Genomic DNA, 57671 nt, shown 5'->3' with positions numbered 1-57671 from the left:
TTCGCCGCCCGTTCCCCCGACATCGCCGGCGCCGCCAACAAGGCGGCGCGCACTGCGCTGATCAAGGCGCTGGCCAATGCCCCGGAGGACTCGCCCCAGGCCGCCCTGCTGGCCGAATTCGAATTCGCCAAGCGTGCCGCCGAGGCTTCCAGCGAGTTCGCCCGTGGCACACCGCGCTATCCGCTGACCGGCGTGGGCGACGTGAACACCTACGCCCTGTTCGCCGAACACTTCACCCGCCTGACCCGCGACCGCGGTCGGGCCGGCGTGATCGTGCCGACCGGGATCGCCACGGACAGTTCGACGAGTGCGTTCTTTGGGAGGTTGGTCGACGACGCGCGGCTGCAGGCCCTTTTTAGCTTCTATGAAATCCGACGCTGGTTCAAGGCGACCGACGACCGCAAGCCCTTCTGCATCCTTTGCATCGGTGCAGCGCGGGGAGCGGCCGAGTTCTGTTTTGAGATCGGTTCCATCACCGATCTGGAGCAGCCGGATCGCCGCTTCACCCTCACCGCCGAACAGATCGCCCGCATCAATCCAAATACCAAGACGGCGCCGATCTTCCGCACCAAGTCCGATGCCGAACTGACGGCGAAGTTCTATAACCGCGCGCCGGTGCTGATCAAGGAACGGACGCGGGAGGACGGCGGCGACGTGAACCCCTGGGGGATCACGTTTCAACGCATGTTCGATATGGCCACCGACTCCAATCTGTTCCGCACCGCCACCCAACTCACGGCGGAGGGCTGGCAGCGGGACGGTACCGACTGGATGCGCGAAGCCGACGGTCTGACCGAGCGGCGGGTGCCGCTGTATGAAGCCAAGATGATCCACCATTTCGACCATCGCTGGGCGACCTACGCCAACGGGTCCGTGGAGGACGAGGACGGCGCCCGCGACACGACGCTGACGGAAAAGCAGGATCTGGCGTTCGAGCCCACCCCCCGCTATTGGGTGCCGGAGGACGAGGTGACGCTGCGCGCCGCCCGCGTCCCTTCCGGCCTCAAGCGTGCGTGGCGCGAGGGCAGCGGAGAGCGTTGCGCGAAGGCGCTGGCCGAATGGCTGGTCGGCTGGTTCGACGTGACCGAGAAGCACCGGATGCGTGAGGACGATTTGGGGAGCATCCTCGGCCGCGACCAGCTATGGCGCTCCATTCTCGGCAAGAATCCGGCCATCTGGCTGATGGAGCCGATGACGCTGGAGAACGGGCAGGACGCCCAGCGCGCGACACCGTTGACGGCCGATGACGTGACCTTCCTTGCAGAGGGGCCGCGCGATCCCCTGGATCTCGCCGCCGCCATCATTGCTCGCAAGCAGCCGCGCTGGCTGATGAGTTTTCGAGATATCTGCAGATCTACCGACGAAAGAACCGTTATTACAAGCCCTATCCCAAAATTTGCTACGGGAAACACTATTCCGCTTTTCTACGCCGACACCGACGGCAGTCTTGCTGCCGTTTCTATTGGTCTTTGGTCATCTCTGGCGTTTGATTATTGCGCTCGAACAAAAGTAGGCGGCACACATCTTACGTATGGATTTATCAAGCAGTTCCCTGGCCTCCCCCCCTCCGCCTTCACCCCCACCGATATCGCCTTCATCGTGCCTCGGGTGCTGGAGTTGACCTACACCAGCCATTCATTGCGGCTGTGGGCAGAGGATCTCGGGCATTTCGGCGCTCCCTTCGCCTGGGACGAGGAGCGGCGGGCGCTGCTGCGCGCCGATCTCGACGCCTTCTTCGCCCGCAAATACGGCCTGTCCCGCGACGAGCTTCGCTACATCCTCGACCCCACAGAAGTGAAAGGGGCGGACTACCCGTCCGAAACCTTCCGGGTGCTCCAGGCCAACGAGCGGCGCCGCTACGGCGAATACCGCACGCAGCGGCTGGTGCTGGCCGCCTTCGACCGGCTGGCATCGAGCAATCTTGGGATCGGGTCCACCAGTGTTTCACTTCAGACGTCGCCAAGAAAAGCGACCGCCCAGGGGGATCTTCGTAGCCTGCCCGCTGGGGCATTGGCACGGCCTCTGCCGGGTGGGCCAAATGATACTCTCGCGCAACTTGCAGCCCTGCTCAAGGCGATGCCTTCCCCTCTTCCAAGCCGGCGAGTAGCGCTAGCCGCCTTGTTCGCCATGGAGCCGCGCCTTCTGACACCGCGCCTTGATGCACAACATGCAGTTGAGTGGAAGCGAGCTATAGGTAGTGAGGCGGAAGTTTTGCCGTTGGGTACCGCGGTGATTGTTCCAGCCAATCACCAGTGGGGCGCGGCCGTTCGTCAACTCCGCGCCACTGGACGATTGGTGGAAGATCTGAAGGCAGGGACATGGAGCGCGGGGGAAAGGCTGGAGGACTACGAAACTGCGGGCTGGCCCGATGGAAGAGCGGCTATCGTCCTCGACCTGATGCATGAGATTGATATTGATGCGTTGCTGAATAATCTGGCAGGCGATGAAAGGAGCTGGGTCTATGACGTTGCAGCTTGAGTTGCTCGCTTCACCTGGTTTCGCCGTCAAGCCAGATCCAGAACGGAAACAGCCTAGAATTTGGGTCCGGCGACTGGTTATATGGAAGACTTCAGGCGAAAAGGTGCGTGATATTCAGCTTCGTCCTGGACTGAATATCATTTGGTCCATTGATTCAGACGTAATTGGTCACGGTAGCGGAAAGACCCTCTTTTGCCGATTACTGCGATATTGTCTGGGCGAGCCCCGTGTCGTACCCGACGGGCAGCGCGAACGCTTATCGATGGCTTTTCGGGACGGCCATGTCGGGGCCGAAGTAATCCTTGATGGAATGTGTTGGGCGATTCTCCGCCCGCTGGGCCAGAGACGGCGGCATATGGCCATTCGTGACGGCAATCTTGATCTAATGATCAATGGTGAAGGCAATGCCACCACCATGATGCCGTTTCTCGAGGCTGTCGAAGATGCGCTGATCGGCAGAGAGGTGGCAGAGCTTATCGCACCCGACCGCACGACAGGTACGGCATGGCAGGTGGCATTGGCATGGTTGACCCGCGATCAGGAGTGCCGCTTCGATCATGTTCTGGAGTGGCGATCGACGGGGTCAGACTCCGACTCTCCAGCGCGGGGGCTTGCGCAGACCCAGCGACTGGAAGCGCTCCGGTTGCTGCTCAAGGCCATGACAGCTGAAGAGAACGTGGTTCGCAGTGAGATCGCTTCCCTTGAAGAGCGACGACGGCATGCTGAGCGTGAGGCAGACTACCTTAAATGGCAGGTGGAGGAGCAGCGACGACGATTGCGAGGGTCGCTGAACGTATCCCCGTCGGGTGAAGTGGGCGGCGATCTCGAAGACGAGGCATTAAGACAAGCAGCCATCGAACAGTTGGACTTACTTCGTGGAACAAGTGGTTTTGACGATGTCGGTGTGTTACGTCATGAATGGGAGGATGCATATAAATGCATGAAGGATATAAAGGCAGAAATTGACGTTATTGAGCAGAATATTCCTGTTCATGAAAAGCTTAGGGCACAGTTAGAGTCCGAAGCACCCGGACTATCGGCTGAATTAAATTCGGCGAAAGAGGCAATTTGCCCCGTTTGCGATGTTCCGATTGATAAGATATTGGCAGATCGGTGTAATATTTCTCAAAAACTCCCAGATATTGAACAGATTGTTAGGAGACGAGAGGCACTGAAAGTTAAAATACTTGAAGTCACCAGAACCATTGACTCACTGCGCGCAGAATTATTGAGAAAAAAGCATGAAATAGCCGTGGCGGCGCAAAGAGAAGAGCGAATTCGATTAAATCGTGACAGAGCAGAAGCTGTAAGCGATTCCATACGCGAAAAAATCTATGCGGCACGCCGTCGGGTGGACTGGGCTGATGAACTACGGCGCTCCGCTGATCTGCTTGCGAATACGTCCGATAATTTGAAGAAGCTAGACATCCTTCTTATCTCGCGACGTCAAGAAGCAACATCATATAGGGAGGGTCAGTCACAAAAGGTTCTCCGTCTTTCTGCGCATTTTGACAGCATCATTCGACATGTAATTGGAAATACGGCGCAAGGTAAATTAAAGCTATTAAGTAATGGCATTGACTTAGCAGTTCAGATGGGGGGAGAGCGCTCAACAGCCGCCATCGAATCTCTCAAGGTAATTGCTTTTGACATAGCAACGCTGTGTTTGAGCATAGAGGGGAAGGCAGAACTCCCTACATTCTTGCTACATGACAGCCCTAGGGAGGCTGATTTGGGCCTACAGTCGTATCACAAATTTTTCCGGCTTGTTCATCAAATGGAAGAGCTTAGCCCGACTCCGCTTTTCCAATACATAATTACGACCACAACTCCACCTCCCGATGAGCTCTGTAAAAAGCCGTGGCTCTGTCTTGCACTTCAAGGAGCTCCCGCCGAGGAGCGCTTGCTGAAGTGTGATTTGTGACCTTGGAGGGAGCACATGGTGGTCGGCGTACTCTCCCCTTTCGACCGCATTCGCCTGGACAAGGCCGCCGTGGATGAGGGGTTTGGGCTGCGCCACGCTGCTGAGGCTGCGGGCGATTGGCTGGCCTACGGCAGTTTGGGCGCACCGGGCGCCCTGCGGCTTACCCGCGCCGCCGAGGGCTACGTCGTCGCCGTCGACCACCCCGGCGTCGCCGCCGATCTGGCGGAACGCTGGCCGCTCTGGCCCGGCGCCGCGCCGGCCGGTTACGCCGCCTTCGTGGTAACCGACACCGCGCCGCTGCACAATCTGGTCCGCGAGATCTGGCGGCTGGCCCGCACCCTGCCCACCGCCCCGCTGCGCGCCTTCGAGGACCGCACCGCGGCGCTGCCCCGCCGGACGGAGGCCGAACGGCTGACCGTCCAGCGCATCGGTCAGGACCTGTTCCGTGCCGCGCTGATGGATTACTGGTCCGGCGCCTGCGCCGTCACCGGCCTGTCCGACGCCCGCCTGCTGCGCGCCAGCCATATCCGCCCCTGGGCCAGCTGCGACAGCGACGCGGAGCGGCTGGACGTGCACAACGGCCTACTGCTGGCCGTGCATCTGGACGCCGCCTTCGACGCCGGCCTGATCGCCTTCGCCGACGACGGCGCCCTGCTCGCCTCCCCCGCCTTCACCCCCGCCGACCGCGCTATCCTGGACATCCACGACGGCCTGCGCCTGCGCCGCCTCTCCCCCGCCCACCGCCTGCAACTTGAATGGCATCGCGCCAATGTGTTTGTTGCATTTTGCTCCAGGTCTGGTTTATGAAAGTGCCCGCTGGTTGAATGATCAATTATCTTGCATCTGGGGGCGTGCGCGGTGTCGACTATCAGAAAGCGGCTTCTGATGAACGTCGTCTCAAGCGGCATTGCGATGGCCTTCTGGAGCGGCCCTATTGCAGCATCTCAAAATTTCTTCCTGTTATTTGGCACCATTGTTCCAGGGATAATATTTTCTTTCCTTAACATGAATCGTCCATTCTTTATTTACGGGCTCATTTATCGAATTGTTTATGTTGGCGTTGGTATTCTTAGCGGGTATTTAATCGGGGCTGTCTTAGAAACCCACCATAGCGGAATGTATTTCTGGGCGTTCTTTTTGTTTTTCCTCATTATGACTTCATGGGTGGTGGCCGTCATTATTGTCCACCACAATGGTCTGTGCATCAGACCAAATCAGACAAGAGATTTCGCTCAACGTTACTTGAGGCTGTTCGATACCCGCTACCGGACGCGGATCGGTCGAATCATCGTGTTTGGCTTGTTCGGAAGCGCCTTTATTGCAAACTATTTCCACTATGATTATTCGAATAGTTATGTGATTGAATGGGGATTGGTCGCTTTCATTGCTTATTTCTTGACTTATTCTTTCGGTGATCGAATTATTAGAATGATCAATTGGTTGAACACGGAGGTATTCAGGAGGATTGCTGATACAATCGACGAGATTGGCCGAATGGAGGAAGCGCTTGCCTTCCAAGCGCGGCGCATCAAACTCTGCTTGATGCTGCTCATGTTAGTGGTGTGCGGATATGCGAGCGTGTATTACGCAGCCGATAACATCGCAGGCGGCGGCGGATTCTCGAAATGCGAAAATAATGAAAGCGGCGAAGTGATATGCCAAAAGACCTCCGCCGCTGATTCCCTTTATTTCTCAGTTGTTACTTCGGCGACCGTAGGCTTTGGCGATATTTCGCCGAGAAACGACTTCATGAAGCTGTTGGTATCCACACAGATCTTGACGAGCTTCTGGTTGGTCACGTTTGTATTGCAGGTGATCATTTCTGGCCATGGTCGTGATGGCCGCGGTTCGGCAAGAGCATCCGACAGCCATTTGCCCCGCACCGGCCCGATGCGCTTCCATGTCGGTCAAGCACTCAGGAATCGTTTCTGGGCGCGGATCAATCGGATTTCCTGATGCCGCACCGGCATGTCTGAAAATGGCGGCTCGTGTCTGATGCAAAGCGTTCGCAGCGAAGGGGCCAATGCAGTGGATGAACTCAGGCAACTCTATGAAGCCGAGTTCGCGGCCACCTTCAGCGAGGGGTGGAGCGCGAGCTACCTTCGCGCCGTCGACGATGTGCGCAATCTGCCGGAAGCGGAATGGAAGCATCCTCGTTTCCAGATGCGCCTGTGGGACATGGACGAGGTGGCCAACATCGGCCTGGGCCGCTCCGTGAACGTGTCGGGCGCCGCCTCCGATCCCGCGGTGATCGACGCGCTGTGGGAGGTAAAGACCCTGAATCTGCCGATGGGTGCGGAGCAGCGGGCGAAACAGCTCGACCTTGTCTTCGAGCGGATCATGCGGTTGGTCCACCCCAAGCACAATGTCCGGCGCCCATCGGCACGGCTGGTGCGCATTTTCGCGGTCCTGTTCCCCCATGATGTCTTGTGCCTGCTGGACGACCGCCGGATCCAGGCGCTACGCCGTTATCTGAAGATGCCGGTCCAGCGGGGCCTGGGCCTGATCGGCAACCACGTCATGATCCGGGATAACCTCCGCCGCGCCATCGGAGCGGGCCACGATCTGGAAACCGACATCCGCCAGAGCATGTTCACCTGGTACCTGTGGGAACGGGTGATCGAACCCATGGGCGAGGCGGAACTGCCCGAGGTGCCGCTCGCCGCGACGCCCCAGCCGCCGGAGCGCACGGCCACCGACCGGCCGCACGTCGTCCTGCTGCCGCCCGCCCAGCAGCGCAAGGGCATGTTCTTCGTCGCCGACAACCTGTCTCTGCTGCTGTCGATCCTACGCGCCGCCGAGGGCGGTGTCGGCCGTGACGAGATGATCGCGGCCATCATAGCGGAAGCGCCGCAGCTCAAAGCCAACTCCGCCGGGCAGGTGCTGTCTCAGGCCGTGACCCTGGGCCTGCTGACGGTGGACAGCGGCACCTACCGCCCGACGGAGGCCGGCACGGCTCTGCTGGAGGGTGAGAACCCGGCCAACATCCTGGCCAAGGTCTTCCTGCGCAACATTTACGGCTTTGCCGTCCTGCTGGACGAGCTGCGCCGCGCCGAAGGACCAGTGACCAAGTCAGCCATGATCGATGTGGTGCGCGCCTGCCGGCCGAGCTGGACCAGCGAGCGCGCCCCCAACATGCTGATCAAGTGGGCCAGCACTCTCGGCCTCATCCGCGAGCCCGAAGGCGGCGGGATCGAGTTGACCGAAGATGGCGACTATTGGGCGAGCGGCCTGCCCGACGATCCGGCGGCGCTGGAGGCGATGCGCGGTACTGCCGCGCTCGACAGCGATGCCGAGGCCGGATCTTCGGGTAACCTGGATGCGGAAAGCGATGTGCCGGCACCTGCCCTGCCCGCCATCGACGCCATTCTGGCCCGATTCGCCGAGGATCCGGAGCTGCGCTCGCTGGTCTTCACCGACGACCAGATCCGCCTGTTCCACGCCGCGCTGACCGCGCTGGAGGGCAAGCGCTTCGTCCTGCTGGCCGGCCTTTCCGGCACCGGCAAGACCTCCCTGGCGCGGGCCTATGCGCGGGCCTGCTGCGACATCCTGGGGCTGCCGGTGAAGCGGCACTATCAGGAGACCGCCGTGCTGCCGGACTGGACCGACCCGACGGGGCTGCTGGGCTTCGTCAACCCGCTCGCCAATCCGCCGGCTTACCAGGAAACCGAGACGCTGCGCTTCCTGATGGCCGCCGACAGCCAGCGCGACCAGCCCTTCTTCCTGTGCCTGGACGAGATGAACCTCGCCCGCGTCGAGCATTATTTCGCGCCCTTCCTGTCGGCCATGGAGGGGCGATCCACCCGCCTGTCCATCCATGCCGCCGGCGACGTGGTGGAGAATGTGCCGACCACCATTCCCTGGCCGCGCAATCTGGTGATCGTCGGCACGGTGAACATGGACGAGACGACGTACCCCTTCTCCGACAAGGTGCTCGACCGCGCCTTCACCTTCGAGTTCTGGGACGTCGATCTGCCCGGTTGGCGCCAGCGGGCGCTCGACAAGCGTGCCGACCCGGCGCTGGTCGGCCGCGTCGGCGATGCGCTGGAGGCGCTTTACACCGCCCTCTACCCGGCCCGCCGGCACTTCGGCTACCGCGCCTGCGACGAGGTGCTGGCCTTCTGCCAGGCCTTCGCCGGCCCCGACCCGGCGGTGGCGCTGGACGCGGCCGTGCTGGCGAAGGTGCTGCCGAAAATCCGCGGCGACGACGGCGGCACCTTGCCGAAGGCGCTGGAGGAGGCGCGCGCCGTCTGCTCAGCCCATGCGCTGAAAGCCTCGGCCGACCGGCTTGCCCGTATGGCCGAGCAACTGCGCGCGCAGGGCGTCGTCCGCTTCTGGAGCTGACGTGGACATCACGCTTTCCCTGTACCGGAAGATCCATGGCTGGCAGGACGCGACCCCGCCGGACGATGAAGCGATCGTTGCCTGCGCGGAGGGAGACCGGCTGCGGCTGCGGGTCAGGGCGGCGGAGGCGCCGACGGTCCATATGGGGGGCGACGACCTCGCACCGGCCCACTTGGGAATGGTGGACGGGCAAGTGGAAGCCACCTACGAGTTCGTCATCGACAGCTGGGCGGGACGCACGAGCCTGCACGTTGCCGTGGGCGAGCGTCGGCGCCGGCTGATCCTCGATGTGCAGCCACACCCTGGGAAGCTTGGCATCGACGCCTTCGCGGCCATGCTGAACGAGCTGTCGGAGCGCTCCGCCGCCCTGCTCTGGGGCATGTCGCCAGGGCAGCAGGGTGGGCGCATCGCCGGTCCGACCGCGGCGGCGATCTTCCCGGCGGTGCTGGATGCTCTCATGCCGGAACTGTTGCGCCACCTGCGCCGCTTCCTGCGCGACCCGCCGATTGCCGTGCGGCGGCGGCGCGATCTGGCACCGCTGTCCATGGCACGGCGCCCCGACACCCAGACCGTGCGCTGGCTCGCCAACCATCCGCGGACCCTGCTGGCCCTGCGCCCAGGCGACCGGGGCACCGGGGAGCGGCTGGCCGTGCTGCCCAGCGTGGAGCAGCCGGTCACGGTGACCAACCACGATCACCCGGTCACCCGCCATCTCCACTTCCAACTCTTGCGGGTGCGCCAGATGGTGGACGCCACGGCGCGCCGGTTCGAGACACTGGCCGGCAGCGGCAACTGGCGCATCGATCCGTTTGTCCGCGGGTATGCCGCTCGGGTTGCCGAGCAATGCCGTCAGCACCGCGTCGCGCTGACCGACGCGTTGTCCGCCCCCGCCTTCCGACAATCTCCGCCCGAACCGGCGCGGGAGGGCGCCTCGCAGGCGCTGGCAGACCTGCCTGCCGCGGCCGCGGTCCAGCGTCTGGCGCACCGGCTGCTCGGCGCCGGACTGCAGCTCGATGCCGAGTCTGCGCTGGAGGCCAGCGTGAAGCGGACCTACGACCTGTACGAGGCGGTGGTCTTCTACAGGTTGGCCGACGCGGTGCAGGCGGCGCTCGGCCCAGGTTGGACGGCGCGCTGGTCCGAACCGGCCGGCGATGCGCACGAAGAGAAACCTCATGCCGCTGTTGAATGGCAGCGGAATGACCAGCCGACCGCGTCCGTGCGGCTGCTGTACCAACAGACGTTCCGGGCGTATTCCGGCAAGCCCAAGATATGGCGCAGCCTGAGCGGGGAGCTCCGTCCCGACTACGTCATCGTGTTCGAGACGGACGGCGACTGCCACGGCTGGGTGATCCTCGACGCCAAATACCGCGCCAGCCGCGCCGCCGTGCATGACGCGCTGCGCGACCTGCACGTCTACCGCGATGCCCTGCGCCATCGCGACCGCAGAGCCCATGCCGCGTTCATCATCGTCCCTGCGCTGGATCAGGACGCCTCCGCCTATGCCACAGCCCACTACGTTGCGGAGCACGCCTTCGGCGCGGTGTTGAGCGGTGCTGATGGAGATGGCTTGGTGTCCTGCCTGCGCGTTCACTGCAGCTGTGCGATGGGTTCGCAGGAAAGCGCCGTCGAACCATCCATATGAGAGCGCCTTTGGAGCTGTCGGGCAGACCGCCCGACTGAGACGTGCTACAGAACGTCTGGCTCAGGCGCCGCCCGAAACAGCCGCCTCCGCAAGGCCCAAGCCAGGCTGCTCGGCTGGCAGCATCTTCCGCGCTGCCGGTCGAGCATTGGGCGGAGCTATTCGGGAAAGTGGGTGATGACGGTTTGAAGAGGGCGGCGTATCGAGGTGGGTGACGAAACCTGCCCGAACCTCCACGAGGGAGCGATACGCCATGGATGAGAATAGCAAGGTTGTCCGGCTGCGTCAGCCGGAGGAGATCGACGACCCGCTGACGGCGATCTTACGCGCCGGCGCCCGCCGGCTGCTGGAACAGGCGATCGAAGCGAAGGTGGAGAGCTTCCTGGCCTCCATGAAGGAGGTCACGTTGCCGGACGGCCGCGAGCGGGTTGTGCGGCACGGCCATGGTCCTGAACGGACGATCCAGACCGGGATCGGGCCGGTGCCGGTGCGCCGCGCCAAGGTGCGCGACCGTGGCGGCGCCGAGGCTGGCGAGCGGGTCCGCTTCACCTCGGCGATCCTGCCCCGTTGGGCTCGGCGGACCAAGAGCCCGGACGCCCTTCTGCCGGTGCTCTATCTGCGCGGCGTCTCCACCGGCGACTTCCAGGAGGCGCTGAGCGCCTTGCTCGGCAAGGACGCCCCGAACCTGTCGCCCTCGGTGATTGGCCGGCTGAAGGAGGAGTGGGCGACCGACTACGCACGCTGGCAACGGCGCGACCTGTCGGCCCGGCGCTACGTGTATGTCTGGGCCGATGGCGTCTACCTCCAGGCCCGCATGGAGCCGGTGGCCGAGTGCATGCTGGTGATCATCGGCGCCACGCCGGAAGGCCGCAAGGAACTGGTCGGCTTCCAGGTCGGCGTGCGCGAGAGCGCGCAAAGCTGGCGCGAACTGCTGGTGGACATCCGGGCGCGCGGCCTCACCATCGCCCCGGAACTCGCGGTCGCCGATGGAGCGCTCGGCTTTTGGAAGGCGCTGGAGGAGCTCTTCCCCACCACCCGGCAGCAACGCTGCTGGGTGCATAAAACTGCCAATGTTCTGAACAAGGTAGCCAAAGCGGTGCAGCCGGCGATGAAGCAGGACCTGCGGGAGATCTGGATGGCCCCGGACCGCGCCGCCGCGGAAACCGCCATGGCGACCTTCGTGAAGAAATACGAGATCAAGTACGCCAAGGCGGTGGAGTGTCTGACCAAAGACCGCGCCGCGCTGCTCGCCTTTTACGACTTCCCGGCCGAACACTGGGACCACATCCGGACCAGCAATCCCATCGAGAGCGTGTTCGCCACCGTCCGGCACCGAACCTTCCGCACCAAGGGAGCGCTCTCGCAGGACACCGCCAAGCTGATGGTGTTCAAGCTGGTTTCCGCCGCCGCGAAAAGCTGGCGACGCCTCCAGGGCGAAAACCAGTTGCCCAAGGTCATCCGCGGCGTCACATTCCGCGACGGAATCGAGGTCACCGACACCACATCACAGCACGCCGCCTGATCGGCCCGTCACCCAGTTTCCCGCATAGCTCGCCAGATCGGCTTTCTGGCGCTCTACGACCTCGGCCAAATCGCGCACCATCTGCTGCAGCAGGGCCGGATCAGCGGGCAGGTTGTCGAGGTCGAAGCGCATGGCCAATTGTACCTCGGATCACGGGTCCAGGCCAGCCAAGCCCGCGGTTTTCCTCGCTTTTTCTCCCATTCATCCCGCTGCGGTCGGCCGCGACACCGGCACGGTGTGACGCCAGTCCAGTCCCTCCAGAAGCAAGGACAGTTCCGCCGGCGTCAGTACCACTGTGCCGCCCGGAGTGCGGGTGGTTGGCCAAACGAAACGGCCACGCTCCAGCCTCTTGGCGAGCAGGCACAGGCCGTTCTGATCGGCGTAGAGAATTTTCACGCGTCCAGCATTTTTCCCTCGGAAGATGTAAAGGTGGCCGCAGAACGGGTCCTTGCCGAGGGCCTGCTGCACCAGCAGGGCCAGTCCATCGAAGCCGCGGCGCATGTCGCAGGGCTCCAGCGCCAAGTAGATGCGCACACCGGCCGGGATCGACAGCATCATGGCCGCTCCAGCACGCTGATCACCCGGCGCAAGGCTTCGGCATCGACATCCCGACCGACCCGCAGCCGCCGTCCACCGGCCAACTCGATCTCTATCATGCCGGCACCGCAGGGAGTTGGCGGCGTGAAGGGAAGAGCCGGCGTGGTGTCCGCCACCTCCACCGGTGAGAAGACGGGCGGCGGCTCGGCCGGAGTGAGCATCTGGCGACGCCAGCGGAACAGCAGGCTGGGATCGACCCCGCGCCGGCGGGCGACCAGCGACACGCTCACGCCCGGCTCGCAGGTTTCCGCCACCAGCTGCTCTTTCTCCGACTGCGACCAGTACCGCCGGCGGGGTGCCACATCGACGATCTCCATCACCAAGGGAGCGCTCGCCGTCATAGGGACAGCACCAGGACTATCCCTATGACGGCGAGCGCTCACCTCCTCCGCAGCGGCAAAGCGGCGTGACCACCGGCCCAGAGCCCACCGCCCAATTCCATGGGCTTCAGCATAGGCTTTCAGCGTCAGCCCGCTGCCCTTCCAGGCCTCGACATGACCGTGCCAATAGCTCTCCAGATCCTGATCCGACATCCTCTTACCCCGCTGAGCTGCGACCAGCGGAATATTTCATGAACCACGTTCACGTCGGATGTGTCGTCACGCAACGCTTACCATGGTGAACGGCTACCCCGCCGCACGCCTCGCCGATCTACTTCCCTGGAACTGGAAGCCCGCCGTCAACGCCTGATCCGGTACGATCACGCTCCGCTTACGGAGCACCTGCCGCGCACCGAAATTGTGCCCGCCCCACATGATGCGTGTCCATCCTGCGGAGGCGCCCTGCGCCAAGTGGGCGAGGATGTCCGTGAGGTTCTGGATTACATCCCGGCGCGCTTCGCCGTGATCCGCCACATCCGCCCGGCGCTGTCGTGCCGGTGTTGCGAGGGCATGGTTCAGGCGCCGATGCCGTCGTTACCCATCAAGCGCGGCCTGCCCTCGGCCGGGCTGCGGGCGCATATGCTGATCGCAAAACACTGCGATCACCTGCCGCTTTATCGGCAATCGGCCATCTACGCCCGCGAAGGCGTGGAGTTAGCAGCCCATTCACGCCGCAGGTACATCTGCTGCCCTCGTATCAAGTTCGCATGCCTCGCCCGGCTCCCCGAGTCCTCGATGTCAGCACACCGATGAGCACGTCGCTACGGTTGCCCGAGATTGCCCACAAAGAGCGGCAGACAGGACGTCAGGCGTCAACCTAAGCCAAGCTTGGATTGGTGCTGAACGGCGAGGAGGATCGTCGCTGACGATGATCACGATAACCGCGGCATCAAACGACTTCCCCTTCAACCTATTTTTGTAGCGTGCGATTTTCACGACACAAGTCGTCAAGAATTTGTCCCCTCTTCTCCGGGCTAGCGAAAAGATCAGCCAATAGATCAACACCTCGCTGCTGGACACGGGGGTTCGGCACGTTGACAGCATAAAGAAACATCCCAACGCCGCTGATGCGTACCTGTTCTCGTTTATTCTTATCGGCTGGAGAAGCCGCGTCACTCACTTCCAGGCGCTGCCACACCTCGAGCATTTGTCTGGGCATCTCCACTCTCTGCTGCAGTTCGGCAAGGGGCATATCGGTAAATTTCACTGCTCCGATTTCCTTGATCCGCTGCAATGCAACTTGGTACTCGGACGGCAAGGGCAGCAGTCCTTCGGCACGCGCCTGATCGAGCGCCGCCGACACCTGCACCAGGCCGCCTGACATCATCGCAAGGATGCCGGCAACCGCGAGAAGGCTGGCCCAAGCGAGCACCTCTCTCCAGCTCTCCCGCCGCAGCAAGGCGCTGAATAAGGCTTCGGATTCGGCGTTACTCTCTACCATAAGGTCCCGCCGGTCAGCAGCCGACAGCACAAAGGCCTCCTCATCGCTACAAAGATAGATACGGCGTTCGGCTGGCGGCAGGCTGCGGATGTGGCGGATCAGACGATCCCGCTCCCGCATATCGGCCCACTCGACCTCCGCCAGATGGCTCGTCATCGCCTTGGTGAAGAGGTGATGCGGGATCATGCCGCCAGCCTCGCTCATGTCAGACCGTCCCCCGCTCCTCGATCAGCGTGCCGCTGATCACGGTCATGACCTTGGTCACCCAGTCGGCGTAGGACCTGACGGCACGGGCGGACATGGCCCGCGTCAAGCCGTAATCCTCCTCGAGATCGGCCCGGGTGAGCTTCAGGGCCTTGGCCAAGCGCATCGGCCGCTTGCCATCGACGATCCGCCACATATCGCTCAGGCACCGCGGGAAGGGCACCAACCGGATCCCGTCGGCTTCCATGGCTCGGAGATCAAACCAGTCGTCGAAGCCGCCTCCCATTGCCCCGTTGAGCACCAAGAAGCGCTCCGCCCCTGGGAATGACGTGCACTTGTGGTAAAGCACATCCAGCGCCCCGGCCATCGCCTCCCGCTCCGCGGTCGCGACACCGACAAGGAGCAGGCGGTGCCCCCGATTCATCACGTCCTCGGCGAAGAGTGACGCCTCCGCCCACTCGGCGAAGGGGCCAATCTCATTCGCACCGACATCGATAATGATGTCGCCCTCCACGGTACGATCCGTGATTTCGTCGTAAATTGAAAAGGCCCGGGACGGGTTTTCGGCGGCCACCTGCAGCGATGTCGGCTGCACGAGGTGGACCGCGTCGCCGTAGATCAGCGACAGCCGCGGACTTGACTCAATCTCGATGTACCCCGCCCCGGCGCCACGGGAGATCAGCGTTTCGCCGATGGCGGAAGCGATGGTCGTCTTGCCGACGCCGCCGCGCTGGTTGGCGACAATGACCACCAGCGGCCGGTGCTCAATGAAGGGGACTGCGGGGGTTTCGGTCGAGGTGGTCAGGTCCGTCGGGGTGCTGTCCATGCGCTTGGTCATCATGACCTCCTTCCAAGAGGGGGCGGCATCAGCGCACCTCCCTGCTTGGGACCTGGAGTCGGATTTCCGACGGCGCAATGAGAACGAACCGGGGGCGAAAACAAATTTTTGCCTATTTGGTGATTTTTCTCACCGGCGGCGCCACCTTCGGCCGCCGTTGATGCAGTTCCATGAGGCGATGCTCAAGGTCGCTGGTGTCGGCAATCCGGTCCGGCACCGAAGGAGCGAGCGGTCGAAGTTGAGCGATGGGGATGCCGTCCTTCTGCCATTCCGCCATGTTGCCCTGCTCGCAGTGCGGCATCATCGGAGCGGCGGACGGGTGCGTCCGACCCGGTCGTCCGACATGGCGGCGGATGCCGTGGTCCAGACGCTCGACGTCACCAACGATCCGGCAAAGCGCCGCACCATCGATGGGCGCTCCGGACTTCCATCGGACCCCGAGGCTATCCAGCGTCGCGGCGATCACTGCCCAGGAGTCGCCGTCCTGGCGCGCCTTGCGGATGTCCTTCAGATGAGCACGTACCTGATCGCGCACCGTGGCCTTAGCTACGGCCTGCACGGCCCGGCGGGCATCCCGGAAGCTCGGTGTCGTCATCGTGGAACCCTCTCCTCCAAATCCTATGGGGGACATGGGAGAGACGGACGTCGCGCGCTTGCGACGGAGCGAAAAATTTGGGAGGGAGGCGCGGCCCAGCGCCGGAGCGCCGGGCCGCGCCATCGGATCGAGCAGCAATCGAGCACCCAGAGGAACGGATGCGGACATATGGACACGAGATGGCAAGGACATCGGCAACGGGTCTGAGGAAATTCAAGTCATTGACCATGAATTGACCAGTCAATGATTATTCATTCACGCACACCCGTGCATTGAAATGCCGAATTGTACCGATGCTGCACGCTCCAGCTCTTGCAGGCTTAGAGTGCCTATCAAAACCCGGTTCTGATGCGCTGAAGGCTTTGATTTTCCTCAACCTCAGACTGGTTCTGATCCGCACTCTTAGCTTCCAGGCCGATTTGGATCCCGTATCGTACCGCCAGCGCCACGTTGGTTAGCGCCACCTGCTGACGCTCGGAGTTCACATTGCGTGCGTGCCCGCGCCGCGCCGCTCCAGCGTCACGATCCAGGGCCGGTAAGAGTTCCTGCGGCCGACCGTGCGGCAGATTGAGCTGATCGCGGCAAGGTAGCGCGCCATGATCGCCGGCCTGCGGGGACCTGAGAATTCCCGTATAAAGTGTGCTGCGCTTCGCCGAAGACTCCATCCCCACCATGGTGCGCCGGTTGGCCGTCGGGTTGGATGTCCACGATATCGGTTCTGCAGCCGACTTAGCCTCCCTGCATCGCTAGCCCGCGCGTAACGCGACAATCGACAGAACACCCCCCTTGCCTGCATCGATCCCATCCCGACGATTCATCCCTCAGTACCCCACCGAGTTTTTGATAACATTAAATCGAATTAATCTGAAATCCGTGCGTTGCGGGAAGTTGAGACTCTTGATAATACAAAAAGGAAATAGAGCATCATGAGATCACAACCACCAACAACCGTGGATGACAAATCCAGCACATTTTAAAACTCGCACTTTGAAACAAAATTCCTCGCTTAGAAATTTTATGTCTTCCCCGGCAACAGCGGACTTTGCCGCGGCCGATGGTCCCGCACATTTGGTTTTCACTTGGATAGACCAGCCTCCCCCATGCCCTCCAATCCGCTCCGCCCCGCGCCCGCACCCGTGGCGGCTTCGACCGAGCCGGTCGACACCGGACTGATCAGTCTGGTGATGATGCTGCGCTTCCATGCGGTGGCCGCAACGCCGGAGCAGATTCGACACCAGACCGGTACGGTCCACGGCATTGGCGTGCAGGACATCCTGCGCACGGCGAAGGCGTGCTCGCTGAAGGCCAAGCGGATCGACACCAGCTTCGCCCGGCTGGCCGGGATCGCACTGCCCGCCATCGCCATGACCCGCCAGGGAACCTTCCTCGTCCTCGCCCAACTGGCGGAAGGCGGGCGTGTGCTGGTCCAGGACCCCGCGGTTGGCCGTCCCACCCTGATGGACCGCGACGCCTTCGAGGCGGTCTGGAACGGCGGGCTGCTGCTGTTCGCGCGCCGGGCTTCGCTGTCGGATCTCGGGCGTCGCTTCGACATCGGCTGGTTCCTGACGGCGGTCGGCAAATACCGGCGCGTGCTGTCGGAGGTGCTGGTCGCCTCCTTCTTCCTCCAGATCTTCGGGCTGGTTTCCCCTCTCTTCTTCCAGGTGGTCACCGACAAGGTGCTGGTGCACCGCGGCCTGTCGACGCTGGACGTGCTGGTGATCGGCCTGACGGCGATCGGCCTGTTCGAAACCGTGCTCGGCGGCCTGCGCAGCTACATCTTCTCCCACACCACCAACCGCATCGACGTCGAACTGGGCGCCCGGCTCTACCGCCATCTGCTGGCCCTGCCGATCGGCTATTTCCAGACCCGCAGCGCCGGCTCCAGCGTCGCCCGCGTGCGCGAACTGGAGAGCATCCGCCAGTTCCTCACCGGGTCGGCACTGACGCTGGTGCTGGACCTGCTCTTCACCGTTGTCTTTCTGGCGATGATGTTCACTTATTCCGCCGCGCTGACCTGGGTGGTGGTCGGCAGCCTGCCGGTCTATTTCGCCCTGAGCGCCGGGGTGACGCCGCTGTTCAAGCGCCGGCTCGACGAGAAGTTCGCACGCGGCGCCGAGAACCAGGCATTCCTGGTCGAAAGCGTCACGGCGGTCGAGACGCTGAAGGCGATGGCGGTCGAACCGCAGATGCAGCGCCGCTGGGAGGATCTGCTGTCGGCCTATGTCGGCGCCAGCTTCCGCGTGCAGTCACTCGGCACCTGGGCCAGCCAGTCGGTTCAGTTCGTGTCCAAGCTGGTCGGCGCCGCGACCCTCTGGTGGGGCGCCCGGCTGGTCATCGACGGCGGGCTGACCGTCGGCGAACTGGTCGCCTTCAACATGCTGGCCGGTCGGGTGGCGCAGCCGGTGCTGCGGCTCGCCCAGCTCTGGCAGGATTTCCAGCAGGCCCGCGTCTCGGTCGACCGGCTCGGCGACATCCTCAACACGCCAGCCGAACCGGGATATGGCGGCGGTCGGGCATCGCCGCCGCCGATCCGCGGCGACATCGCTTTCGAGCACGTCACCTTCCGCTACCGGCTCGACGGGCCGGAGATCCTCAAGGATCTGTCGCTGCGCGTCGGCGTCGGGCAGACGGTGGGAATCGTCGGCTCCTCCGGCTCGGGCAAGAGCACGCTGACCCGGCTGCTGCAACGGCTCTACGTGCCGGAAAGCGGCCGGGTGCTGGTGGACGGCGTCGACCTCGCCATGGTGGACGCCGCTTGGCTGCGCCGGCAGGTCGGCGTGGTGCTGCAGGAGAGCGTCCTGTTCAACCGCAGCATCCGCGAGAACATCGCCCTGTCCGACCCGGCGATGCCGCTGGAACGGGTGGCCGAGGCGGCGAAGCTGGCGGGCGCCCATGACTTCATCCTCGGCTTGCCGCAGAGCTACGAGACGGTGGTCGGCGAGCGCGGCGCGGCTCTGTCCGGCGGCCAGCGCCAGCGCATCGCCATCGCCCGCGCACTGGTCGGCAACCCGCGCATCCTGATCCTCGACGAGGCGACCAGTGCCCTGGACTATGAAAGCGAACAGATCGTGCAACAGAACATGCGCCGGATCTGCCAGGGGCGGACGGTGCTGATCATCGCCCACCGGCTGTCGACGGTGCGGCATGCCGACCGGATCGTCACCGTAGAGCAAGGGCGGATTGTCGAGGACGGCACCCATGACGAGCTGCTGACCCGCGACGGCCGCTACGCCCGGCTCCACCGCGTCCAGGCGGGAGGATTCGCCCATGGCGGGTAGGATCCTACCCTTCCCGACGCGGGCTGGCGGGAGACTGCCCGACGAGCGCGCCTTCCTGCCGGCGGCGCTGGAACTGATGGAGACGCCGGCCTCGCCGCTCGGCCGCGCAGTGGCGATGACGATCTGCGCCTTCTTCGCTCTGGCGGTGGCGTGGGCCTGCTGGGGTGAGGTCGACGTCGTCGCGATCGCCACCGGGAAGGTGATCCCCAGCGGCCGCACCAAGACCATCCAGCCCTTCGAGAGCGGCATCGTCCGCGCCATCCGGGTGGAGGAAGGCCAGCCGGTCCGCGCCGGCGACGTGCTGATCGAACTGGACCCGACGACCAGCGCGGCGGAGCGCGATCGGCTGGCCGGCGAATTGCTGGCCGCCCGGCTGGACGTCGCCCGGCTGGAGGCCGCGTCGGCCGGCCGCGAGGACCGCTTCCAGCCGCCCGCCGGAGCGGACGCCTCGGTCGTCGGGCTGCACCGGCTCCAGCTTCTCCACGCGCTGGCGGAGCACCGGGCGCGGCTGGGCGGGCTGGAGCGGCAGGAAAGCCAGAAGACGGGCGAGTTGAACACCGCGCTCGCGACCATCGACCGGCTGGGCGCCGTCGTGCCGATCCTGCGGGAACGGGTGGAGGCGCGCAAGACCCTGTCCGACCACGAGGTTGGCTCTCGCATGGCTTGGTTGGAACTGCGGCAGGATCTGGTGGACAAGGAGAAGGATCTGGCCGTGCAGAGGAGCCGGCTGTCGGAGGCGAAGGCGGCGCTGGAGGCCGCCGGCGAAGCCCGCCGGCAGGCCGAGGCCGAGTTCCAGCGCACGGTGCTGCACGACCTGACAGAGGTCCGGCAGAAGGCCGCGACCCTGGCGCAGGAGCTGGTGAAGGCCGAACAGCGGGCGGCGCTGCAAAGCCTGACGAGCCCGGTTGACGGCACGGTGCAGCAGCTTCAGGTGACGACGTTGGGCGGGGTGGTGACGCCGGCCCAGCCACTGATGTCGATCGTGCCGGCCGACAGCCGGATCGAGGTCGAGGCGACGCTGCAGAACAAGGACATCGGCTTCATCGCGCCGGGCCAGCCGGTGGAGATCAAGGTGGACACCTTCACTTTCACCAAATACGGGCTGTTGCACGGGACGGTGCAGAGCCTGTCGCAGGACGCGGTGCCGCGCGACCGGAGCGGACAGGGGAGCGCGGCGGCGGCCCCGTCGGCCAACGGCATGCCGGCCGGGCCGCAGGATCTGGTCTACACCGCCCGCATCGCGCTCAGCGAGACTCAACTGGCGGTCAACGGTCATATGGTGAATCTCGTGCCTGGCATGGCTGTCACGGCCGAGATCAAGACCGACACCCGGAAGATCATCGACTATGTGCTGTCGCCGATGCTGCGCTATCGGCAGGAGGTGTTGCGTGAACGGTAAGCGGCATACGGCGCCGGTAGCGCCGGTCGTGGCCGGTGGCGGAGCCTTGACGGATACCCGGCGGACCCTGTCCGTCATGGCGTCGAGAATGGTCGCCATCGTTCTTCTTGCGAGCGTCGGCGCCATCCCTTGCAGTGCCGATGCGCTGCCGCCGGGAATGTTCGATCCGGCCTCCCCGCTGGCGGGGAGGGTCTGGGAGTTCGAGAATGGTGGACTGCGGTTCCGCATTCCCGAAGGCTATCTGGGGCCTAGCAGCAAAGCCGGGAAGATCGAAGGCAATTTTCGACTTGAGGCGCTCTGGCCCGGGTTGGAGCCACGTCACGCCGGCAATGACGCCGAGTTCAAGGCTCCCGGCGGCGGCAGGAAAATCGCCATCGAAATCGACTTCTTCAAGGACGCGAGCCGCCGCGCGCGATTCCTCAACCGCCTGCGCGGCGATGCCGAATATCGCGCTGGCTGGAGAAAGACCCCAGAAAGTTTTGAAGAAATGACACCCGCAAGTGACATATATGGACTGACGAGAAAGGTGATAGATATTGAGATGCTAAAAAAGTTTATTATGGCTAATAACCCATCCAGGATCACAAACGGAGAGATAGATAAGTTTGAGATATCAAATTGGCACGATTATTATTATAAAGAAAATGAAAATGGCGACGTAGTTGTTCTAATAAAATGCTCAACTGATTTTTCCCTTGACCCTGACGAATCATTGCTGAATGGAAGGAACATTGTTCCCGTTCCATATTGCGATCATTATTTCAAAGATGACGGTTACAACCTCAACGCTCGCCTTATATACAGAAGAAAATTTCTAAAAGACTGGAGAGAAATACAAGATTTTACAGAAGCCATAATCTCGGCAACTGCCACCAAGAACAGCGACAATTAATCATTAATCAAAGGGCAATCAGAAATGGCTGGAATCACGAAATTCGATCTGGAAATCTTAACCAGATATGCCAACGACGGCAATAGGTCTGCTTACTGGAACTATCTGGCCAATATTCCTGGCAACGACGGATATGGACTTCTAGCCCTTTCCGTTGTCAGAAATGACAATATAGCAGGAAGAGTCGCGAACTATTTTTCCCAGAATTACGCCGAATCAATTGGCGTGACTGTAACTTCTAGGCAATGGGAAGACTTTGGGGTCAAGCTTATACAGGACGATCTAACGAGAAGAACGAGGTATTTTGAACAAAATGACACTGATCATGCATTGAACCTCGGAGCAAGCGATGTCAAGAATAGCCATTCGACAGCTTTTTCAACCATCGGTCTTTCAGGAGAAGCCTGGACTCCATATGTTTTGCTGAACAAGGCACTGGATGTTGGCGGTCAGACTGCCGTGGAGGGTGTCTGGTCTTATATGTTGAACAGCAAGAACTATGGATTTGACCGCATCGTTGATACAATCGGCAGTGTAACAAGCGGCTTTGATTTGAAAACCGCGCAGTGGATCTATGACGTTGGCACAGCATGGCATAAGTCCGTATCAGTTCCCGACGATTATACGAACCCAAATTCCCTCTATGGGATTTATGTCTATAAGCAAGTCGATCAAAGCTGGAGCCAGGAGGTCGACCTCGGTGGCATTAAATCGGTCACCCCCGTAACCGATCCGGCCACGATTTCACGCTTGAACGAAGAGCGCGGCGTCCGGCTCGAACGGCTCCAGAAGCAACGCGACCCGGATGACCATACCCCCGTGCTCCCAAGCCCCTTCGTTCTTGGGGGCGACATCGTCATTCCGGACCCCAATGCAGCGGGAAGCGGCGTCGTCAGGCTGGCCTCGTTCAATGGGGAGCCGATCCCGGCCCCACTCGCCGAAGCGATTGCATCCGGCGATTACAGCGACATCGCGGGTAAGCTGAACGGAGACTTCCCCAACACCTCCGTCGCTGTGTTCGACAGCCAGGGCAATATCCGGCGAATCGTCACGCTCACGGAAGGGCAGGACGGCAGCGGACCGGGCTCGCAAGGCGAAATCATCGAGTTCGCCGCAGGGGTTCCCACGGCCGTCGCCCTTGGACGACTGGGCACGGCCGGCACCCAAAGCTGGACCATTCCCACCACGGTCGGCGGACAGCCGGCAAGGCTGAACTTCAGCTATGACAGCGTCGGATCGATCCATTTCGACGGATTGTCCGGGATCACGCTGTCGCAAACCGCCAGGGCCGAATTGGCTGCCGCGATGGAAGCCGGCAACGGATCGCCGGAAACCATCCTGCAAAGCGGTTACCTGACGTCCGGAACTGGCGGCGTCCCTAACCTGGACAATTGGATCGTCGGCTATAGCTCCGGACAGCTGAGTGCCGATTTCAAATTCACCTTCGACAAGGACAACGGCTTTCAACTGATCCAGGTCGCGAACATCAACGGCGAGACGCCGCTGGACGCGGAGCTGCTGGCGACAGCGCTGAACAAGTCCGGTGTCACCCCTGCGACACTGATCGCGGAACCGCAGGATACGCTGACCGATGGCGACGCCAGCATCGACCGCATTCTGAACGGCTTCGACGCCACCAGCGCCACCGGATACCGCCCACCGGCGGCGGACGGTACGGCGACTCCGTCCCCCTGGGCGCTGAAGAGCCCCACCCAGGCGCTGACCTCCGTTGCCGACCTGATCCAGGGCTTGAAGAGCGGAAACCCGCTGTACATCGCCCAGGCCGGCTTCGACATCGCCAGCTACCTGTCGCATGACAGCGACGCCGCGCTGGCGGGCACGTTTGGCGCTGCCGGCAGCGCCGTGGCGCTGGTCAACAGCGTCCGCGGCTTTATCGACGCCATCGACCACGGCAATGTGCTGCAGGCCACCGCGTCCGGCTTGGCGGTGACCCAGCAGGCGCTCTCCATCACCCAGAACCTGATGCAGAGCCAGATCGACGCCCTGGTGGCGAGCGGCGCCACCACCGGCGAGGCGGCGGAGACGCTGGCCGGCACGCAAAGCGCGCTCGACGCCATCAATGATCTCGCCGACGGGATCGGCAGCGCGCTGCCCTACGTCAACGCCATCATCGAGCTTGGCCAGGGTAAATACATCGACGCCGCCGCGACCACGGCGACGGCTGTCCTGGCGGCAATGGAGGTCCCCTACGTCGGCTGGGTCTATGCCGCCTTCAAGATCGTGGAGTCGCTGTTCAGCCATAAGAAGCCGCCGACGCCGACCGGCGAGGCCCATTTCGTCCACGACAGCACAGGCACGGGCGTCGCCATTGCCGCGACCGGCACCGATAGGGGCGACCGGATCACCCACGACACGCTGTCGCGCATGTTCGGCGCGCTCCAGACCTACGCAGACAAGCTGGGCGGCGCCAACGGCTTCATCCCCGAACGGCTGCCCCGCATTCTGCTGGTCGACGGTACCCGCTTCGAGCTGTTCGTCAAGGACCCCGGCACGGGCGCCGAGGTCGCCAAGCTGTTCGACAGCCAAGGCAACCGCGAAGGGGCCGAGGTCGGCTCGCCCGAGTATTTCGAGACGCTGGGCCAGGCCTTCCTGTCCGGCGCCGTCGCGGCCGGCGCCATCGCGCCGACCTGGGAGGTGCTGACCGCCATAATGCAGTGGCAGCGCGGCGACGCCGACGCCGGGCTGACCACGGTGCAGCGCGCCGCCAAGGCCGGTGGGCTCGCCGGCACGCCGGACGACACCGAATCCTTCAACCCGATCCTGCTCGACCTCGACGGCAACGGCATCCACACGCTGCCGCGAGCCGAGAGCGGCGTGCTGTTCGACGTCGACGATGACGGCTTCGCCGAGGAGACCGACTGGGTCAACCCACGCGACGGCATGCTGGTGATCGACCGCGACCGCAACGGCCGCATCGACCGCGGGCGAGACCTGCTGTCCGATGGCCGGGTCGGCTCCTCGGCGCGCGGCCTAGCCGCCCTGCGCGAGTTCGACGCCGACGGCGACGGGCGCATCACCGTCGCCGACCCGGCCTATCTGCAGATGAAGGTCTGGCGCGACGTCACGGTCGACGGCACCGCCCAGCCCTTCGAGCTGACGGGGTTGGCCGAGGCCGGGATCACTGAACTGGACATCGCCACCGGCAGTTTCGTCCAGAACGGCGCGGTCAAGACGATGGCCGCCGCCAATCTGGGCGCGGTCTCCTCCGGATACCTCACCGAGGCGCTCAACGGCGGCGTCTATGAGGCCGGGGAGGACGGCCGGCAACGCGTGCTGGTGACCCAGGTCGGCGACCTGCGCTCCCTGGGGATAGTCGGTACCGACGGCCCCCTGTCCGCCGGCGGCGACGTGATCAACACTGTGGAGGATTCCGAGACCCTGCTGGCGCCGGAACAGCTTCTGCGCAACGACGCCTCGGGCAGCGGCGCCACGATGACCCTGGAAAGCGTCGGCGGCGGCCAGCACGGTTCCGTCGCCATCGTGGACGGCAGGATCCGTTTCCTCGCCGACGCCAATTTCGCCGGACATGCCGGCTTCACCTACACCGTCGGCGACGGGGCTGGGCACCACGCGACGGGGACCGTCGAGGTCGAGGTTGCCGCGATCGACGACGCCCCGATGCTGTCGGTCCGCCATGATCTCGTGCCGGTCTTCGACCCGTTCACCGGCGAAGCGGTGATGGACTTCGATCCGGACACGCAGCGCTTCGTTCCCCGACTGCAGGAGGATCCGGTCGCCGGGCGCTTCATCGCATCGGATGTCGACGACGCGGCTGCCACCTTGCGGTTCGAGGTGGTCAACGCGCCGCGCCATGCGCAGCTCGACATCGGTGCCGACGGCCACTGGCGGCTGACCCCACTGGAGGGGCAAGCCATGAAGGACGCCTTCACGGTTCGCGTCGTCGATGCGGCTGGCCAGTCCAGCCAAATGACCGTGGTGGTCGACCTGCCCCGGCACCAGGAGGAGGCCAGCCTCGACCTTGGTGGCGGCAACGACCATTCCAACGACGGCCCCGGCACGCCGGGCGGCACCGACGACGACAGTTCCCCCTCCAGCGACGATACCGACGGCACCGCGGGCACGGCCGGCGCCACCTCCAACGACGGCAACCAAGGCAGTGGCCCTGGCGAAGGCAGCGGCCCCAGCGAAGGCGGTGGGCCGGGTGATGGTGACGGTGACGGTGACGGCGACGGCGACGGCGACGGCGACGGCGACGGCGACGGCGACGGCGATGGTGACGGCGACGGCGACGGCGACGGCGATGGCGATGGCGATGGCGATGGCGATGGCGACGGCGACGGCGACGGCGACGGCGACGGCGATGGCGACGGCGATGGTGACGGTGGTGGCGATGGTGATGGCGGCGCTGGTGACGGTGGCGGCGACGGTGACGGTGGTGGCGATGGCGGCGGCGACGGCGATGGCGGCGGCAGTGGCGGCGGTGGCGATGGCGATGGCGGCGGCGACGGCGATGGCGGCGGTGGCGGCGGCGGTGGCGGTGGTGGCGACGGAGATGGTGGTGGCGGCGGAGATGGTGGCGGTGGCGGTGGCGGTGGCGATGGTGGCGGTGGCGATGGTGGTGGTGGCGGAGATGGCGGTGACGGCGGTCCGGTCGTGCTCGATCTCGACCGCGACGGTGTTGAACTCCTGTCCTATAAGGACTCGAATGCCTTCTTCGACTTCAACAGCGACGGCAAGCGCGAGCATGTGGCCTGGATTGGCAAGGATGACGGCTTCCTGGCCTATGACGCCAACCACAATGGGGTGATCGACCAAGCCGGCGAGATCTCCTTCGTCCGCTACAAGCCGGGGGCCCAGACCGACCTGGAGGGGCTCGCGGCCTTCGACACCAACGGTGACGGCGTCTTCTCCGCGCTCGACCGCGACTGGGGCAGCTTCGGCGTCTGGCAGGACGTGAATGGCGACGGCACCGGCGATCCCGGCGAATTCCGGTCGCTCGATGACCGCGGCATCACCGCCATCGACCTGACGCGCACCGGCTCGCCGGTGGTGCGCGACGGCACCGTGGTGCATGGGCTGACCACCTTCACCCGCGCCGACGGATCGAAGGGCAGCGCCGCCGACGTGACTCTGCAGCGAACGACGGAGGTCCTTCAGGCCAATCCGGACGATCGGCTGTTCGGCAACGACGCCGACAATTTCCTGAATGGCGGGACCGGCAACGACGCCCTGGCAGGCGGGGCCGGCAACGACCAGCTGCTGGGCGGATCGGGCGACGACGTCCTCTCCGGCGGGGCCGGAAACGACGGCCTCTACGGACAGGGCGGCAACGACTATCTGGTCGGCGGCGACGGCGACGATTATCTCGACGGCGGGAACGGCGACGACATCCTCAGCGGCAACGCCGGAAACGACATGCTGGTCGGCGGTCTCGGCAACGACATCCTGATCGGCGGCGACGGCAACGACTGGATGGAGGGAGGCGAGGGCCGCGACCTGCTGATCGCGGGGGCCGGAAACGACGGGTTGAAGGGCGGCGACGGCCAGGACCAGCTGGTGGGCGGCGACGGCGACGACTATCTCGACGGCGGCACCGGTGCCGACGTGATGATCGGCGGCAAGGGCAACGACGCCTATGTCGTCGACGACAGCACCGACCGGCTGGTCGAACTTGCCGGCGAGGGCCGGGACACGGTCGAGGCCTCGGTCGACTACGCCCTGTCCGACAATGTCGAGGACCTCGTCCTGATCGGCGACGCGAACATCGACGGCACCGGCACCGACGGCGACAACGCCATCTTCGGCAATGGCGGCGACAATGTCCTGAGCGGCGGCGGCGGCAACGACTATCTGGAGGGCGGGGCCGGCAGCGACACGCTCTATGGCGGCGACGGCAACGACGCGTTGTCCGGCGGAACCGGGAACGACAGGCTGGAGGGCGGCAGCGGCAACAACGTCGTCAACGGCGATGCCGGCGACGACCTGATCAACGTGTCCGGCGCGGGCGACAATTATCTGGACGGCGGCAGCGGCAACGACACGCTCTATGGCGGTGGCGGTTCCGACTACATCGTGGCGGGCGACGGCGACGACCGGCTGTATGCCGGAACCGGCCGCGAGTATCTGTACGGCGGCAGCGGCAACGACACCATGACGGCGACCGTCAGCGCCAAGGGCTTCTTCGACGGCGGCGACGGCGATGACCTCTTCATCGCCGGTGCCGGACATGACGACATCGATGGCGGCAGCGGCAACGACACGGTGTCCTACGAGCGCTCGACCGCCGGCGTGGTGGTCGACCTCCGGCTGGAAGGCAGCCAGCGCGGCGGATTCGCTGCCGACGATGTGATCGTTCATGTCGAGAACGTGATCGGCTCCGACTTCGCCGACGACCTCACCGCCACCGACCATGGCAGCATGCTCCATGGCGGTGCCGGCGACGACACGCTCACCGGCGGCCAGGGGGCGGACCTGCTGGATGGCGGCGAAGGGTCTGACACCGTGTCCTTCGCCGTCTCGACCGTGGGTGTGACGGTCGATCTTGCCAGCGGGATCGCGTCGGGCGGAGCCGCCGATGGCGACACCCTGCGCAGCATCGAGAACGTCATCGGGTCGAGCTACGACGACATACTGACCGCCAGCGACGTGGCGACGATGCTGGACGGCGGCAACGGCAACAACCGGCTGACCGGCGGCCGCGGCAACGACCGCCTGCTGTCCGGCAAGGGCGACAGCCTGATCCATGGCGGCGACGGCGACGACAGCGAGACGGTGCTCGACGGCGACAACCGGATGTTCGGCGATGCCGGCAACGATACACTGACTGGCGGCCTCGGCGATGACAGCCTTGACGGCGGCGATGGCAACGACGACCTGCGTGCCGGCGCCACCGGCGACCAGTACCTGTCGGGCGGCGGCGGCAACGACACCCTGACCGCCGGCGGCGGCAACGACACGCTCACCGGCGGCGCCGGGTCCGACCTCTACCGCATCGGGCCCGCGGCTGGAACGGTCGTAATTGACGATGTCCACGACGCCCTGGAGGGCGACCGGGTCGTCTTCGACGCCGCGCTCGATCCGTCCCGCGCCCGGTTCGAGCGGCAGGGCGGCGACCTCGTCGTTGCCATTGCCGGCACCGATGTCCGCGTCACGGTGAAGCGCTGGTTCGATGGCGCCGAGAACCAAGTCGAACGCTTCGTCTTCGCCAAGGATGCCAGCACCGTGATGGCCAGCGAGGTCGGGCGGCGGGTGACGCAGGACGCCACGGTCACGGCGCAGGGCGGCCCGCCCCTACCCGACGACTTCGCCACGGCGGAAGCCAAGCTGCTGGCCGTCACGGCGCGCGACCCCGCGGTGCCGACCGTCGCGGCGCCCGGCGCCGTCGGTACCCGCTTCGCCGTCTACTATGCCCAGGGAGCGCCCCAGGCGGACCTGTCCAAATTCGACCTGCTGGCCTTCAGCGCCTCCTTCCACCCGGACCTCGCCCCACTCAAGGCGCAGGGCAAGACCGTGCTCGGCTACATCAGCCTCGGGGAGATCGACTCCACCCAGACCTATCTGCCGGAGGCGATCGCCAACGGTGCCGTGGTTTCGAAGAACGACGTCTGGAACAGCTACGTCATCGATCTGCGCAGCAGCTGGTGGCACGACAAGGTGCTGAATGAACTGATCCCGGACCTTGTCTCGCAAGGCTTCCAGGGGCTGTTCTACGATACCCTCGACCAGGCGGCAGCCCTCGAACCCGACCATCCCGGCACGATGGCGGCAGCCGCCCGGCTGCTGACCGACATCCGCAGCCGCTTCCCGGAGCTGAAGGTGATGATGAACCGCGGCTTCGAGCTGTTGCCGCTGGTGGGCGACCGCGTCGACATGGTGCTCGCCGAATCGATCTTCACCGACTACGACTTCAAGACCGGGCGGCACGGGCTGCAATCGCCGGGCAGCTACCTGTGGGCGCTCGACCTGCTGAACGCCGCACGGGCGGCAAATCCCAGCTTGCAGGTCATGTCGCTCGATTATTGGGATCTGTCCGACACCGCGACGATCCGCCGGATCTACGAGCAACAGCTCGCCAGCGGCTTTACCCCCTACGTCTCGACCGTACTGCTGAACGAGCTGCCGCCGATCCCTGACGGCATTGGTCAGGAAGGGTGGCCTGCCGGCGACCGGTCGCTGGCAGGCCTCAGCGGATCGGACATACTGACCGGCGGACAGGGGCATGACAGCATCGACGGCGGAGCCGGCAACGACGTGCTCTACGGCAGTTTGGCGTCGGGCAGCGTGCGCGGCGGATCGGGCGACGATCTGGTGGTCGGGCGCGGCGGCGACGACAGCCTGTCAGGCGGCAGTGGTGGCGACGCCCTGTATGGCGGGGCCGGCAACGACGTCATCGATGGCGGATCGGGCGATGATCAGCTTTCCGGCGGAGCGGGCAACGACAGCCTGTCCGGTGGCAGCGGCAACGACATCCTCTACGGCGGAGCTGGGAATGACGTCATCGACGGCGGCACCGGCGACGATTCGCTCTACGCCAATGACGGCAACGACACGCTGTCGGGAGGGGACGGCAGCGACGTTCTGGTCGGCGGTGCCGGGGCGAATCTCCTCGACGGCGGCAGCGGGGACGACCTGCTGGTCGGCGGCAGCGGCGACGAGACACTGATCGGCGGCGCCGGAGCCGACACGATCGACGGCGGCGGCGGAACCGACACTCTCAGCTACGCCGCCGCCGGGGCGGGCGTGGCCGTGACGCTCGACGACGGGACCGGCATCGGCCGGGGATCGCGCGGCGACGCGGCGGGCGATGTGATCCTGCATGTCCGCAAGATCGTCGGTTCCGCCTTCTCCGACAGTCTGTCGGGGAGCCTTGCAGACGATCGTCTGGAGGGGGGCGACGGGGCCGACAGCCTGTCCGGCGGCAGCGGCAACGACACGCTGATCGGCGGCGCCGGCGCCGACACGATCGATGGCGGCAGCGGAACCGACACGGCGGACTACGCGGCCTCCATGGCGGCGGTCACCGTCGATCTGACGACAGGCACCGGGCTTGGCGGCGATGCCGAGGGCGACCGTCTGTCCAATGTGGAAGCCATCGTTGGATCGGCCTTCGACGACCGCCTGAGCGGTGACGACGGTACGAACAGCCTCACCGGCGGCGGCGGCAACGACACATTGGCCGGCGGCGGCGGCAACGACAGCCTTGACGGTGGGACCGGCAATGACAGCCTTGACGGCGGCAGCGGCGATGATGTGCTGGCCGGCGGAGCCGGAGCCGATACGCTCGATGGCGGGGCCGGAACCGACACCGTCTCCTACGCGGCCTCCGCAGCAGCCGTCATCGCCAATCTGGCGACCGGCACCGCCAGCGGTGGCGACGGCCAGGGCGATGTCCTGACCGGCATCGAGAACCTGACTGGCTCCGCCTTCGCCGATAGTCTGACCGGCGACGGCGGCGCCAACGCCCTGTCGGGCGGCGACGGCGACGACAGCCTGGCCGGCGGTGCGGGGGCCGACACGATCGACGGCGGCGCTGGCAACGACACCGCCAGCTACGCGGCGTCCATCTTGGGCATCGCCGTCAATCTCGCGACCGGCACCGCGAGCGGCGGCGATGCCCAGGGCGACATCCTCTCCGGCATCGAGAACCTGACTGGCTCCGCCTTCGCCGACGCGCTGACCGGCGATGGGAACGCCAATTTCCTGTCGGGAGGCGGCGGTGACGACACGTTGGATGGTGGTGCCGGGGCCGACACGATTGATGGTGGGATCGGCATCGATACGGTTATCTACGCGGCTTCCGCAGCAGCCGTCACCGCCAATCTGGCGACCGGAACGGGCAGCGGCGGCGACGCTCAGGGGGATGTTCTGACCGGCATCGAGAACCTGACTGGCTCCGCTTTCGCCGATACGCTGACTGGCGACGGTGGCGCCAACGCCCTGTCGGGCGGAAGCGGCGACGACAGCCTCTCCGGCGGAAGCGGCGATGATGTACTGATTGGCGGAGCCGGAGCTGATTCGCTCGATGGTGGGGCCGGAACCGACACCGCCTCCTACGCAGGTTCCTCCGCCGGTGTACGTGTTGACCTCAACGGGGCGGTCGGCAACGGCGGTGACGCCCAGGGGGATGTTCTGACCGGCATCGAGAACCTGACCGGCTCCGCTTTCGCCGATACGCTGACCGGCGACGGCGGCACCAACTTCCTGTCTGGCGGCGCTGGCGACGACACGCTGGATGGTGGTGCAGGGGCCGACATGATTGATGGCGGGGCCGGCAGCGACACGGTCAGCTACGCGGCTTCCGCAGCAGCCGTCACCGTCAATCTGGCGACCGGAACCAGCAGCGGCGGCGACGCCCAGGGAGATACTCTGTCCGGCATCGAGAACCTGACTGGCTCAGCCTTCGCCGATACGCTGACCGGCGACGGTGGCGCCAACGCTCTGACGGGCGGAGCTGGCGACGACACGCTGGATGGTGGTGCAGGGGCCGACACGATTGATGGCGGCGCTGGCAACGACACGGTCAGCTACGCGGCTTCCGCAGCAGCCGTCACCGTCAATCTGGCGACCGGAACCGGCAGTGGCGGCGACGCCCAGGGAGATGTTCTGTCCGGCATCGAGAACCTGACTGGCTCAGCCTTCGCCGATACGCTGACCGGCGACGGTGGCGCCAACGCTCTGACGGGCGGAGCTGGCGACGATCTGCTGGATGGCGGTGCCGGGGCGGACACGCTGATTGGTGGCACCGGAACCGACACCGCGTCCTATGCGGGCTCCTCCGCCGGTGTGCGTGTCGACCTCAACGGAGCGGTCGGCAGCGGCGGCGACGCCCAAGGCGACATCCTGTCCGGCATCGAGAACTTCACCGGCTCCGCCTTCGGCGACTACATCACTGCCGACGCGGCGAACAACACACTGGTTCTCGGGGCCGGAGACGACGAGGCGTACGGCTGGACTGGCAACGACAGCATGTATGGCGATGCCGGCAACGACACGCTGAGCGGCGACGGCGGCGACGACCTGCTGCACGGCGGCGACGGCAACGACAGCCTGTTCGCTTCGGACGGCAACGACTCCGTCTACGGCGACGCCGGAGACGATTATCTGGACGGCGGCAACGGCAACGACACGCTGGAAGGCGGCGCCGGGGCCGACGCCATCGCCGGCGGGGCCGGCACCGACACGGCGGCCTATACCGGGTCGACCACCGGGGTGACCGTCAATCTCACCGCAGGCACCGCCAGCGGCGGCGACGCCCAGGGCGACACCTTCAGCGGCATGGAGAACCTGATCGGCTCCGCCTATGCCGACAGCCTCACCGGCACATCGGGGGCAAACATCCTCGACGGCGGAGCCGGCGATGACAGCCTCAGCGGTGCCGCCGGCAATGACACGCTCCGCGGCGGGAATGGCGACGACCTGCTGACCGGCGGGACCGGTGCCGACAGTCTTGACGGTGGTGCCGGCATCGACACCGCCTCCTATTCGGCGGCGGCGGCGGCGGTGACGGTCAACTTGGCGACCGGAACCGGAACCGCCGGGGAGGCCGCCGGCGACACCCTGACCAACATTGAGAACCTGACCGGTTCGAACTATGCCGACAGCCTGACCGGCGACGGAAACGCCAATGTCCTGAAGGGCGGCAGCGGCAATGATACGCTGGCCGGTGGCGGCGGCGACGACACCCTGCTGGGTGGAGCCGGAGCCGACTCCCTCGACGGCGGCGCCGGAACCGGCGACATGGCGTCCTACGCCGGTTCCACCGTGGGAGTGACTGTCAGCTTGGCGACCGGCACCGGAACCGGCGGCGATGCCCAGGGCGATGTCCTGTCCGGCATTGAGAATCTGACCGGTTCGTCCGGCAACGACAGTCTCACCGGCGACAGCGGCGACAATCTGCTGATCGGCGGGGCAGGCGCCGACCGCCTGACCGGCGGAGCGGGCAACGACACTGCGTCTTATGTTGGCTCTACCGCCGGGGTGACCGTCAGCCTTGCGACCGGGACCGGAACCGGCGGCGACGCCCAGGGCGACGTGCTGTCCGGCATCGAGAACCTGACCGGCTCGTCCAGCAATGACAGCCTGACCGGCGACGGCGGCGATAACCGCTTGGCCGGTGGCGACGGGGCCGACACGCTGACCGGCAACGGCGGGTCCGACACGCTCGACGGCGGAGCCGGCGACGACAGCCTGACCGGCGGCGATGGAGCCGACAGCTACCTCTTCGGCCGGGGTGGCGGACATGACGTGATCAATCCCGTCCACGCCGACACCACGTCCGACAAGGTACTGGTCGGGGCTGGGGTCGCGACCGATCAGCTCTGGTTCCAGCACCAGGGCAACGATCTGGTGATGAGCATCGTCGGCTCCACCGATACCCTGACGGTGGCTGGGTTCTATGGCAGTGCCTCCAACCGGATGATCGCCTTCCAGACGGCGGATGGAAAGACGCTGTCCGGTGGCGGCATCGACCAACTCGTCACCGCGATGGCGGTGCTGCCCAAGCCGACGGGAAGCGACCAGCATCTGCCGGCGGACGAGGAGCAGCAGCTGCAGCCGTCACTGGCCGCCGCCTGGCAGTGAGCCCCATCGGTGCCGGCGCCGTTTCGGTGGCGCCGGCACTGCCCCCGACACATCCACACGACATCACGAGCGACACCATGGCCAAAAGCCCGCAGGACGAACGCCTTGACCATCTGGACGAGATGATCCGCAGCCGGGGAATCGTCACCGCCGACCGGCAGCGGATCGTTTCGCCCAAGGGGCGTGAGCAGAGCTGGCTGATCGATCTGCGGCCGATCCTGCTGAACGGACGGGCCTTGTCCGCCATCGCCCAGATCTTCTGGGAGCGCTTCGCCGCGGAAATGCCGTTCCAGATCTGCGGCCTGGAATCCGCCTGCATCCCGCTCCTGTCCGCCATCGTGCTGGAAGCCGAACGCCGCCACAGCCGGCTGAACGCCTTCGTCATCCGCAAGGAACGCAAGACGAGCGGCCTCGCCCGCGACATCGAGGGCGACATCACCGGGGACAGGGTGATCGTCATCGACGACCTCACCAACAGCTCGGCAAGCCTGGAGAAGGTGCGGGCGGTGCTGGATGGGTACGGCAAAAGCATCGACCGGGTGTTCGTCGTCGTCGATTTCGAGGCCCGGCGTTCGAAGGACTGGCGGCGGCGGCACGGGATCACCGTCTCCTCACTCTTCAACAGCCGGCATTTCGGCCTTTCGAACGCGGCACCTGATGCGCCGTTGCCGGCCCACCATTTCGATCCGCTCTGGTCCTGCGCGGCCGACGGGGCAAACCACCACATCGTCGCACCACGATCGACTCCAGTCTGCGACGAGCGGTATGTCTATGTCGGCACCGACGGGGGCGAGCTGCGCGCGATGGACGTGCGGACAGGCGGCATCGCCTGGACCTTCAAGGCCGAGGGCAGCGGACGCAAGGGCATCTGGTCCTCCCCCGCATTGACGGAGGGCCGGATCGTCTTCGGCGCCTACAACGGCGCGGTCTATTGCCTGGATGCGGCGACCGGCGGGGAGGTCTGGCGGTTCGAGGGAGCCGACTGGGTCGGGTCGTCGCCGGTGGTATCGCGGCGCCACGGCTTGGTCCTGATCGGGCTGGAGCACGAGGCGGCGCCGGCGATGGGCAGCGTCGCGGCACTCGACCTCCGCACCGGCACGCTGGTCTGGGAATACCGCGTCACCGACTACATCCACTGCACCCCGGCCCTGTCGGCCGGCGAGGATCGGGTGGTGATCGGCACCAACGGCGGGGAACTGCTGGGTCTGGACGTGGCGAGCGGCGCGCGCCTCTGGCAGTACCGCGCAGATGCGGCGATCAAGGCGGCGCCGGCCCTGTCAGAGGACTGCGACATCGCCGTCGCCGGGTCCTTCGACGAGTGCGTCCATCTGGTCAGGCTCAGCACCGGCCAGCCGGTGGCCACGGTGCGGACCGCCGGGAAGCTGTACAGCACCGCCTTCATCCTGGGGGAGCTTGCCTATATCGGCTCACAGGACAAGACACTCTATGTCATCGACCTGATCGACGGCAGCGTCGTCAAGACCTTTCCCCTGGGCGGCAGGATCTACGCGGCTCCGGTCCTGCGGAACGGCATCATCTTCGTCGGCACCACGGCCGGCCGGCTGTTCGGGATCGATCCCGTGTCCCTCACCATCCGGGACGAACTCCAGCTTCCCGACCGAATTCTCAACCCGCCTGCCCTGACACCCGACCGCGGCACCCTGCTGGTGCCGGTGTTCGGCAACCGCCTTTTCGCATTCCGGATGGAGGAGATTACGGACACGCCGGCCGGAATTCCCGATGACGCTTCTCCGCGTCCGGAATCTCTACCCCCAGCCACAGTCCCGACGCCAGTCGACATCGATGCCTCCTACGCGGAAGGGACCTATTTCCGCATCCGCGAGCCGGTCGCGCGACCGCTCGCCCGCCCCTTCATGGAGATGCCGAGCCGCCGCATGGTCGGCGCCGCCACCCTGCTGATGGCACGGTCACCGGGGCACCAGACCCTGACCTTTGCCGAGATGGAGAAGCGGCTGCTGCCGCCCTTGCGGCTGAATCAGGCACGTGTCTTTCTCCAAGGTCTCCAACCGGTTGGGCTGGTCACCTGGGCGTGTCTCGACAGGGAAACGGAAGCACGGTTGCTCGCCGAGGCCGAATTGCCGAAGCCCGAAGACTGGAGCGCCGGCGACAGGATCTGGATCATCGACGTGATCGCGCCGTTCGGCAACGGTCGGGCAATGCTGGACAAGGTCCGCCGGGAAGCCTTTCCCGGCCGTCCCGCCGGCATGCTCCAACCACGCCGCGGCGGCGGACATGATGTGGTCACGCTTCCGCCATCCTGAGATGGTTGGTGAAATGCAGCGGCCGGCCTACCGGAAGCAGATCGAAGATCAGGTGTGTCCGCCAGTCGTCGGAGTGGTTGAACGCCTCATGAAACCCCTTGTTGTCGAAGCACCAGAGCTGCCCGACCCGGAAAAGCGCACGTTCATCGCCGCACCGCATATCGCTGCCGTCCGGGCTATGGAGCACCAGATGGTAGCGATCGCGCCGCGCGTAGTAGCTGCCCTCGTCGACATGTCCATGCACCTTGCCTTGCGGCTTGAGCCGCACGAGCATGGCCCGTGCCAGTTCGCCCTGCTCGGCTTCGGCGATGCTGGATAGGATCGCCATGGTCCGGGGGAATTTCGGTCGGTGGTCGGTGTCGGCGACAGCCTGGACGTCTTCAAGCCGAACCGATCGATCACCCGATGGGACACCGCGTCGCAAGCCGATGCTGTTGGTTTGTGACTGGACCCGAACCCTTGCCTGTCGACGCTGGTCGACATACCAAAGAGTCCGGTTGAGCCTGAGTTCCGACATAATCGGACCGACGTCAATGCCTTCAGCAATCAATCGAAAATGAGAAAAATTCGATGATAGATCAACCACAGAACTTATTCCTTCCTTTCGCATAATTCACAATTCATTTTAACATAATCCCAGCATCCTTCCAGCATATATTTAAATGTTATATTTCTATTTTGCGATACAAGACGATGAAAACCTCCGTGCCGTCACTTCCATTCATTTTTTACTGCTGATACCTTGAACGACATCTATCTCAACGCCAGCATCAACTTATCGGTACCAGACCGCGGGGGCTGGCGCCGTTTAAGGAAACTGTAGCCGATGACCTGATGATTACACGACGAGGGGCGCCCCATCAACCGCAGCCCAGACAGCAAGGGTCTGGACACGGGCGGTACGGTAATGGGAGGCGGGGCGGTGGTCCCGGCGGGGATGGGAAAAAGGTTGGTGATAGGCTCGTGGCTTGACAGGTCGCGCTGGACCTGCTTGGGCGACTTCAAGCGCTTCATCTGATCTGACGGGCGCACCCGACAGCACGGCAGCCTTTGCCTCACCCTCCGAGCCGGTGGGGGTATGGGGTGCGGTGCCGCAAGAGATTTTCAGGAGAAAGCAATAGGCTCCCTCGCACGAGACGCTTGAGCCTGATCCGGCGGAGAAGACGCATCAAGCCCATATGAAGGCATGAGACCACCTTCAGGGAGATTCACCACATGGCCAGAATCCGGTCAGGGTACGAGCGCATCCCGCTGGACGTGCCGGACGACCTGATGCAGCGCGTCCGCCAGCGGCGAGGCCGTGGCACCGATGCTGGCACAATGCTGCGTCTGCTCGAACAGGCTCTGGATCTGGACGATGAGCGCGTCGAGATCGTGCGCCTGCGGCAAGAGACCATGGCCATGATGGAGACGATCCGCGGTGCCACCGATGCCATGAAGTCCACGACTCATGACCTACGCGACGGCGTGCTGACCCTGCTGGACCGCGGCGTCCCACCGGCGAGGCGCTGATGCTGAGCATCCGAAAATCCGTCAGTTCCGCCTATTATCTGGAGGAGGTGGGGTGGTCCGCAGACCCGACCACCGGCTATTACACCCGTGCGGGTGTCGGCGGGCCGGAACCGGACGGTATCTGGTACAACCCAAGCGGTCAGTTCGGCGTGGCCAATGGTGTGCCAGTTGATCCCTATCTGTTTGCGCAACTGCATGCCGGTTTCGATGGTAATGGGCGCCCTCTGGTGCGCAATGCTGGCGCGGCGGGCCGAAAGGAGGGGGAGCGACAAGACGCCAAACGCGTTCCGGGGTTCGATCTCACCTTCTCAGCACCTAAATCCGTCTCGCTCCTGTGGGCGCTGTGCCCGGAACCGATCCGGCAGGAGATTGAGGACGCCCACCGGCACGCCGTCCGCACCGCCCTGGACCACATCGAGCGGCACCTCGCCTGGGCACGCGTCGGCAAGGACGGCGAGCAGCGCCTGCCAGGCCGCATCACTGCGGCCCTTTGGCAGCATGGTGCTTCCCGGCCGACCATGGAGCGTGACGACGATGGGCAGGAGGTGTCGCGACCCGGCGACATGCAGCTCCATACGCATGGATTCGTTTTGAACCTGATCTCGTGCCCCGACGGCAGGACCAGGGCGCTGGACGCCGCTCCCCTCTATGCCACCAAATTGGCGCTCGGCGCCATCTATCGAGCTGTGCTGGCCGATGAGTTGCGCACGCGGGTGGGCGTCGGCATTCGCATCATCGATGACACCTTCGAGGTGGACGGCGTACCCATTCGCCTCATCGATGAATTTTCCAAGCGGTCACGTGCCGCCCAACGCGAGTTGGCAGCACACGGTCGCACCGCTGCAAGCACCCGGGAGAAGGAGGTTGCCATCCTGCGGACGCGCTGTGGCAAGGACTACAGCGAAACCGCCGAGGCACGCCATCAGCGCTGGCGCCACGAAGCCACTGCCGCCGGCTTCCCTCCCAACAACCTCGACACGGTTTTTGCGAGCGGCCATGACCTGACCGACCAATCGGCCCTGGACGGCTTGGTGGACCTCGCCGGCGAGGTGACCGAGACGAGCAGCGTAGTACCGGAGGCCCGCATCTGGCAGCGGGTGGCCATCGCGATGCAGGGGATCGGCGACTATGACGCCATCGCCACCGAGGTTGAACGCGAGCTTCGGCAGAATTTCCTCTGCATCGGCGAGGATGGACGCGGACAGCCGCTCTACACCACGCCAGCGATGCTCGACGCCGAACAGGCGGTGGAGGATGGCGCCAAACGCTTGGCAGGAATGGCAAAGCATAGGCTGGACCAGCACCTCGTCGATGCCGTGCTTAGGACCCAGGCACACCGACTATCCGACGAACAGCGCGCCGCGGTGGTGCTGGCCACCACGGGTCCAGACCTTGCCGTGATCGAAGGGGGAGCCGGCACCGGCAAGAGCCATGCCTTGACCACAGTCGCCCGCCTCTATCAACAGGGGGGCCGCCGCGTAGTCGGAGCCGCCGCGGCGTGGCGTGTCGCCCGTCAGCTCGGCGAGGATTGCGCCATCGACTCCCGCGCCACGATGAAGTGGATAACCGACCTGCGGCTCGGCCGAGACCGGTGGGACCGAAACACGGTCCTGATCCTGGACGAAGCCGGCATGACCGACGCCCGGGAAATGCGTACAATCCTCGACGCCGCCATCAAGGCGGAGGCCAAGGTCATCCTGACCGGTGATCGGCGTCAGTTGACCCCCGTCGGTCCGGGACCCGGCCTCGAACTGGCGGCCGAGGCCGTCGGCCGCTCGATTCGGCTACGGCAGACCCGCCGACAGATCGACCCGCGCGACCGGGACATCGCCACCTGGGCCGGTGACGGCGACGCAGCCAAGGCGTTGGCGGCGCTGAATGAGGCTGGCCGGCTGCGGCTCTTCGAGGGGTGGCAGGCCACGCTCGACAGCACGGTCGCCGATTGGGCCGACTTTACCGCCAAGCATCCCGACCGCACGACCTTGATCCTCGCTCAAACCAACGCGGAGGTGCGGCATATCAACGCACAGGTGCGGGAGGTGCTGCAGGAGCGCGGCATCGTAGCCCGGCAGCCCGAGGTGCTGATCCGGGCAGGCGCCGCCAGCGGCACAGCCCATGACCTTGCCCTGGCAACGGGCGACACCATCCGCTTCTACCGCCGGGACAAGTCACTGGATGTGATCAACGGCACGGTGGGAACAGTGGTCTCGGTCACTGCTGCCGGGGATGGCCATGCCGACCTGGAGGTCGCAATCGACGACCGGCGCGTTCGCTTCAGCACCCGGCAGCTCTATGATTCCGACAGCGGCCACATCCTGCTCGGCCATTCCTATGCCAGCACGGTGCATGGAGCCCAAGGGCTGACAGTGGATGATGTCTGGGCGGCTATGGCCCATGGCACTCGGACCGGCACCAGGAATTCCACATACGTGATGCTGTCGCGCAATCGGCATCAAGTGCGGCTATTTGTCAACCGGGCGGCGGTCGAGGACGACATCCGCGAGCGGAGCGGCAAGCGTCAACGCTTGGACCGTGAGGCGGTGATGGATCGGATGGTTGCCGATCTCGCCCGACCCGCAGTCAAGAACTCCGCCTTGACCATCCTGCGCCGATCAGCCGATCCGACGACGGAGGCGGCATTGACCACCGACAGCCTCCTGAGAGCCGCCGCCGGGCTGCGGGCGGCGCTGCGCACCTTGCGCGATCACGTGACAGCGGGCGCCCGGCATGCCCGTAGCGCCATCCGCGCGGCCGTATGGCTTGACCGGTTTCGTGCATCGTCCGGCATCGCCACACGGCAGGAGGATCCCCCCGGCCCGGAGCCGGATCTGCTGAGCCACCTCCGTCAAGCTATCGAGCGGCAACTGGGCGCCAGCGGCCGGTCCAGACCCCGGGTCATCGCCGGCACCCGTCTGTCGGCACCGATCCCGCACCGCCTGTTGGACATTGCCGCCGACGGATGGCGCATCCGACTCCGCGACACCGGTGGGCAGATCAGGGTGTCAGCGACCCAGCATTCCACCCATCCAATGCCCTCAGCCGTGGTCGACGAGATATATCGGGCAATCGGCAGCGAGACACGCCGTCGGCGCTGGACGGACCGCGATATCCACGCCGCCGATACATTCGCCGAGCGCCTGCGTGAGGGCTACGACCCCATCGTCGCGCCACCGCCGCCTGCCCCGTCGGCCAAACCAAAGCGACGAGCTGGACATACAGTAACAGCGATTATTCCGCCGGACCTCACCGGGCCAACGGTCCACCGCAAGAAACCGCCGCGTCACCGTAGCGGGCGTGACGAGCCATGAATGGCCAACGGAAAGCGAAGTGACTGGCAGCGAGGAAAAGGCGTTGAGATTGGCTCCAGATTCAGTCATATATCGTTTGATTGCTAGTCGGAGCCGCATTCGTGGCAATGTCGTCTTCGGCTGGCACGCGCGCCTACTGGGCGCGGAGAGGTAGAGCGGGTTGCATGGCAGCCCCTGTTGTCGCGCCTTTGCTGGCGCGGATGAGCCCGAAACCATTTGGCAGCACGTCAGAGTCTCTGCGTGCTGGGGCTTCGTTCGCCATCAGCAAGGAGTCGCATCGTGCCGTTCCAGATCTTCGACCATCGCCCCGCCCGGACCGTTCACCGGCACAATTGGGGAGTGTCAGCCACCCTGGTCGTCTCGACCAACGCGGTGACGAAAATCAGGCTCCATGAGGCGTACATCGTCCCCGACTGGGCAGGCATATGGGTTGCCTGTCCAGTAAGTCGCAGGGAGGTTCCAGGAATCAGTGCGGCCAAGCTGTGCTGGATGATGTGGATCGATGTCGAAAAAAGTATAGAGATGAACAGGTGGGTCATTTCCAACAAGGGCGCGCTGGACGATATGCCGCAGATGCGCTCAGCCCTCGTCCGACGGGGCGTGGAGTTCGTCAGAGGCATCAAGGCGATATAGGAAAGCTGCACGAATCTTGAGGTCGGCGCGCTTTATTTTGGATTGAACTTCCTGCCAAGAGGCCGTCAATCCATTATGGCGCGCCGCCCTCAATTCCTTTGAAGGAATTCCGCAAATCCTTATCGAAGCTCTTGATCAACCGCACCTCCGCCATCATCACGACCCATTCAGTTTTCCCACTTCTTGATTGTAAGGGTCGATGCTGAATTAGACAGCCTTGATCTCCGCAATAAGATCGGCCGGTAGCCTGCCAACGATAGATGTCTCGATATCCCCATGCTTCGGCTGATCCACCTCATCCCTGCTGTCCAGCGGAGAGAGAAGGCATGGAAGTCATCATCGATGGCATCGGCCGGTATCTTCACCCTTTCTCGCGCCTGCCTGATCGGTCGCACCACTCGCGCATCACGGCACGCGATCCAGATCGATGCCGTTGGTGCACAGACCACGTCCGGTGGTGGCCCGATAGTGATTGCCGGTGAAGTTGCCGGAATAGATCAGCTCATCCTCCGACACCATGTCCAGCGTGTCACCGTTGACGGTGCCGGTGTAGACGCGCTCGGCCCCGTTCCGGGCACTGGTGGTGCGCATCGTCGCCACGCCATCCTTCACAACCATGCTGCGTTTGGTTGTATTGGTGTTGCACTTCGCTCCAAGCGCCTGCACCGGATGATAGGTGCCGGTCCAGGTGCCGTCATGCCGCGTGTCGGCGGCAACCGCTTGCCCCGTCAGCATGCCGAGCAGCAGCATCGCGCTTCCAATCCGTCGCATTATCCCCGTCTCCTTGATGGTTGGTTTCTCTCGCTGGTCGCCTACCAGCCGCCGATGGCCGGCGCCATCGGCAGCCCGGCCGCCCTCCACGCCTCGATGCCACCGCGGTACCAGAGGACGGAGCGGTAGCCGAGCGCCACGGCCCGCAGCGAGGCGTTGTAGGACAGCCAGCATTCCGCCGACAGGCAGTAGAAGACGACCGGCCGCTGCCGGTCGCCGCCGGTGAGCTGGGCCAGCCGCTCACCGAGCTTGGCCTGCAGCGGATCGTCGAAGCCCTTACCCAGCCCCGCGTCCACCAGCCAGACCGACTGTGGCAGGCCCGGATGGGCAGACCCGCCCAGCACGTCGACCAGCACCACCGACGGATCGGCGGTGAGCAGCCGCAAGAGGTCCGCGGTCGCGATGGTCCGCGCGCCCGGAACCGCCGTCGGCGTGCGGGCGTGATAGCCGCCGACCAGCAGCGTGCCGCGCGGCGAAATGCCCCAGTCGGCTGCCTCATCGGCATAAGCCCTGTCGGCCAAAGCGATGCCCACAAGCTGGGAGCGGTCGACGGGACGGGAGGTCTGGCATGCCGCCAGCGACAGGGTGGCGGCACACAGCGCGGCGGTGACCCAGGTCAATCCGGTCATACTGTCCTCGTGACTATGAGAGAATGGTGTGGAATGCCCATGCCGATCAGACCAGCCCGGCGAAGGCGAGCGTCAGTCCCTGTGCATCGGAGCGGGGAAACGCACCCATCCCGATCCCCGCCAGCGGGGCCGCCAGGGGAACGGCAGGCACTCCAGCCGTCCAGGTGAGGTCGACGGGCGCCTCGGCCGGCCGTCCAATCACCGGGCCGCCCTCCTCCAGCGGAGCCGAGGACTGCAAGCCGTCGGCACCCGGTCCGGCCAACGGAGCGGCCTGGGCAGTGACCGGCGGGACGGCGGTCCTGCGGTGCTCGCGGTAGCCATACTCGACATAATGGCGCGTCGCCGCCGTCAGGTCGGCGCCGAAGGCGGCGGCGATGTCGGGATTGGCCCGCTCGTAGGCCGCGGCGTCGAAGCCGTCGAGACGGCGCTGCTCCGTCCGGCCGGATTCGATGTAATGCCGGGACGCGGCATTGCGGTCGGAGCCGAAGGCGGCCAAAAGGTCGGGGTTCGAGGCGAGGTAGGCGTCCGCATTGAACGCCGTCGCGCTACGCCCCTCCCGCAGGCCGGACTGGATGTAATGGATCTCGGCCGCCTGGGCGTCGCTGCCGAAGGCGGCCATCAGGTCGCCATAACCGGCAAGATACTGGTACGGATTGAAGGCGGTCGTCGACCGGCCTTCGCGGGCACCGGACTGGATGTAGTGCGACCGCGCGGCGGCGGTGTCGGTCCCTATCACCCGGGCGAGGTCGGCATTGCCCGCGAGGTAGCGCAGAGGGTCGAAGCCGTCGATGGCGGGACCCCCGGTGGGATCGGCCTCGCGGCCGAACCAGATGGCCGCCGAGTTCTTGTAGACGGCGACGCCGACCGCGTTCCAGCTGTAGGGCTTCCAATCGCCCTGGTTCGTCATGACGGCGTTGTGGCTGGGGCTCATCTTCCAGGCGGTGAGGAGCACGGAGGCCGTCTGCTCCGGCGTGCCGCGCACGACGCTGCCGGTCCCGGTGATGAGATTCTCGAAGCCATAGCCGGCGTAGCCGGTGCCCAGACGCGCCGGCGCGCTCCACATCGCGCCATAGCTGGCCGCGTCCTTGGCGTTGTAGGCGGCATCGCTCCAGCTGTGGGCACGGCTCTCGCCCGGCGATTGGTCGGGCACGGCGGTACCGAGATTGTCGGCGATGTCGACGACGTGGCGGGCCGCGGTGGTGGTCAGGGCCTTCGACAGCGGGATGGCCGGCAGCCCCAGTTGGGTCCGGTAGTCCATCAACTGGTCGTAGAGGACGATCTCGGCGCTGCTCAGGCCGTCCTGGGCGTTGGGGGCGTAAATGTTCACCATAGCGGTGGCTTTCCGGAAACGCAGGATCAGGAGCAGGAGGCGTCGAGGCTGCGGGCGAGCGTCCGGGCCTCCTCGCCGACGGTGGACAGGGCGGCTCCCTTGCAGAGCAGCACCGCCTCGACATAATCGCCGAAGCGAGGCTCCCACCGGCCGGCGATGCCCTTGCGCTCATAGAAGCGCTCGTAGCGATGGGTCGAGTTCCACAGCGCGGCGATGACGCCATTGGGATCAATGACGGCGGTCAGCGGCACGGGTTCGATCTCCTTGGGCGCCGGCAACTCGTCCTGGCTTGGTTGGCGGCCGTCCTGGACCGCGACGATGCGCGGGTCGAAGCCGTGGCTGCGCTGGTGGGCGATGTCGCGCTGCATCTGCCGCTGCGGGTCGGCACCGGCGGGGCTGGCCCGGCTGACCGCCACCATCATCACCACGGGGACCTCGGGATGGACCCGCATGAAGGCGTCCAGCCCCGGGCGCTCCGCCAGACAGGGCACGCACCAGTCGGCACCGCGCTTGAACAGGAACCAGTGGCCCCGGAACTCGTCGGTGCGATGGGCGACGCCGTCCTCGCCGTGATAGCGGAAGACGGGCAGCCGATCGCCGACGGCGAAGCCATAGGACTGGGCCTGGACCGGCGAAACCCCTAGCATCGTCACGGAAGCTGCGAACGCCGGCGCCGCGGTGAACAGGACGGCGCCGATCCGAACAGCGGCAGAGAAGACGGACGGCATGATGGGTCCCCGGCAGTGGCAGGTCCGGGCCGGACGCAGTTCGGCTCCGGCCTCGACCTGATTTCAAGTGATCGTTGCATAATAGGAATCCGTTTCGTGGTCAAGCCACTCACCCGGAACGAAACTCCGGCTCATGAGCGATGACCTGAAACGCAGGATAGGAAAACGGTTGCGTGCCTTGCGCGAGAGCCGGGCCCTCAGCCAGGAGGACGTGGCTGCGGCGATCGACCGCAGCGTCGAGACGGTGAGCAACATCGAGCGGGGCCGGGTGCTAGCGGCGCTGGAGACGCTCGACCGCCTGTCGCGCCGCCTGGACGTGCCGCTGGTCGACTTCTTCGACGACGGCGAGGCGGTGGTGTCACCGGCCCGGGCCGCCACCGACATGCGGCTGCGCGAGGTACTGCGCGGCCTGAGCGACCGGGAAGCCGAGGTGGCGCTCCGGCAGGTCGAGGCCCTGACCCTGCTGCGTCCGGACGGCAAGCGGCCATAGCCGGCACCGGCGGGCCGATGACGGCGCGCGGATGATCGCCTATGCCGGCCGCAGCCGTCCCAACAGGGTGAAGTGCCGGGCGAAGGGATGGAAATAGCGTCGTCGGACCAGGGCGACGACCGCTGCGATGACCGCCGCCACTACCGCCCAGGGCGGCGCGGGGCCGTTGACCACCGTCATCAGCGTGTCCTCGATGCCGAAGGATTGGACAAAGGCCTCCCGCCCCAGGATCAGCGAGGCGCCGCGCCGGATCAGGACTGCGGCGAAGAGGTAGCCACCGACACCGGTCAGACCATAGAGCAGGACGTGCAGGATCATGCCGATGGCCGGGCTGGCGGTGAAGCAGCCATGGAGCAGGCGGGCCTCGACCAGTTCCAGACTGAGCATCGCCGAACGCGACTGGAAAGCGAGCCCGATGAACAGGCCGAGAAGCGCGATCTTGACCATCACGAGCAGGAGCAGGCCGATCAGGCCGGTCTCGACCCCGCCGAGGATGAGGTCGGCCACGGCGTTGACCAGCCAGATCATCGCTCCGGCCAACACCAGATAGGCGGCGCCGGCGATGGGGCGCAGCGCGGCGTTGGCCAACAGCCAGCCTGTGCTGAGGATGGCGGCGACCAGCAGGCCGAAGATGCCGCCGCCGATCTGGCCGACGGTCTCGGCATCGCGCTCGGACTGGAGTTTCGATTCCGCATCGGCCAATGCTTCGGCATAGGTCTGGCCGTAACCGGTCACGGTCATGGGAAGGGTCCTTCTGAAGGAATGGAGCCGGCACAGGAACCTCCAGCACTCCCGATACATCTGCGACCGGAGATGCCGGCGGTGGGACGGAGCCTGCGCGGAGCATCCGGTGGACGGACGGCCGCATTCCGGGTTGACGCCGGATACACGAAGTATATTTATACAATATCATCTGAAGCCGGAATCACTTTCGGGTGTGAGGCTGCGGCATGTTGCGTCCGCCAGAACTTCCCGAACACCTCAGGCCGATGGAATACCGACCGCCGACGGACAGGAGCCTGCTGTGAGCCTTTGCGATACGATCATCGTGCAGGTGCCGCTCCCGGATGGCCCGACGCCGGGCGCATGCCAAGCCAAGTGGCTGGCGCCGGAATCCGCAGATGGCCGCTACAGGCTCAGCCCCGATGGCCGGCTTTACCGCCGCCAATGCCGGTGGGAGACGGAGGATGTCGTGGACCCGAAGGGGAGCCCAAGGATGTGGTCCATCGACCTCGGCGAAGAGCCACACCCATACCTCGGCATCCTGACAGCCGTCACCGATGGCGGCGGCCTCTATTCCGCTGCCATCGTCTTTGGTCAGCGGGTCGGTATCCGCCCCGGCGGGAAGGACGTCTGGCTGCGCGACCTTGACGGCTTGGCTGACCGTCCGTGGGACCGTCTCTTCGGCATGCCAGGCCTCGAGCTGCCCGCGCAGGACCCGACCAACGTCTCCAACAGCACTCGGCCTGAACACCTTGCCGGCAAAGCTGGAGGGCGCAAACCATGAACCCGCCCATCGAACCGGCACACTCCGAGGAGAGGCCCATGCTCGACCCGATCCGCACCCAGGCGCTACGCGTCGTAATCGACAGCCTGCCCCTGACGGAGCGCCAGCGGGACTTGGCGGAAGAGACCATCGGCTCGCTGTCGCCCGAGGCGGCGGACACTGTGATCAGGGCGCATCAGAGACTGGTCGAGACGCTCCCCGCCGCCATGGCGGCTATCGACCGCGTCAAGAGGGCGCGGCGGTCGGCCCATCGGCACAAGTCCACCGATCGGGCAGCCCCTACGCCGAACCTTAAAGACGGAGAGACATGAGTCCGTGATCGGTCATTGCGCCCAGGCACGAAAGACGCCGGCTGATCCACAGGATAGCGCGTCCACCACGGTGACTGTCGTCATCATTGTCGGGGATCGGTCCGCTGGGCTGGGCGTGATCGGCTTGGGTGGAATACCTATGGGCGCGGGGGGAAATTTTGTCTGCTTCGCCATCACGACGGAAGTCGGGATTCGGTTGGAAGAACTGGTGCAGGTGGAGAGGCTGGAGCCCCTCGGGCCCGGTCTCTATCGGTTGCTTTTGCAACAGGCGCCACGCCTCGCCTTTGACCGGGCCTGGAGCAATCCGGGTGCGGCACATGCTCCGGATCACCTGATCGCCCTGACCCTGGCGCGCCTTGACGTTCCGCGATGTCGTGCGCCTGTGCCGCGCCTACGGGGTGCCACGCGTGCGGCGCGTCCTGCTGGAACTTGCGGAGAATAATGACGTCCCGCCTTGGCTGGCGGCGGACTGGAACCGACGACTGGACAATATCGGGCGGGGCTTCAGACGCGCCGTTCTTCGGATGGTCCCGTCAGAAGAGATTTGATCGGGGCGGATCCCGACAGTGAGGTTGGCTTGCATTTGCACGCCGAGGGCGCTGGGCAGCGCCCACACTGGTGGTCCGTTCACGTCGATCTGCAAGATAACATCGCCAATGTTATCTTGCAGAGTTGTGTTACTCCGGATCGAACCGATGGATCTGCGGCTTATCGGCGGGGATGTCGGGGCCGGCCAGCCGACGCACGAGCTGTGAGCCGCGAAACAGTCCGTCACCACCATTGATGCGCTGCAGTTCATCGCGCGAGACCTAGCCCGAGCGCAGGGCCTCCTCGTCGCGGCGGCGGGACTCCACCTTCGCAAGCGCTCGATGAGCGGGGTCATAAGGGGTTACGCGCATGTGGCTGATCCTACCAGACCTCATGCCAGTTGTCGCGGCTCTGCCTCGCGGCGCGGAGACGCTCCCGCCCCGTCCCGAAAGCGGGAGGATGAACGGGAGACTTGCGAGCAGCAACCTGGAGACGAAGGCAAACTGCATCAGAGGCTCCCAATCCATATGGAAATCCAAATGCCGATAAACGACGGCATGCCCCCGACCCTGGAAGCCCCTGATCAGGATGGTTGCGGTCGCAGCCGCCGTCCCACGCCCCACGACCGGCGGGAGCCGGCCACCACGGCGAACCACCCGCGCGGAGGCGGGCAGGTCGGCGAGCATAAAAGCCATAATCCATTGGCCCTCCTGAAGCTGGGATGAACGACCGGTGGCGTAGAGCGGGGGGTGGCGTCCGGCTGGACCGCGGCCGCGCTCTGCGGCGCCGCGGTCCAGCCGGACGCCACCCCCATCGATCATTCCGGACCCATTGCGATGAAATCCATGCAAACGCCCGTCGAATCCGCTGCCGCCCGCATCTCCCGGCTGCGTCGGGTTGCTGAACGTGCTGAACGGGACTGTGCCGCCAACGGCGGGCGCGCCGACTTGCTCCTGCGCGCGGCGCTGCACCACCACGCAGCCGGTGACCTCGACATCGCGAGAGAGCAGGCCGAGGCGCTCATCGATCGTGCCGATGATGATCCTGCATATGCACCGCTCTGGCTGATCCGCCAAGCCCGAGATCTGATCGCCCGCATCGACGGCGCAGATGATGCTTCGCGTGTCGTCGGCTGACCCACCTCGGGTTCCCCGACACCCGTCACCAAAGTACTTCCCGATCAAAGATGAGGTCGCGATGCCCGACTCACTGCTTGGTCTCCCAGTTCCAGCCAGCGAAACGCCATTTGCTTTCGAGAATCACCCGCTTCCCACGCCGAGAACCGCCGTCATTGTCGCCAGTGATCAATTTGCTTTGCAGGGCATCATCGCTCTGCTTGCGCAGGTCGGGTCCGTCGACACCATCGAGGCACACGACAGCCTTGACACGGCGATGGCCGGACCGACGGCGGCTCTCATCATCGTGCATGCCGGGGCTGCTGGTTTGAACACACCGCGGGTGGCGGCCCTGGTGAACCGCAGACAGGCCGGAGCTCTCCTCGCCGCCGGGTGCTGCGGAAGCAGTGGCTTGGCAGCGCTACGAGCGGCCGGAGCATGCGGGCTGCTGACCGGACAGGAAACACCTGGGTTGTGTGCCAGTCTGTTCCAACTGGCTCTTGCCGGCGGCAGCTGTTGGCCCGCAGCAGCAATCGGCCCAGAGGAGAACAGGATTTTGCCAAGTGATCCAGACCCTGCGCTTGCCCTCACCGCAAGGCAGCGGGAGGTTGCGGTGGAGCTTGTACACGGCCACAGCAACAAGGTCATTGCTGCCACGCTCGGGATGACCGAGGGAACGGTCAAGATCCATCTCACCGCGGTCTATCGGACGCTCGGTGTCAGCAACAGGGCAACGGCACTTCTCCGTTTGCTCCCCATCCTCGGCGCTGCGGCTCGCCCGGTGAATTCCGGCAAACAGAGTGGGGACATCCGATGAGGAAGCAGCGGACGAAGCCATCTCGGATGAAGAATCTGCCATCGACGGCCGAGACCTGCCGCTGTGCGCGTTGCGGCATCTGGCACGACCAGGACCGCACCGGTCCCGACACCTGGCTTCTTGTTGGGCCGCTTGGCGACCCCGAAACCTTTGCACTGTGCAGCCACTGCGGCAGCACACTCATGCGACGGCGGCCACAATTTCTCGATCCCGACACCTATTTGACCCTCCTGCCGTCCCGATGGCCACACAGGGGACGTCGACTTATATCGGGAGGCCACCACCAGCCCATGCCCCGCTGTTACAGCGGTACGGATCGGGACGCGGCCCTCCGCATCGTCCGGGCCGTGGTCCCGCAGGGGTTCGTCGTCGCCATCAGCTCGCATGTCGAAGATGGTCGATTGTGGGTTCGGATCGATGATGCCCCCTTTCCCGCTATCCTACCGTCGCGGATCCTCCGCTTCGGTAATGTCGTCGTGACCTACAGCACCACCGCCCCCGATCCTCTGACCTATCCGCCCCGTGTCGCTGCTGTATTCCAGGACATCCGCGCGGCACTCGCGGCTGCCGGGTTCGGAGAGGTGGACATCAGCCTGTCGCAGACGGCCGCAGAGCGGCAGGCCAAGCGGATCCTCGATCTGACCCGCAGCGCTCACGGACGCATGCAGCTAGCCGGCCTGCTTGCCGCCGCCGGGCTGGACGATGAGGCCATCGCCGTCCAACTCGATTGGCTCGACCGGACCTCGTAACGGCCGCGTCCCTCGATCGACGCCGATCGCGTCGCCGTAGCCGCAAGCGTCGCAATCAATCGGCAGCTCCGCGACGGCCGGACACAATACTCCCATCTCCCTTCAGCTCTGGAGGTATTTCCCATGACCTCAACCGATCTCATGGTCCCGCCGGGCAAGGCCGCACTGGCCACCGATCCTCTCTCCGCCACCCTCAATGCCTTCGAAGTCCGACTCTTCGCCACGACACCCACGGACGGTCCAAAAGTGGTGATTGAAACAGCCGATCTTGTCCCTGTCGTGACCGCCGATCTCGTGGTCTGGCAGCACCAGGTTGGCGACGATCATGTCCTCTGCGCCCTGGGAGCGATCGCCGAGGCTCTCGACGATGCGCACCTCCTGGTCGTCGCGGCCCGGCGGACCGCACCGCAGCCATGGCAGCCGCTGGTGAGCCAATATGACTGCTACACACGAATACGCCGCCTTCTGACCGATGCCGCGGAAATCCTCGATTGGGCGATGACCGTGGCCCGGGGCGTCGATCTGATGATGACGATCGATGTCCAGCAATCCATCCGCCGTGACGAGGAGGGCCGGGCCGCCGCGGTATCGACCGCCACGCTCAGCCTGCGTCAATGACGGGAAGGAGGCGAAATGATGGCCCACCCTGCCACGCCGCACCCTGATCCCGCCGATCGGCCGGAAACGCCGATCGGACGCCTCGCCCGGCGATGGCTGACCGACAGCGGTCCAAGTAACCATCACGAGAGTGAACAGGAGACCGCCGACCGCTGCGACCGCCTTGCCGATGGGTTGGAAAGCCTGACGAAGCTGCCGGCTAACAGCTGGGCCGACGCCGACGCGAAGCTAATTATCTTGTCCGTTCGACTGCGTCAGGCAGCCACCACGACCGAGCCCGAGACACTACTGCTGGCTCTTCTCGCAACCAGTATCCAGCATGACCTGCTCCGCTTGCGTCTCTGAACGATATGAGCTGGAGATACGGTGATGTTAGCGTTTGCTGTTCTTTGACCCGAAATCTCATCATCTGGGAGACAACTCAGTGATTGACTGGCAACCGATTGAAACGGCTCCGCGCGACGGGTCGAGGATCCTCGTCGCGATGTCGGATGATTTCATGCAACATCAGACACGGGGCGAACCAAGAGACGATTACTGCATCTTTGTACGTTGGGTGGGACAGATCGGCTATTGGGTGGATGATTATAGGTCATTTGTGAAAGATGCCGACGTCACGCATTGGGTTCCAGCACCGGTGCCACCACAAGCAACAGCCCATCAGCGCATGCGTGACGCCGCAGCGATTTCAAGGCACCGCAAGGATGATGTTTGATCACAAGAAATTCGAAGGAATTGGACGTAACCATCAGCATCTAATAACGATCTTTCGGGACCTTTCCCAGACCTTTTCAATTGATGTTCGAGCATGAGGGCGAGTACGCTGTAAAGGTAGCGGCGATTAGCTCGAGTGCCGAGAAGATCGGCTGCAATTGCCCTGAAAATTCTAACACGATCGGCGGCGAGTAGCTGGGCAGACGGCGACATGGGGCCGCCAGTATCCAGCGCGATCTGCTCCACCTGCGACTCTACAGCACGGCTTGGACATGTGACGATACCGGCATCGCCATACGTTGCGCATGTCAAGAACTTTATTTCCATGAGCATCTCCTCCGAGGCAAACGCGGAGACCAGGAGGAGCATGGGTGCGGCACGCTGCTCTGCAGCCGGATCGGAAGCGTCTCCGATCCGCTACTGCAGGAGCGCTTCATGCCAGTATCCCTCCGCAAGATCGAACCGGCCATCCCCGCGCCCGCCGAACCCGAGCCCTTGGAAGTGGACCACCGCCTCCAGCGCGTCGAAGAGACCTTGCTGGATTTGGTGCGCCTGATCGCCCGTACCGAGGCCCGCCGCTTCCTGCGGTCGTCCCGCGGCGTCACCGACCTTCGGCTGCTGCTGCTGATCGCCCTGATCTGCCTGACCATCACGATCGGCATCATCGCAGCACCCCTCTCCTGACCTCCCTTGCCCCGGAAAGGACACGCCCTCATGAGACGCAAGCCGAGCTCCAGCCGGGCCAACGGCACCATCGGTGACCGGGTGGTCATCTACGCCCGCTACTCCGATCAAAAGCAGGACCCCTCTTCCATCCAGGCCCAGTTGGCACTCTGCCAGGATTTCGCCGCTTCCAAGGGATGGGAGGTGGCCGGTGAGTTCACCGATGCGATGATCAGTGGCGCGACCAAGGCGCGGGAGGGTTACCAGGCCATGCTGCGCACCGTCGATGCCGGCGGGGCGGACATCGTCTTCGCCGAGGCACTCGACCGCTTGACCCGCGATCCGGAGGAGAGCCACGCCCTCTTCAAACGGCTCAAGCATCGGGGCGTCCGTCTCATCACCCTGGCCGAAGGCGAGGTCAGCAACATCCACGTCGCCGTCAGCGGCATCTCCAATGCTCTCTATTTGGAGGCGGTCGCCTTCAAGACCCGGCGCTCGATCCTCGACAAGGTCCGCAAGGGCGAGATCATCACCGGCCTCGCCTACGGCTACCGGGTGGTCAAGGTCCATGCCGAGGACGGCACACTGGTCGACCGGCACTGGGAGATCATCGAGGAGCAGGCGGCGGTGATCCGTGAGATCTTCAACGCTTTCGCCGATGGCCATAGCCCCAAGCAGATCGCTCGCGACCTCAACGACCGCGGCGTTCCCGGCCCCCGCGGCGGCATCTGGCGCGACACCACCATCCGCGGCCATCACCAGCGGGCGAGTGGCATCCTGCGCAACGCGCTCTACGCCGGGATGCTGGTGTTCAATCGCCAGAGCTTCAGCCGCAACCCGGCTGATGATGCCAAGCGCGTTGCCAGCCTCAATGACGAGTCCGATTGGGTGCGCGTGCCCTGGCCGGAACTGGCCATCCTCCCGCAGGCCATGTGGGACCGGGTTCAGCAGCGGCTGCAGGACATCCGGAACGGCGCAGCATCCAGCGCCATCCGCGACGTGCGTCCGTGGGAGCACCGCCGCCAGCATCTGCTCACCGGCCTTGCCGTCTGCGCCGGCTGCCAAACTTCGCTCAGCAACGCCGGTCGTGACTATCTCACCTGCAACACCGCCAAACTGTCGTCGGCCTCCTGCTCCAACCAGGGTAGCGTCCGGCGGAGCGTTCTGGAGAAGCTGGTGATGGACGCTCTGCGTGACCGGCTGATGCAGGAGGACATGGTGGCGGCCTTCATCGCTGCCTTCCGGGAGGCGGTTCGGACGGATGGGCAGGCACAGACCGCTGAACAGCGGCGGCTGGAAGCAGAACTGAGGAAGGTGCGCCAGGATCTCGATGGGCTCGACGCGACCGCGCGGCAGGGCCGGCTGACCGATCGCCTGCACCGGTTGATGGTCGAGTTGGAGGAGAAGGTCGGGTCGTTGGAAGCGGCGCTGGCCTCCCCTCCCCCGCCGCTGGTACCCCTGCCCGACAATTTGGCGGCCCTTTATCGGGAGCGGATCGCCGATCTGGCGGCGACGCTGGAGGACCCCGACCACCGGATTGAAGCGCGCGACCGCCTGCGCCCGCTGATCGAGCGGGTGGCGGTGCGTTTCAGCACTGCCGGTACCCGCGGCGTCGAGATCGAGTTGGAGGGCGATCTGGTGGCATTGCTCAGCCTCGGACTGGGCGCAAACGCAGCGAAGGCCGGCGCTGCGGGAGCGGCCGGCCTTCGGGAACGGGTGCGTTCGGTAATGGTGGTTGCGGGGGCAGGATTTGAACCTGCGGCCTTCAGGTTATGAGCCTGACGAGCTACCGGGCTGCTCCACCCCGCGGATGTCTGTTCTGTGGGATGACGGACAGTGAAGATGCAAGCATGTGCGCTTTTGGATTGGAGCGTCTCTTGTGCCTGAGCGACCTGGCGGCGACCTACTCTCCCACGTCTTAAGACGCAGTACCATTGGCGCGGAGGCTTTTCACGGCCGAGTTCGGGATGGGATCGGGTGTTTGACACCTCGCCATGACCACCAGGTCACCGAGGCACAAGACCGACGCTCGTTTCCCAAAGTGCTTAATGCTTGTTCAGTGCAAGTGAGGAGGATGTATCGAACGGCGATGCATGCTGTCAAGCTGCTGTTTTGTGAGCAGGCTTGCTGCTGCGCATGGCGCGGTTAGTGGGGGTCGAGATCAAGCCGATCGAGCGATTAGTAAGGCTTAGCTTCAGACATTGCTGTCCGTCCACATGCCTCCTATCGACGTGATGGTCTGTCACGGCTCTCAAGGGAGCTCTGGTTTAGAGGTGGGTTTCCCGCTTAGATGCTTTCAGCGGTTATCCCGTCCATACTTAGCTACCCGGCCATGCCACTGGCGTGACAACCGGTGCACCAGAGGTATGTCCATCCCGGTCCTCTCGTACTAGGGACAGATCCTCGCAAAACTCCGACACCCACGGCAGATAGGGACCGAACTGTCTCACGACGTTCTAAACCCAGCTCACGTACCACTTTAATCGGCGAACAGCCGAACCCTTGGGACCTGCTCCAGCCCCAGGATGTGATGAGCCGACATCGAGGTGCCAAACGACTCCGTCGATATGGACTCTTGGGAGTCATCAGCCTGTTATCCCCGGCGTACCTTTTATCCGTTGAGCGATGGCCCGTCCACGTGGAGCCACCGGATCACTATGGCCGACTTTCGTCTCTGCTCGACTTGTCAGTCTTGCAGTCAGGCGGGCTTATGCCATTGCACTCGTCGAGCGATTTCCGACCGCTCTGAGCCCACCATCGCGCGCCTCCGTTACACTTTGGGAGGCGACCGCCCCAGTCAAACTACCCGCCATGCAGGGTCCCGGACCCGGATAACGGGCCACGGTTAGATGCCAGAGACTTCAAGGGTGGTATTTCAAGGTTGGCTCACACGAGCTGGCGCCCATGTTTCCAAGCCTCCCACCTATCCTACACATGAAGTCCCTAGCACCACTGCAAAGCTGTAGTAAAGGTGCACGGGGTCTTTCCGTCTGACCGCGGGAACTCCGCATCTTCACGGAGAGTTCAATTTCGCTGAGTTGGTGTTGGAGACAGCGGGGAAGTCGTTACGCCATTCGTGCAGGTCGGAACTTACCCGACAAGGAATTTCGCTACCTTAGGACCGTTATAGTTACGGCCGCCGTTTACCGGGGCTTCAATTCAGAGCTTGCACTCCTCCTCTTAACCTTCCGGCACCGGGCAGGCGTCAGACCCTATACGTCGCCTTGTGTGGCTTCGCAGAGCCCTGTGTTTTTAGTAAACAGTCGCTACCCCCTGGTCTGTGCCCCCCGCCTGCGCTTGCGCACAAACGGGGCCCTCTTCTTCCGAAGTTACGAGGGCAATTTGCCGAGTTCCTTCAACACCATTCTCTCAAGCGCCTGGGTATACTCTACCAGTCCACCTGTGTCGGTTTGGGGTACGGTCTATAAGGCGGGGCTATTTCCTGGAACCGGTCCACAGCACGATCAATCCGATAAGATCGTACACGCTTTCCAATCCGTCACCTCCGCCAGGCCCACGAATATTAACGTGGTTCCCATCGACTACGCCTTTCGGCCTCGCCTTAGGGGCCGGCTCACCCTGCGTGGATTAACCTTGCGCAGGAACCCTTGGACTTTCGGCGACAGTGTTTCTCACACTGTTTGTCGCTACTCATGTCAGCATTCTCACTTCCGATACCTCCAGGCGGCCTCACGGACACCCTTCGCAGGCTTACGGAACGCTCCGCTACCACGTGATCTGAAAGATCACATCCGCAGCTTCGGTACACGGCTTGAGCCCCGATACATTTTCGGCGCAGGCCGGCTTAACTAGACCAGTGAGCTATTACGCTTTCTTTAAAGGATGGCTGCTTCTAAGCCAACCTCCTGGTTGTCATGGCCTTCCCACATCCTTTCCCACTTAGCCGTGATTTGGGGACCTTAGCTGGCGGTCTGGGCTGTTTCCCTCTCGACGATGGACCTTAGCACCCACCGTCTGTCTGCCGGACTGCACTCTGCGGTATTCGGAGTTTGGTTAGGTTTGGTAAGGCTCGCGCCCCCCTAGCCCATCCAGTGCTCTACCCCCGCAGGTGATATCCGACGCGCTACCTAAATAGCTTTCGCGGAGAACCAGCTATTTCCTGATTTGATTGGCCTTTCACCCCTAGCCACAGGTCATCTCCGACTTTTTCAACAGGCGTGAGTTCGGTCCTCCAGTGCGTGTTACCGCACCTTCAACCTGCCCATGGCTAGATCATCAGGTTTCGGGTCTAAAGCATGCAACTCGGTCGCCCTATTCAGACTCGCTTTCGCTGCGCCTCCACCTACCGGCTTAAGCTCGCTGCATACTCTAAGTCGCTGACCCATTATACAAAAGGTACGCCGTCACCCCATGAAGAGGCTCCGACTGCTTGTAGGCATCCGGTTTCAGGAACTGTTTCACTCCCCTTGTCGGGGTGCTTTTCACCTTTCCCTCACGGTACTGGTGCACTATCGGTCACTGAGGAGTACTTAGGCTTGGAGGGTGGTCCCCCCACGTTCAGACAGGGTTTCACGTGCCCCGCCCTACTCGAGCATTCGATCCGGTTTATCCGTACGGGGCTATCACCCGCTATGGCCCGACTTTCCAGACGGTTCCGGTTATGTAAATCGAATGACTGGCCTGGTCCGCGTTCGCTCGCCACTACTAGCGGAGTCTCGGTTGATGTCCTTTCCTCCGGCTACTTAGATGTTTCAGTTCGCCGGGTTCGCTTCCCACACCTATGGATTCAGCATGGGATACCGCGTTAAGCGGTGGGTTTCCCCATTCGGAAATTCACGGATCAAAGCCTGCTCGCGGCTCCCCGTGACTTATCGCAACGTGCTACGTCCTTCATCGCCTCTCAGTGCCAAGGC

The 57671-nt window shown here is 64.4% G+C and carries 36 protein-coding genes, 1 tRNA gene, 2 rRNA genes and 3 pseudogenes (2 of these 42 cut by a window edge); 26 read left to right on the top strand and 16 right to left on the bottom strand.

What is annotated here, in order from left to right:
* From ABNQ39_RS15010 to ABNQ39_RS14980, 7 genes are all read left to right on the top strand, one after another.
* Positions 1–2478: the 3' portion of an Eco57I restriction-modification methylase domain-containing protein gene (locus ABNQ39_RS15010; RefSeq protein WP_376961196.1), read on the top strand. It extends 2406 nt beyond the left edge of the window; 2478 of the gene's 4884 nt are visible here — the last part of the coding sequence; the start codon falls outside the window, past its left edge; it ends in the stop codon at positions 2476–2478.
* Positions 2462–4402, top strand: a complete 1941-nt coding sequence (locus ABNQ39_RS15005) for a chromosome segregation protein SMC (protein WP_376961194.1) — start codon at positions 2462–2464, stop codon at positions 4400–4402. The genes ABNQ39_RS15010 and ABNQ39_RS15005 overlap by 17 nt, the downstream gene beginning before the upstream one ends.
* 15 nt (positions 4403–4417) lie before the next feature.
* A complete protein-coding gene (locus tag ABNQ39_RS15000) occupies positions 4418–5209 on the top strand; it encodes an HNH endonuclease (protein WP_376961192.1) in 792 nt (263 codons plus the stop codon).
* Positions 5210–5287: 78 nt separating this feature from the next.
* On the top strand, positions 5288–6358 hold the full coding sequence (locus ABNQ39_RS14995) for a potassium channel family protein (protein ID WP_376961191.1): 1071 nt from the start codon (positions 5288–5290) through the stop codon (positions 6356–6358).
* Between the two features lie 72 nt (positions 6359–6430).
* The gene (locus ABNQ39_RS14990; RefSeq protein ID WP_376961190.1) at positions 6431–8746 is read left to right on the top strand and encodes an McrB family protein; all 2316 of its coding nucleotides are present in this window, start codon (positions 6431–6433) and stop codon (positions 8744–8746) included.
* A gap of 1 nt (position 8747) precedes the next feature.
* Positions 8748–10388: a nuclease domain-containing protein gene (locus ABNQ39_RS14985; RefSeq protein WP_376961189.1), complete on the top strand. Its 1641-nt coding sequence runs from the start codon at positions 8748–8750 to the stop codon at positions 10386–10388.
* Positions 10389–10638: 250 nt separating this feature from the next.
* Positions 10639–11907: an IS256 family transposase gene (locus ABNQ39_RS14980; RefSeq protein WP_376961187.1), complete on the top strand. Its 1269-nt coding sequence runs from the start codon at positions 10639–10641 to the stop codon at positions 11905–11907.
* Here ABNQ39_RS14980 and ABNQ39_RS14975 read toward each other — a convergent pair.
* The 4 genes and pseudogenes from ABNQ39_RS14975 to tnpA (ABNQ39_RS37255) all read right to left on the bottom strand — a co-directional run.
* On the bottom strand, positions 11890–12039 hold the full coding sequence (locus ABNQ39_RS14975; protein WP_376962665.1) for a hypothetical protein: 150 nt from the start codon (positions 12037–12039) through the stop codon (positions 11890–11892). The two genes, ABNQ39_RS14980 and ABNQ39_RS14975, sit on opposite strands and share 18 nt — an antisense overlap.
* Before the next feature lie 69 nt (positions 12040–12108).
* A complete protein-coding gene (gene tnpB / locus ABNQ39_RS14970; RefSeq protein ID WP_428846409.1) occupies positions 12109–12465 on the bottom strand; it encodes an IS66 family insertion sequence element accessory protein TnpB in 357 nt (118 codons plus the stop codon).
* Positions 12462–12800: pseudogene (gene tnpA, locus ABNQ39_RS37260) on the bottom strand (IS66-like element accessory protein TnpA); the annotation flags it as partial. The gene tnpB and the pseudogene tnpA (ABNQ39_RS37260), both read right to left, overlap by 4 nt.
* Before the next feature lie 90 nt (positions 12801–12890).
* Positions 12891–13037 (bottom strand): annotated as a pseudogene (gene tnpA / locus ABNQ39_RS37255) (IS66 family insertion sequence element accessory protein TnpA); the annotation flags it as partial.
* A gap of 177 nt (positions 13038–13214) precedes the next feature.
* Here tnpA (ABNQ39_RS37255) and ABNQ39_RS14960 point away from each other — a divergent pair.
* Positions 13215–13541: pseudogene (locus ABNQ39_RS14960) on the top strand (IS66 family transposase zinc-finger binding domain-containing protein); the annotation flags it as partial.
* 253 nt (positions 13542–13794) lie between these two features.
* On the opposite strand, the gene ABNQ39_RS14955 reads toward ABNQ39_RS14960, so the two are convergent.
* The 3 genes from ABNQ39_RS14955 to ABNQ39_RS14945 form a co-directional block, all read right to left on the bottom strand.
* Positions 13795–14529 (bottom strand): hypothetical protein, encoded by a 735-nt coding sequence (locus tag ABNQ39_RS14955; RefSeq protein ID WP_376961185.1) that lies wholly within the window; start codon positions 14527–14529, stop codon positions 13795–13797.
* A gap of 1 nt (position 14530) precedes the next feature.
* Positions 14531–15370: a hypothetical protein gene (locus tag ABNQ39_RS14950; RefSeq protein WP_376961183.1), complete on the bottom strand. Its 840-nt coding sequence runs from the start codon at positions 15368–15370 to the stop codon at positions 14531–14533.
* A 109-nt stretch (positions 15371–15479) separates the two neighbouring features.
* Positions 15480–15962 (bottom strand): hypothetical protein, encoded by a 483-nt coding sequence (locus tag ABNQ39_RS14945; RefSeq protein ID WP_376961181.1) that lies wholly within the window; start codon positions 15960–15962, stop codon positions 15480–15482.
* Between the two features lie 1136 nt (positions 15963–17098).
* Here ABNQ39_RS14945 and ABNQ39_RS14940 point away from each other — a divergent pair.
* The 5 genes from ABNQ39_RS14940 to ABNQ39_RS14920 all read left to right on the top strand — a co-directional run bounded on the left by ABNQ39_RS14940 (position 17099) and on the right by ABNQ39_RS14920 (position 36374).
* Entirely contained in the window at positions 17099–19240 is a 2142-nt protein-coding gene (locus tag ABNQ39_RS14940; protein ID WP_376961179.1) for a type I secretion system permease/ATPase, read from the top strand.
* Entirely contained in the window at positions 19230–20639 is a 1410-nt protein-coding gene (locus tag ABNQ39_RS14935; RefSeq protein WP_376961177.1) for an HlyD family type I secretion periplasmic adaptor subunit, read from the top strand. The genes ABNQ39_RS14940 and ABNQ39_RS14935 overlap by 11 nt, the downstream gene beginning before the upstream one ends.
* Positions 20629–21531, top strand: a complete 903-nt coding sequence (locus tag ABNQ39_RS14930) for a hypothetical protein (RefSeq protein ID WP_376961175.1) — start codon at positions 20629–20631, stop codon at positions 21529–21531. The genes ABNQ39_RS14935 and ABNQ39_RS14930 overlap by 11 nt, the downstream gene beginning before the upstream one ends.
* A gap of 819 nt (positions 21532–22350) precedes the next feature.
* On the top strand, positions 22351–34092 hold the full coding sequence (locus ABNQ39_RS14925) for an Ig-like domain-containing protein (RefSeq protein WP_376961173.1): 11742 nt from the start codon (positions 22351–22353) through the stop codon (positions 34090–34092).
* Between the two features lie 77 nt (positions 34093–34169).
* Positions 34170–36374: a toxin-activating lysine-acyltransferase gene (locus tag ABNQ39_RS14920; protein WP_376961171.1), complete on the top strand. Its 2205-nt coding sequence runs from the start codon at positions 34170–34172 to the stop codon at positions 36372–36374.
* Here the strand turns inward: ABNQ39_RS14920 and ABNQ39_RS14915 are convergent.
* Positions 36355–36960 carry an aspartyl/asparaginyl beta-hydroxylase domain-containing protein gene (locus ABNQ39_RS14915; RefSeq protein WP_376961169.1) on the bottom strand — a complete coding sequence of 202 codons (606 nt, stop codon included), beginning with the start codon at positions 36958–36960 and terminating at the stop codon, positions 36355–36357. The genes ABNQ39_RS14920 and ABNQ39_RS14915 overlap by 20 nt on opposite strands.
* Before the next feature lie 629 nt (positions 36961–37589).
* Between ABNQ39_RS14915 and ABNQ39_RS14910 the strand changes: the two genes are divergently transcribed.
* The 3 genes from ABNQ39_RS14910 (at position 37590) to ABNQ39_RS14900 (ending at position 41827) form a co-directional block, all read left to right on the top strand.
* Positions 37590–37886 (top strand): hypothetical protein, encoded by a 297-nt coding sequence (locus ABNQ39_RS14910; RefSeq protein ID WP_376961168.1) that lies wholly within the window; start codon positions 37590–37592, stop codon positions 37884–37886.
* The gene (gene mobF / locus ABNQ39_RS14905) at positions 37886–41194 is read left to right on the top strand and encodes a MobF family relaxase (protein WP_376961166.1); all 3309 of its coding nucleotides are present in this window, start codon (positions 37886–37888) and stop codon (positions 41192–41194) included. The genes ABNQ39_RS14910 and mobF overlap by 1 nt, the downstream gene beginning before the upstream one ends.
* A gap of 279 nt (positions 41195–41473) precedes the next feature.
* Positions 41474–41827, top strand: coding sequence for a hypothetical protein (locus ABNQ39_RS14900; protein WP_376961164.1), 354 nt, complete (start codon positions 41474–41476; stop codon positions 41825–41827).
* Between the two features lie 405 nt (positions 41828–42232).
* Here ABNQ39_RS14900 and ABNQ39_RS14895 read toward each other — a convergent pair whose 3' ends face one another.
* From ABNQ39_RS14895 to ABNQ39_RS14880, 4 genes are read right to left on the bottom strand one after another with little or no spacing between them, the layout of a single operon-like run.
* Positions 42233–42598, bottom strand: coding sequence for a hypothetical protein (locus ABNQ39_RS14895; RefSeq protein ID WP_376961162.1), 366 nt, complete (start codon positions 42596–42598; stop codon positions 42233–42235).
* Between the two features lie 41 nt (positions 42599–42639).
* Complete coding sequence (locus ABNQ39_RS14890) at positions 42640–43227, bottom strand: rhodanese-like domain-containing protein (RefSeq protein WP_376961160.1); 588 nt, start codon at positions 43225–43227, stop codon at positions 42640–42642.
* 46 nt (positions 43228–43273) lie between these two features.
* Positions 43274–44557, bottom strand: a complete 1284-nt coding sequence (locus ABNQ39_RS14885) for a CAP domain-containing protein (protein ID WP_376961158.1) — start codon at positions 44555–44557, stop codon at positions 43274–43276.
* Positions 44558–44583: 26 nt separating this feature from the next.
* The gene (locus ABNQ39_RS14880) at positions 44584–45285 is read right to left on the bottom strand and encodes a thioredoxin family protein (protein ID WP_376961156.1); all 702 of its coding nucleotides are present in this window, start codon (positions 45283–45285) and stop codon (positions 44584–44586) included.
* A 178-nt stretch (positions 45286–45463) separates the two neighbouring features.
* Between ABNQ39_RS14880 and ABNQ39_RS14875 the strand changes: the two genes are divergently transcribed.
* Positions 45464–45775 carry a helix-turn-helix transcriptional regulator gene (locus ABNQ39_RS14875; protein ID WP_376961154.1) on the top strand — a complete coding sequence of 104 codons (312 nt, stop codon included), beginning with the start codon at positions 45464–45466 and terminating at the stop codon, positions 45773–45775.
* A gap of 39 nt (positions 45776–45814) precedes the next feature.
* On the opposite strand, the gene ABNQ39_RS14870 is transcribed toward ABNQ39_RS14875, so the two are convergent.
* Positions 45815–46516: a hypothetical protein gene (locus tag ABNQ39_RS14870; RefSeq protein ID WP_376961152.1), complete on the bottom strand. Its 702-nt coding sequence runs from the start codon at positions 46514–46516 to the stop codon at positions 45815–45817.
* A gap of 475 nt (positions 46517–46991) precedes the next feature.
* On the opposite strand from ABNQ39_RS14870, the gene ABNQ39_RS14865 reads away from it, so the two are divergent.
* The 9 genes from ABNQ39_RS14865 to ABNQ39_RS14825 all read left to right on the top strand — a co-directional run bounded on the left by ABNQ39_RS14865 (position 46992) and on the right by ABNQ39_RS14825 (position 54573).
* Positions 46992–47282: a hypothetical protein gene (locus tag ABNQ39_RS14865; RefSeq protein ID WP_376961150.1), complete on the top strand. Its 291-nt coding sequence runs from the start codon at positions 46992–46994 to the stop codon at positions 47280–47282.
* 38 nt (positions 47283–47320) lie between these two features.
* On the top strand, positions 47321–47593 hold the full coding sequence (locus tag ABNQ39_RS14860; RefSeq protein WP_376961148.1) for a hypothetical protein: 273 nt from the start codon (positions 47321–47323) through the stop codon (positions 47591–47593).
* Positions 47594–48957: 1364 nt separating this feature from the next.
* Positions 48958–49257 carry a hypothetical protein gene (locus ABNQ39_RS14855; protein WP_222529088.1) on the top strand — a complete coding sequence of 100 codons (300 nt, stop codon included), beginning with the start codon at positions 48958–48960 and terminating at the stop codon, positions 49255–49257.
* A 61-nt stretch (positions 49258–49318) separates the two neighbouring features.
* On the top strand, positions 49319–50053 hold the full coding sequence (locus tag ABNQ39_RS14850; RefSeq protein WP_376961146.1) for a helix-turn-helix transcriptional regulator: 735 nt from the start codon (positions 49319–49321) through the stop codon (positions 50051–50053).
* 476 nt (positions 50054–50529) lie between these two features.
* Positions 50530–50802, top strand: coding sequence for a hypothetical protein (locus ABNQ39_RS14845; protein ID WP_376961144.1), 273 nt, complete (start codon positions 50530–50532; stop codon positions 50800–50802).
* 123 nt (positions 50803–50925) lie between these two features.
* A complete protein-coding gene (locus ABNQ39_RS14840; protein ID WP_376961142.1) occupies positions 50926–51420 on the top strand; it encodes a hypothetical protein in 495 nt (164 codons plus the stop codon).
* Between the two features lie 15 nt (positions 51421–51435).
* On the top strand, positions 51436–51765 hold the full coding sequence (locus tag ABNQ39_RS14835; protein WP_376961140.1) for a hypothetical protein: 330 nt from the start codon (positions 51436–51438) through the stop codon (positions 51763–51765).
* A gap of 34 nt (positions 51766–51799) precedes the next feature.
* Entirely contained in the window at positions 51800–52135 is a 336-nt protein-coding gene (locus ABNQ39_RS14830) for a hypothetical protein (RefSeq protein WP_376961138.1), read from the top strand.
* 713 nt (positions 52136–52848) lie between these two features.
* On the top strand, positions 52849–54573 hold the full coding sequence (locus tag ABNQ39_RS14825; protein WP_376962598.1) for a recombinase family protein: 1725 nt from the start codon (positions 52849–52851) through the stop codon (positions 54571–54573).
* Here the strand turns inward: ABNQ39_RS14825 and ABNQ39_RS14820 are convergent.
* From ABNQ39_RS14820 to ABNQ39_RS14810, 3 genes are all read right to left on the bottom strand, one after another.
* Positions 54530–54606 (bottom strand) — tRNA-Met (locus ABNQ39_RS14820). The two genes, ABNQ39_RS14825 and ABNQ39_RS14820, sit on opposite strands and share 44 nt — an antisense overlap.
* An 81-nt stretch (positions 54607–54687) precedes the next feature.
* Positions 54688–54803, bottom strand: a 5S ribosomal RNA gene (rrf, locus tag ABNQ39_RS14815).
* Positions 54804–54954: 151 nt separating this feature from the next.
* Positions 54955–57671, bottom strand: a 23S ribosomal RNA gene (locus tag ABNQ39_RS14810); it runs 30 nt beyond the window's last position.

The sequence above is a fragment of the Azospirillum sp. A26 genome (genome assembly GCF_042604635.1).
Classification (GTDB): Bacteria; Pseudomonadota; Alphaproteobacteria; order Azospirillales; family Azospirillaceae; genus Azospirillum; species Azospirillum palustre.
This window is presented reverse-complemented; position numbering and strand designations above follow the sequence as displayed.

Excerpts from the sequence above, each read along its gene's own strand:
- ABNQ39_RS15005 (WP_376961194.1), top strand. The coding sequence starts at position 2,462 with ATGACGTTGCAGCTTGAGTTGCTCGCTTCACCTGGTTTCGCCGTCAAG.
- ABNQ39_RS15000 (WP_376961192.1), top strand. The coding sequence starts at position 4,418 with ATGGTGGTCGGCGTACTCTCCCCTTTCGACCGCATTCGCCTGGACAAG.
- ABNQ39_RS14995 (WP_376961191.1), top strand. The coding sequence starts at position 5,288 with ATGAACGTCGTCTCAAGCGGCATTGCGATGGCCTTCTGGAGCGGCCCT.
- ABNQ39_RS14980 (WP_376961187.1), top strand. The coding sequence starts at position 10,639 with ATGGATGAGAATAGCAAGGTTGTCCGGCTGCGTCAGCCGGAGGAGATC.
- ABNQ39_RS14975 (WP_376962665.1), bottom strand. The coding sequence starts at position 12,039 with ATGCGCTTCGACCTCGACAACCTGCCCGCTGATCCGGCCCTGCTGCAG.
- tnpB (WP_428846409.1), bottom strand. The coding sequence starts at position 12,465 with ATGATGCTGTCGATCCCGGCCGGTGTGCGCATCTACTTGGCGCTGGAG.
- ABNQ39_RS14955 (WP_376961185.1), bottom strand. The coding sequence starts at position 14,529 with ATGAGCGAGGCTGGCGGCATGATCCCGCATCACCTCTTCACCAAGGCG.
- ABNQ39_RS14950 (WP_376961183.1), bottom strand. The coding sequence starts at position 15,370 with ATGATGACCAAGCGCATGGACAGCACCCCGACGGACCTGACCACCTCG.
- ABNQ39_RS14945 (WP_376961181.1), bottom strand. The coding sequence starts at position 15,962 with ATGACGACACCGAGCTTCCGGGATGCCCGCCGGGCCGTGCAGGCCGTA.
- ABNQ39_RS14935 (WP_376961177.1), top strand. The coding sequence starts at position 19,230 with ATGGCGGGTAGGATCCTACCCTTCCCGACGCGGGCTGGCGGGAGACTG.
- ABNQ39_RS14920 (WP_376961171.1), top strand. The coding sequence starts at position 34,170 with ATGGCCAAAAGCCCGCAGGACGAACGCCTTGACCATCTGGACGAGATG.
- ABNQ39_RS14910 (WP_376961168.1), top strand. The coding sequence starts at position 37,590 with ATGGCCAGAATCCGGTCAGGGTACGAGCGCATCCCGCTGGACGTGCCG.
- mobF (WP_376961166.1), top strand. The coding sequence starts at position 37,886 with ATGCTGAGCATCCGAAAATCCGTCAGTTCCGCCTATTATCTGGAGGAG.
- ABNQ39_RS14895 (WP_376961162.1), bottom strand. The coding sequence starts at position 42,598 with ATGCGACGGATTGGAAGCGCGATGCTGCTGCTCGGCATGCTGACGGGG.
- ABNQ39_RS14890 (WP_376961160.1), bottom strand. The coding sequence starts at position 43,227 with ATGACCGGATTGACCTGGGTCACCGCCGCGCTGTGTGCCGCCACCCTG.
- ABNQ39_RS14885 (WP_376961158.1), bottom strand. The coding sequence starts at position 44,557 with ATGGTGAACATTTACGCCCCCAACGCCCAGGACGGCCTGAGCAGCGCC.
- ABNQ39_RS14880 (WP_376961156.1), bottom strand. The coding sequence starts at position 45,285 with ATGCCGTCCGTCTTCTCTGCCGCTGTTCGGATCGGCGCCGTCCTGTTC.
- ABNQ39_RS14870 (WP_376961152.1), bottom strand. The coding sequence starts at position 46,516 with ATGACCGTGACCGGTTACGGCCAGACCTATGCCGAAGCATTGGCCGAT.
- ABNQ39_RS14865 (WP_376961150.1), top strand. The coding sequence starts at position 46,992 with ATGTGGTCCATCGACCTCGGCGAAGAGCCACACCCATACCTCGGCATC.
- ABNQ39_RS14860 (WP_376961148.1), top strand. The coding sequence starts at position 47,321 with ATGCTCGACCCGATCCGCACCCAGGCGCTACGCGTCGTAATCGACAGC.
- ABNQ39_RS14855 (WP_222529088.1), top strand. The coding sequence starts at position 48,958 with ATGAAATCCATGCAAACGCCCGTCGAATCCGCTGCCGCCCGCATCTCC.
- ABNQ39_RS14850 (WP_376961146.1), top strand. The coding sequence starts at position 49,319 with ATGCCCGACTCACTGCTTGGTCTCCCAGTTCCAGCCAGCGAAACGCCA.
- ABNQ39_RS14840 (WP_376961142.1), top strand. The coding sequence starts at position 50,926 with ATGACCTCAACCGATCTCATGGTCCCGCCGGGCAAGGCCGCACTGGCC.
- ABNQ39_RS14835 (WP_376961140.1), top strand. The coding sequence starts at position 51,436 with ATGATGGCCCACCCTGCCACGCCGCACCCTGATCCCGCCGATCGGCCG.
- ABNQ39_RS14825 (WP_376962598.1), top strand. The coding sequence starts at position 52,849 with ATGAGACGCAAGCCGAGCTCCAGCCGGGCCAACGGCACCATCGGTGAC.